The sequence below is a fragment of the Candidatus Microbacterium phytovorans genome (assembly GCA_029202445.1).
Classification (GTDB): domain Bacteria; phylum Actinomycetota; class Actinomycetes; order Actinomycetales; family Microbacteriaceae; genus Microbacterium; species Microbacterium phytovorans.
Genome location: CP119321.1, coordinates 57,672 through 113,894, shown reverse-complemented (window position 1 = coordinate 113,894; position 56,223 = coordinate 57,672). Strand labels below are relative to the sequence as shown.

58 protein-coding genes and 1 riboswitch (2 of these 59 running past the window's edge) are annotated in these 56,223 nt (G+C 70.7%); of the genes, 32 read left to right on the top strand and 26 right to left on the bottom strand.

What is annotated here, in order from left to right; genetic code table 11:
- Positions 1-23, bottom strand: the start of a protein-coding gene (locus P0Y48_00530; GenBank protein WEK13730.1) for a hypothetical protein. The gene continues 769 nt to the left of window position 1, outside the view; 23 of the gene's 792 nt are visible here — the first part of the coding sequence; the start codon lies at positions 21-23; the stop codon falls past the left edge of the window.
- A gap of 76 nt (positions 24-99) precedes the next feature.
- Here P0Y48_00530 and P0Y48_00525 point away from each other — a divergent pair, with 76 nt between their 5' ends.
- Positions 100-450: a Fe-S protein gene (locus tag P0Y48_00525; protein ID WEK13729.1), complete on the top strand. Its 351-nt coding sequence runs from the start codon at positions 100-102 to the stop codon at positions 448-450.
- A 280-nt stretch (positions 451-730) separates the two neighbouring features.
- Complete coding sequence (locus tag P0Y48_00520; protein ID WEK13728.1) at positions 731-2,158, top strand: MFS transporter; 1,428 nt, start codon at positions 731-733, stop codon at positions 2,156-2,158.
- Positions 2,159-2,200: 42 nt separating this feature from the next.
- Here the strand turns inward: P0Y48_00520 and P0Y48_00515 are convergent, their stop codons facing one another.
- From P0Y48_00515 to P0Y48_00485, 7 genes are all read right to left on the bottom strand, one after another.
- On the bottom strand, positions 2,201-2,950 hold the full coding sequence (locus tag P0Y48_00515; protein ID WEK13727.1) for a DUF4166 domain-containing protein: 750 nt from the start codon (positions 2,948-2,950) through the stop codon (positions 2,201-2,203).
- Positions 2,947-3,579, bottom strand: coding sequence for an SRPBCC family protein (locus P0Y48_00510; GenBank protein WEK13726.1), 633 nt, complete (start codon positions 3,577-3,579; stop codon positions 2,947-2,949). Before P0Y48_00510 ends, P0Y48_00515 begins: the two co-directional genes overlap by 4 nt.
- Positions 3,576-4,028, bottom strand: coding sequence for a hypothetical protein (locus tag P0Y48_00505; protein ID WEK13725.1), 453 nt, complete (start codon positions 4,026-4,028; stop codon positions 3,576-3,578). The genes P0Y48_00510 and P0Y48_00505 overlap by 4 nt, the downstream gene beginning before the upstream one ends.
- Positions 4,025-4,702: a TetR family transcriptional regulator gene (locus P0Y48_00500; protein ID WEK13724.1), complete on the bottom strand. Its 678-nt coding sequence runs from the start codon at positions 4,700-4,702 to the stop codon at positions 4,025-4,027. The genes P0Y48_00505 and P0Y48_00500 overlap by 4 nt, the downstream gene beginning before the upstream one ends.
- A gap of 80 nt (positions 4,703-4,782) precedes the next feature.
- Positions 4,783-5,601, bottom strand: a complete 819-nt coding sequence (locus tag P0Y48_00495; GenBank protein ID WEK13723.1) for an ABC transporter permease — start codon at positions 5,599-5,601, stop codon at positions 4,783-4,785.
- The gene (locus tag P0Y48_00490; protein WEK13722.1) at positions 5,598-6,449 is read right to left on the bottom strand and encodes an ABC transporter permease; all 852 of its coding nucleotides are present in this window, start codon (positions 6,447-6,449) and stop codon (positions 5,598-5,600) included. The genes P0Y48_00495 and P0Y48_00490 overlap by 4 nt, the downstream gene beginning before the upstream one ends.
- Positions 6,446-7,387 (bottom strand): ATP-binding cassette domain-containing protein, encoded by a 942-nt coding sequence (locus tag P0Y48_00485; protein WEK13721.1) that lies wholly within the window; start codon positions 7,385-7,387, stop codon positions 6,446-6,448. The genes P0Y48_00490 and P0Y48_00485 overlap by 4 nt, the downstream gene beginning before the upstream one ends.
- 134 nt (positions 7,388-7,521) lie before the next feature.
- Between P0Y48_00485 and P0Y48_00480 the strand changes: the two genes are divergently transcribed.
- Positions 7,522-9,423, top strand: a complete 1,902-nt coding sequence (locus P0Y48_00480) for an ABC transporter ATP-binding protein (GenBank protein ID WEK13720.1) — start codon at positions 7,522-7,524, stop codon at positions 9,421-9,423.
- Positions 9,424-9,513: 90 nt separating this feature from the next.
- Here P0Y48_00480 and P0Y48_00475 read toward each other — a convergent pair whose 3' ends face one another.
- The 6 genes from P0Y48_00475 to P0Y48_00450 all read right to left on the bottom strand — a co-directional run bounded on the left by P0Y48_00475 (position 9,514) and on the right by P0Y48_00450 (position 11,830).
- A complete protein-coding gene (locus P0Y48_00475) occupies positions 9,514-9,711 on the bottom strand; it encodes a CsbD family protein (protein ID WEK13719.1) in 198 nt (65 codons plus the stop codon).
- Between the two features lie 65 nt (positions 9,712-9,776).
- Positions 9,777-10,334, bottom strand: coding sequence for a hypothetical protein (locus P0Y48_00470; GenBank protein ID WEK13718.1), 558 nt, complete (start codon positions 10,332-10,334; stop codon positions 9,777-9,779).
- Positions 10,331-10,888, bottom strand: coding sequence for a DUF6286 domain-containing protein (locus tag P0Y48_00465; GenBank protein ID WEK13717.1), 558 nt, complete (start codon positions 10,886-10,888; stop codon positions 10,331-10,333). Before P0Y48_00465 ends, P0Y48_00470 begins: the two co-directional genes overlap by 4 nt.
- Complete coding sequence (locus P0Y48_00460; protein ID WEK13716.1) at positions 10,885-11,196, bottom strand: hypothetical protein; 312 nt, start codon at positions 11,194-11,196, stop codon at positions 10,885-10,887. The genes P0Y48_00465 and P0Y48_00460 overlap by 4 nt, the downstream gene beginning before the upstream one ends.
- 2 nt (positions 11,197-11,198) lie before the next feature.
- Positions 11,199-11,387 (bottom strand): DUF2273 domain-containing protein, encoded by a 189-nt coding sequence (locus P0Y48_00455; GenBank protein WEK13715.1) that lies wholly within the window; start codon positions 11,385-11,387, stop codon positions 11,199-11,201.
- On the bottom strand, positions 11,384-11,830 hold the full coding sequence (locus P0Y48_00450; protein WEK13714.1) for an Asp23/Gls24 family envelope stress response protein: 447 nt from the start codon (positions 11,828-11,830) through the stop codon (positions 11,384-11,386). The genes P0Y48_00455 and P0Y48_00450 overlap by 4 nt, the downstream gene beginning before the upstream one ends.
- 252 nt (positions 11,831-12,082) lie before the next feature.
- On the opposite strand from P0Y48_00450, the gene P0Y48_00445 reads away from it, so the two are divergent.
- From P0Y48_00445 to P0Y48_00435, 3 genes are read left to right on the top strand one after another with little or no spacing between them, the layout of a single operon-like run.
- On the top strand, positions 12,083-12,628 hold the full coding sequence (locus tag P0Y48_00445; GenBank protein WEK13713.1) for an RNA polymerase sigma factor: 546 nt from the start codon (positions 12,083-12,085) through the stop codon (positions 12,626-12,628).
- Positions 12,629-12,633: 5 nt separating this feature from the next.
- Entirely contained in the window at positions 12,634-13,188 is a 555-nt protein-coding gene (locus P0Y48_00440) for an Asp23/Gls24 family envelope stress response protein (protein WEK13712.1), read from the top strand.
- Positions 13,185-13,499 carry a hypothetical protein gene (locus P0Y48_00435; protein ID WEK13711.1) on the top strand — a complete coding sequence of 105 codons (315 nt, stop codon included), beginning with the start codon at positions 13,185-13,187 and terminating at the stop codon, positions 13,497-13,499. Before P0Y48_00440 ends, P0Y48_00435 begins: the two co-directional genes overlap by 4 nt.
- Here P0Y48_00435 and P0Y48_00430 read toward each other — a convergent pair.
- On the bottom strand, positions 13,477-15,360 hold the full coding sequence (locus P0Y48_00430; GenBank protein WEK13710.1) for a phosphoenolpyruvate carboxykinase (GTP): 1,884 nt from the start codon (positions 15,358-15,360) through the stop codon (positions 13,477-13,479). The two genes, P0Y48_00435 and P0Y48_00430, sit on opposite strands and share 23 nt — an antisense overlap.
- Before the next feature lie 118 nt (positions 15,361-15,478).
- Here P0Y48_00430 and P0Y48_00425 point away from each other — a divergent pair, with 118 nt between their 5' ends.
- From P0Y48_00425 to efeB, 9 genes are all read left to right on the top strand, one after another.
- Complete coding sequence (locus P0Y48_00425; GenBank protein WEK13709.1) at positions 15,479-16,921, top strand: XRE family transcriptional regulator; 1,443 nt, start codon at positions 15,479-15,481, stop codon at positions 16,919-16,921.
- 158 nt (positions 16,922-17,079) lie between these two features.
- Entirely contained in the window at positions 17,080-17,355 is a 276-nt protein-coding gene (locus tag P0Y48_00420) for a hypothetical protein (protein ID WEK13708.1), read from the top strand.
- Entirely contained in the window at positions 17,352-19,127 is a 1,776-nt protein-coding gene (locus tag P0Y48_00415; protein WEK13707.1) for an ABC transporter C-terminal domain-containing protein, read from the top strand. The genes P0Y48_00420 and P0Y48_00415 overlap by 4 nt, the downstream gene beginning before the upstream one ends.
- A complete protein-coding gene (locus P0Y48_00410) occupies positions 19,124-19,579 on the top strand; it encodes a hypothetical protein (protein ID WEK13706.1) in 456 nt (151 codons plus the stop codon). The genes P0Y48_00415 and P0Y48_00410 overlap by 4 nt, the downstream gene beginning before the upstream one ends.
- Complete coding sequence (locus tag P0Y48_00405) at positions 19,576-20,028, top strand: hypothetical protein (protein WEK13705.1); 453 nt, start codon at positions 19,576-19,578, stop codon at positions 20,026-20,028. Before P0Y48_00410 ends, P0Y48_00405 begins: the two co-directional genes overlap by 4 nt.
- A gap of 147 nt (positions 20,029-20,175) precedes the next feature.
- A complete protein-coding gene (locus P0Y48_00400) occupies positions 20,176-20,481 on the top strand; it encodes a hypothetical protein (GenBank protein ID WEK13704.1) in 306 nt (101 codons plus the stop codon).
- 146 nt (positions 20,482-20,627) lie between these two features.
- Positions 20,628-21,647, top strand: a complete 1,020-nt coding sequence (locus P0Y48_00395; GenBank protein ID WEK13703.1) for an FTR1 family protein — start codon at positions 20,628-20,630, stop codon at positions 21,645-21,647.
- Positions 21,644-22,882, top strand: a complete 1,239-nt coding sequence (locus tag P0Y48_00390) for a peptidase M75 family protein (GenBank protein WEK13702.1) — start codon at positions 21,644-21,646, stop codon at positions 22,880-22,882. Before P0Y48_00395 ends, P0Y48_00390 begins: the two co-directional genes overlap by 4 nt.
- Positions 22,879-24,177 carry an iron uptake transporter deferrochelatase/peroxidase subunit gene (efeB, locus tag P0Y48_00385; protein WEK13701.1) on the top strand — a complete coding sequence of 433 codons (1,299 nt, stop codon included), beginning with the start codon at positions 22,879-22,881 and terminating at the stop codon, positions 24,175-24,177. The genes P0Y48_00390 and efeB overlap by 4 nt, the downstream gene beginning before the upstream one ends.
- A 265-nt stretch (positions 24,178-24,442) precedes the next feature.
- On the opposite strand, the gene P0Y48_00380 is transcribed toward efeB, so the two are convergent.
- The gene (locus tag P0Y48_00380; protein WEK13700.1) at positions 24,443-25,582 is read right to left on the bottom strand and encodes a winged helix DNA-binding domain-containing protein; all 1,140 of its coding nucleotides are present in this window, start codon (positions 25,580-25,582) and stop codon (positions 24,443-24,445) included.
- A 366-nt stretch (positions 25,583-25,948) separates the two neighbouring features.
- On the opposite strand from P0Y48_00380, the gene P0Y48_00375 reads away from it, so the two are divergent.
- Positions 25,949-27,607, top strand: coding sequence for a thiamine pyrophosphate-binding protein (locus P0Y48_00375; protein ID WEK13699.1), 1,659 nt, complete (start codon positions 25,949-25,951; stop codon positions 27,605-27,607).
- A gap of 207 nt (positions 27,608-27,814) precedes the next feature.
- Here P0Y48_00375 and P0Y48_00370 read toward each other — a convergent pair whose 3' ends face one another.
- Complete coding sequence (locus tag P0Y48_00370) at positions 27,815-29,710, bottom strand: FAD-dependent monooxygenase (GenBank protein ID WEK13698.1); 1,896 nt, start codon at positions 29,708-29,710, stop codon at positions 27,815-27,817.
- Between the two features lie 121 nt (positions 29,711-29,831).
- On the bottom strand, positions 29,832-31,220 hold the full coding sequence (locus P0Y48_00365) for an MFS transporter (GenBank protein ID WEK13697.1): 1,389 nt from the start codon (positions 31,218-31,220) through the stop codon (positions 29,832-29,834).
- A 99-nt stretch (positions 31,221-31,319) separates the two neighbouring features.
- On the opposite strand from P0Y48_00365, the gene P0Y48_00360 reads away from it, so the two are divergent.
- The 11 genes from P0Y48_00360 (at position 31,320) to P0Y48_00310 (ending at position 42,155) form a co-directional block, all read left to right on the top strand.
- A complete protein-coding gene (locus P0Y48_00360) occupies positions 31,320-32,840 on the top strand; it encodes a fumarylacetoacetate hydrolase family protein (protein ID WEK13696.1) in 1,521 nt (506 codons plus the stop codon).
- The gene (locus P0Y48_00355) at positions 32,837-33,520 is read left to right on the top strand and encodes a GntR family transcriptional regulator (GenBank protein ID WEK13695.1); all 684 of its coding nucleotides are present in this window, start codon (positions 32,837-32,839) and stop codon (positions 33,518-33,520) included. Before P0Y48_00360 ends, P0Y48_00355 begins: the two co-directional genes overlap by 4 nt.
- Positions 33,521-33,547: 27 nt before the next feature.
- Positions 33,548-35,059, top strand: a complete 1,512-nt coding sequence (gene hpaE, locus P0Y48_00350) for a 5-carboxymethyl-2-hydroxymuconate semialdehyde dehydrogenase (protein WEK13694.1) — start codon at positions 33,548-33,550, stop codon at positions 35,057-35,059.
- 210 nt (positions 35,060-35,269) lie between these two features.
- On the top strand, positions 35,270-36,430 hold the full coding sequence (gene hpaD / locus P0Y48_00345; protein WEK13693.1) for a 3,4-dihydroxyphenylacetate 2,3-dioxygenase: 1,161 nt from the start codon (positions 35,270-35,272) through the stop codon (positions 36,428-36,430).
- Positions 36,427-37,215, top strand: a complete 789-nt coding sequence (locus tag P0Y48_00340; protein WEK13692.1) for a fumarylacetoacetate hydrolase family protein — start codon at positions 36,427-36,429, stop codon at positions 37,213-37,215. The genes hpaD and P0Y48_00340 overlap by 4 nt, the downstream gene beginning before the upstream one ends.
- Positions 37,200-37,970, top strand: coding sequence for an HpcH/HpaI aldolase/citrate lyase family protein (locus tag P0Y48_00335; GenBank protein ID WEK13691.1), 771 nt, complete (start codon positions 37,200-37,202; stop codon positions 37,968-37,970). The genes P0Y48_00340 and P0Y48_00335 overlap by 16 nt, the downstream gene beginning before the upstream one ends.
- A 302-nt stretch (positions 37,971-38,272) precedes the next feature.
- On the top strand, positions 38,273-39,070 hold the full coding sequence (locus tag P0Y48_00330) for a transglutaminase-like domain-containing protein (GenBank protein WEK15096.1): 798 nt from the start codon (positions 38,273-38,275) through the stop codon (positions 39,068-39,070).
- Between the two features lie 48 nt (positions 39,071-39,118).
- Entirely contained in the window at positions 39,119-39,553 is a 435-nt protein-coding gene (locus P0Y48_00325) for a hypothetical protein (GenBank protein ID WEK13690.1), read from the top strand.
- 138 nt (positions 39,554-39,691) lie between these two features.
- The gene (locus tag P0Y48_00320) at positions 39,692-40,543 is read left to right on the top strand and encodes a transporter substrate-binding domain-containing protein (GenBank protein WEK13689.1); all 852 of its coding nucleotides are present in this window, start codon (positions 39,692-39,694) and stop codon (positions 40,541-40,543) included.
- A gap of 20 nt (positions 40,544-40,563) precedes the next feature.
- Positions 40,564-41,409, top strand: a complete 846-nt coding sequence (locus P0Y48_00315) for an amino acid ABC transporter permease (GenBank protein ID WEK13688.1) — start codon at positions 40,564-40,566, stop codon at positions 41,407-41,409.
- A complete protein-coding gene (locus P0Y48_00310; GenBank protein WEK13687.1) occupies positions 41,406-42,155 on the top strand; it encodes an amino acid ABC transporter ATP-binding protein in 750 nt (249 codons plus the stop codon). The genes P0Y48_00315 and P0Y48_00310 overlap by 4 nt, the downstream gene beginning before the upstream one ends.
- 355 nt (positions 42,156-42,510) lie before the next feature.
- Here the strand turns inward: P0Y48_00310 and P0Y48_00305 are convergent, their stop codons facing one another.
- Entirely contained in the window at positions 42,511-43,398 is an 888-nt protein-coding gene (locus tag P0Y48_00305; GenBank protein ID WEK13686.1) for a bifunctional methylenetetrahydrofolate dehydrogenase/methenyltetrahydrofolate cyclohydrolase, read from the bottom strand.
- On the bottom strand, positions 43,395-44,669 hold the full coding sequence (locus tag P0Y48_00300; protein WEK13685.1) for a serine hydroxymethyltransferase: 1,275 nt from the start codon (positions 44,667-44,669) through the stop codon (positions 43,395-43,397). The genes P0Y48_00305 and P0Y48_00300 overlap by 4 nt, the downstream gene beginning before the upstream one ends.
- A 36-nt stretch (positions 44,670-44,705) precedes the next feature.
- A riboswitch (ZMP/ZTP riboswitch) is annotated at positions 44,706-44,789 on the bottom strand.
- Between the two features lie 98 nt (positions 44,790-44,887).
- Here P0Y48_00300 and P0Y48_00295 point away from each other — a divergent pair.
- The 5 genes from P0Y48_00295 (at position 44,888) to P0Y48_00275 (ending at position 51,431) form a co-directional block, all read left to right on the top strand.
- Positions 44,888-46,360 carry a beta-N-acetylhexosaminidase gene (locus P0Y48_00295; protein ID WEK13684.1) on the top strand — a complete coding sequence of 491 codons (1,473 nt, stop codon included), beginning with the start codon at positions 44,888-44,890 and terminating at the stop codon, positions 46,358-46,360.
- Positions 46,357-47,499 (top strand): N-acetylglucosamine-6-phosphate deacetylase, encoded by a 1,143-nt coding sequence (gene nagA / locus P0Y48_00290; GenBank protein ID WEK13683.1) that lies wholly within the window; start codon positions 46,357-46,359, stop codon positions 47,497-47,499. The genes P0Y48_00295 and nagA overlap by 4 nt, the downstream gene beginning before the upstream one ends.
- A gap of 365 nt (positions 47,500-47,864) precedes the next feature.
- Positions 47,865-49,661: a sigma-70 family RNA polymerase sigma factor gene (locus P0Y48_00285; protein ID WEK13682.1), complete on the top strand. Its 1,797-nt coding sequence runs from the start codon at positions 47,865-47,867 to the stop codon at positions 49,659-49,661.
- A 10-nt stretch (positions 49,662-49,671) separates the two neighbouring features.
- Entirely contained in the window at positions 49,672-50,067 is a 396-nt protein-coding gene (locus tag P0Y48_00280) for a YrdB family protein (GenBank protein ID WEK13681.1), read from the top strand.
- The gene (locus P0Y48_00275) at positions 50,064-51,431 is read left to right on the top strand and encodes an FAD-linked oxidase C-terminal domain-containing protein (protein ID WEK13680.1); all 1,368 of its coding nucleotides are present in this window, start codon (positions 50,064-50,066) and stop codon (positions 51,429-51,431) included. The genes P0Y48_00280 and P0Y48_00275 overlap by 4 nt, the downstream gene beginning before the upstream one ends.
- A gap of 10 nt (positions 51,432-51,441) precedes the next feature.
- Here the strand turns inward: P0Y48_00275 and P0Y48_00270 are convergent, their stop codons facing one another.
- From P0Y48_00270 to P0Y48_00245, 6 genes are all read right to left on the bottom strand, one after another.
- Positions 51,442-52,098 carry a hypothetical protein gene (locus P0Y48_00270; GenBank protein WEK13679.1) on the bottom strand — a complete coding sequence of 219 codons (657 nt, stop codon included), beginning with the start codon at positions 52,096-52,098 and terminating at the stop codon, positions 51,442-51,444.
- 33 nt (positions 52,099-52,131) lie between these two features.
- Entirely contained in the window at positions 52,132-52,911 is a 780-nt protein-coding gene (locus P0Y48_00265) for a glucosamine-6-phosphate deaminase (protein WEK13678.1), read from the bottom strand.
- Positions 52,904-53,848: an ROK family protein gene (locus P0Y48_00260; GenBank protein ID WEK13677.1), complete on the bottom strand. Its 945-nt coding sequence runs from the start codon at positions 53,846-53,848 to the stop codon at positions 52,904-52,906. The genes P0Y48_00265 and P0Y48_00260 overlap by 8 nt, the downstream gene beginning before the upstream one ends.
- Before the next feature lies 1 nt (position 53,849).
- Entirely contained in the window at positions 53,850-54,692 is an 843-nt protein-coding gene (locus P0Y48_00255; protein ID WEK13676.1) for a carbohydrate ABC transporter permease, read from the bottom strand.
- Positions 54,689-55,651, bottom strand: a complete 963-nt coding sequence (locus tag P0Y48_00250) for a sugar ABC transporter permease (protein ID WEK13675.1) — start codon at positions 55,649-55,651, stop codon at positions 54,689-54,691. The genes P0Y48_00255 and P0Y48_00250 overlap by 4 nt, the downstream gene beginning before the upstream one ends.
- A 64-nt stretch (positions 55,652-55,715) precedes the next feature.
- A protein-coding gene (locus tag P0Y48_00245) for an extracellular solute-binding protein (GenBank protein ID WEK13674.1) crosses the window boundary here: on the bottom strand, positions 55,716-56,223 show its 3' end. It continues 773 nt past the right edge of the window; the window shows 508 of its 1,281 coding nt (coding positions 774-1,281); its start codon lies beyond the right edge, outside the window — the gene reads right to left on this strand; the stop codon is at positions 55,716-55,718.

The following is a 56,223-nucleotide window of genomic DNA, read 5'->3' as shown; positions in this document are numbered from 1 at the left end:
AGGCGGTCACCGGGCGCGAGCATGACCCCAGTGTGCCGGTAGCGGCGGACATCGCCTGCTGCGTCCGCGGAGACGGTCACCTTCAGTTAGACTGAGGCTATGGAGATCCTGCGTCACGCCGTCGTCCTCGTCCACCTCGTCGGATTCGCCGTGCTGTTCGGCGCCTGGGTCGTCGAGGCCTTCGGTCAGCACCGCATCACTCGCCTCCAGCACTGGGGCCTCGCCATCGCGGGCGTCGCGGGCCTGGCGCTCGCGGCACCGTGGGGCATCGAGTACGACCTCAACTACGCCAAGATCGGCACCAAGCTCGTCGTGCTGCTCGTCATCGGCGCTCTCCTCGGCATCGGCGCGGGACGTCAGCGCAAGTCCGGGAGCGTGCCGCCTGCCGTGTTCTGGGGTATCGGCATCCTCACATTCCTCAACGCCGCCCTTGCGGTGCTCTGGCGCTGACCGCCCGTTCGCAAGGCACCACCGCCCGTCGCGTCCCGCGGCGGGCGGTTCGTCGTGCGGCGGCCCGCCCCTGCGGTGGGCGAAGGTAGGCTTGTTCGTCGTCCGCAGGTGAACCATCACCGGACGTCTCCCCCCCCGCGACGCCGCGCCCCGCGCACCATCCCCGCGCACCGCGCGACCCCGCCCGGTCTGTCCCACGAGGACCACGAACGTCTCCGCAGCGCTGCTTCCCCGCGCCTCTCCTCAGCGCGTCTCTCCAGCGCCTCTCCCCAGGGCTTTCATGTCACACTCCGCTCCCGCGCTCGCACCCGCCAACCCCCGCTCGCGTGTCATCACTGCGAGCCTCATCGGCACGACGATCGAGTTCTACGACTTCTACGTCTACGCGACGGCCGCCGTCCTCGTCTTCCCGATCCTCTTCTTCCCCACCGGCAACGACACCACCGCGCTGCTCCTGTCGTTCAGCGTCTTCGGTGCAGCGATGGTCGCCCGCCCCGTCGGGGCCGTCGTCTTCGGTCACTTCGGCGACCGGTTCGGCCGCAAGGCGACGCTCGTGGCATCCCTCCTGACGATGGGGATCGCGACCTTCCTCATCGGCTTCCTCCCCACGTTCGACCAGATCGGCGTGTGGGCTGCGGTGCTCCTCCTCATCCTGCGGCTGTTCCAGGGCTTCGCACTCGGCGGTGAGTGGTCGGGGGCGGCGCTGGTGGCCACCGAGAACGCGCCGAAGGGCAAGCGCGCCTGGTACGGCACGTTCCCGCAGCTGGGTGCCCCCATCGGGTTCATCATCGCGAACACCGTCTTCCTGCTCATCAACTTCGCCCTCCCCCACCCCGACGGCCCGGCCGTGCGCTCCGAGGCGTTCCTGGAGTGGGGATGGCGCGTGCCGTTCCTCTTCTCGGCGGTGATGGTCATCGTCGGGCTCTGGGTGCGCCTCAAGCTCGTCGAGTCGGAGACGTTCGCCCGCGCGGAGAAGAGCGGTGCGATCCGTCGCTTCCCGCTCGGCGACGTGCTGCGGCGCCACTGGTGGCAGCTCATCCTCGGCACGTTCATCATGCTCGCGACCTACGTGCTCTTCTACCTGATGACGAGCTTCACCCTCGCCTACGGCACGAAGGCGACCACCGAAGGCGCGCAAGCCGCCGCGGATGCCGCCGGCCAGCCGTTCGATGCGACGACCTACGTGGCGGGTCTCGGGTTCGGCTACACCGACTTCGTCATCATGCAGATCATCGGCGTCGTCTTCTTCGGTGTCTTCACCCTGCTGTCCGGGCCGGTCGCCGACAGTATCGGACGGCGTCGCCTGCTCCTGTGGATCACCGCGGGGATCGGGGTCTTCGGGCTGCTCTTCAGCGTCTTCCTGATGCCGCAGCTCGATCCGAAGTTCAGCGGCGCCCTCGTGCAGGCCTTCCTCATCTTCGGGTTCATGCTCATGGGCGCAACCTTCGGGCCGATGGGCGCGCTCCTGCCGGAGCTGTTCCCCACGAACGTCCGCTACACCGGCTCGGCGATCTCGTACAACGTCTCCTCGATCCTCGGTGCCGCGCTCGCGCCGATCGTCGCGACCGCGCTGTGGGCGGCGGCGGGCGGCTCACCGTGGCTGGTCGGCATCTACCTGTCGGGCTCGGCCGTGCTGACCTTCATCGCCCTGTGGCTCTCGAAGGAGACGAAGGACATCGAGTACGAGTCGAACATCGGCGCGCTCTGACGTCATGACGTCGGGGCGGGACGCGAGGCCCCGCGGCATCCGTCATTCCCGTCGCTCGTGTCGCACCGGAAGGATGCGCGCGGGCACGGGCGCCGCGGCGGGGAACGTGCAGCGGAACTCACCCTCGTATCCGAACAGGAACCCGAAGAGCCGGTTGCGCACCTCGAGCCGGATGCGGAAGACCTCCGCCTCGTCGTCGTAGCTCTCGCGCAGTTCGGCGCGACCGCTGAAGAGCAGGGGGAACCGGAACGCGAGGGGCCTTTCGCGGAACCGCTGCGCGCCCGACCGCAGGAGGAGACTGCCGTCGGGCTCGGCCGTCAGCTCGAGGTCGACCGCGAGGTGCTGATGACTGCCGAGGTAGTCGACGATCGTCCCGCTCGCGCTGAGGATCATGGTGGCGTCGAAGCGGCGCGGGGCGCGCGGCATCCGGAACTCGCGGACGAAGGTCACCGTCTCGCGCCCGAACGGGTCGAGGTAGGGGTAGTTGTCGATCCTGAACGGGACGTCGTCGGCGACTTCGGGCACGAGGATGCTGCGGAAGCGGCCGAGCTGGAGGAACGGCACCGTCCACCAGGGGCCGCGTCGGATGCGGTGCATCGTGCCGCGCCCGACGCACGCATAGCCGGCGGCGAGGCCCACCCCGAACCGGCGCTGGAGCATGGGGTGCAGCCGAGCGAAGTCCTCGCCCATCGCGCGCTCGAACATCGAGGTCGTCCCGAGAGCCGGAAGAGGAGCGGATGCCGCGGCGTGGCGCGAGCCGGTGGGCGGGGGCTCGCGTGTCGCGGCAGTCACGGGCGCGCCAACTGTCGCAGCGCGGCGGGCGCGTCGGCCATCGGGCGGCGCGGGGCTCGGCGGTCACATCGTCCCGCGCGCGGTCTGTCGCGACGCCAGCACGCCAGCACGGAGCGCAGCGGCCACCGCTCGGGCGGGGTGCCCGTCTCGGCCCAGATGCGGAGCCGGTCGAAGCTCCACGCCGTCAGCCACCCGATCAGCGGCCGCACGAGCATGTCGGCGACACGCCCCCAGTTCGGCGCGTAGTCGTACCCCGTGGTGAAGACCACCTCGTCGCCGTCCACCTCGTAGCGCCAGTAGCCGCGGCCGTCGCCCAGCGGCGAGCGCCGGTCGTCGGCATCGAAGCGGAGCACCGAAGTTCGCGTGCCGCCGCCCGACTCCCGTTCTCCGACCGTCGTGCCGTTCCCGGAGATCACGAACGGTCCGACCCGGCGTGCGTAGCGGAACCGGATGCCGTCACCCTCCAGCGCACCGACCGGCGTGATCCGACTGAATCGGGCATCCCACCGCGCGTGCTGTCCGGGTTCCTGCGTCAGGTGCCACACACGATCCAGCGACGCGCGGATGCGGATCCGGACATAGACGGGGCGGTGAGCGCGGGCACGGCCGCGTTCCGCGGTGCGCGTCACCACAGCGAACCGAGCAGTCCGGGACCCCACAGCACCGCGATCAGAATCGACGGCACGGTGAGCATGATCGTGCCCCACACCGTCATCGCGCGGAGAAACCTGACACCTCGCTGCTCGACGTGGAACATGCACAGCGATGACAGCGCTGCGGCCGCCGCGATGATCAGCAGCGAGACCGCAGGGAACCCGACCGTCACGGAGACGACGGGGAACAGCAGGACGAGCCCGTACGCTGCGCCTCCCTGCCCCCCGAACATCCCCGGCAGCGCGACGACGGCCGACACGACCACGAGCGACGTGTTGAGGATCGTGAGCACCCGGAACCATCTCTCGCTCCACAAGCCGACGCGGGGGGAGGCGATCTCCGGCGAGGCGGGAACCGCGGGGGCCGCCGGCGTCGCGTCGAGTGGGGTCACCGGGTGGCGGCGGTCTGCGGGGCCGGCGGTCATGCCTGCACCTCGGCGATCAGGTCGAGCAGCTCGCGCAGCGGCTTGCGAAGCACGCGCAGTCGCACGAGGGGCAGCGAGAGCTTCAGCAGCCGCAGACCGCGGTCGAGCAGGCGGCGGGTGCGTTCGCGATCCGGGGAGGTGTCGTACACCCAGAAGAGCGCGAGCAGCAGGTGGCCGAGCAGGAGCGCCGACGGCAAGCCGTGGTCGAATTCCGGCGGAAGCCGGTCGGCGGCACCGGACACGGCGTCGCGGAAGAGTGCGACGACGATGTCGCGGGATTCGGTCGATTCGCCCGACAGCGGGTTGATCGAGGAGCGCGGCGACACCGCGGCGGAGAGAAACTCCGGGGCGAACCGGTGGTACGGCTCCAGTTGCGCGAGGCCGGTGCGGTAGACGATCCCGAGCCGTTCGACCAGGTCGGTGGTCGCTTCGAGCTGCGGCAGGGCCGCGTCGAGGTGGGCCTGCTGCACATCGAGGTACAGCTCCTGCACGAGGTCGTTCTTCGACGCGAAGTGGTAGTTCGTGGTGCCCACCGAGACACCGGCCTCCTCCGCGATGAGCCGGATCGTCGTGTGGTCGTATCCGCGCTCTCGGAACGAACGCAGGGCGACGTCGCGGATGACGGCACGGGTGCGCTCGCTCTTCGGGATGGTGCTGACAGGGGAACTGGACATGTTCAGAACCTATCCCAGTTTCTGAACATGTTCAATAACGGAGAAACACGTCTCCTCCGCCCCGGCTCACGCGCGGGACGTCAGTCGAGGAACAGCGCCCGCAGTCGCTTCGTCGTGAAGACGAGGCCCACCGCGATCATCACCGCGTAGTAGAGGACGTGCCACAGCATCCCCGCACTGAGGATGCCGGTCGTGAGTCCTCGGATGAGCTCGACGCCGTGCCACAGCGGCAACGCCATGACGATCTGCTGGACCCATTCCGGGTACACCGAGATCGGATAGAACGTGGCCGAGAAGAGGAACATCGGCAGCAGCACGAAGTTGATCCAGTCCATGTGCTGGAAGGTCTTCATGTAGCTCGTGATCGCCATGCCGACGCTCGCGAACCCGAAGGCGATGAGGAGCACCGCGGGGATCGCCAGGATCGCGGTCGGCGCCAGGTTCAACCCCAGGATCTGCATGATGATGAGGAACCCCGAGGCGTACAGGAGCCCGCGCAGCAACGCGTAGAGGATCTCGCCGAGCGCCACATCGAGCGGCCCGAGCGAGGTCGACAGCATCCCCTCGTAGAGCTTGCCGTAGTTGAGCTTGAAGAAGACGTTCCACGTGGAGTCGTAGATCGCGCCGTTCATGGCCGAGACGGCCAGCAGCGCGGGAGCGATGAACGCCGCGTAGCTGACCTGCAGCCCCTGCGAGGTCTCGACGTCGCCGACGAGTTGGCCGAGTCCGATCCCCATCGACGCGAGGTAGAACACGGGCTCGAAGAACCCCGACAGCACGACGACCCAGCTCGACGACCGCGCCGCGATGAGGCCGCGCTGCACGACGGCGCCGGGATTGCCGGCCCACAGGGCCCTCACGCCGCCGCGGCGGACGTCGGGTGAGGCGACGGCGGTCATTTGGCGAGCCTCTCGATGAAGACGCGACGGCCCCACAGATAGCCGGCGACGGTGAGGACGACGAGGTAGACGATGTGGACGACGATCATCGCGGCGGAGATGTCGGCGCCGTAGGTGGCGACGCGGCCGAGTTCGGCACCGTGCCACACGGGCGACACCCAGCCGATCCACTGCAGCCAGACCGGCAGCGTCTCGAGCGGATAGAACGTGCCCGAGAACAGGAACATCGGCATGAAGAGGAACCGCTGCACGAGGGCGAACTGCCCCTTGTCGTCTTCGATCGAGCCCGCATAGGCCATGAGCGGCACGCCGAAGGCGAGACCTGCGGCGACACCGGCGACGATCGACAGCCACCCGGTCTCGGGGTGGGGCACGGCGCCGAAGATCCAGATGAAGAGGTAGTACGCGGCGACCGCGACGAACATGCGGGCCGTCGCCCCCGCGATGACGCCGTTCGCGATCTGAGGGCTCGACAGCGACGACGCGTTGAAGCCGTAGAAGTAGCGTCGCCACTTGAAGCCGGCCATGACGGGATACGTCATCTCCTCGGATGCCACGGCGATCGCCGCCGTGATCAGCAGCGCCGGCGCGACGAACACGAGGTAGCCGACCTCGTCGCCGTGGCTGCGCACCGGCACCTGGATGAGGGCGGCCAGTCCGACGGCGAGACCCAGCAGGTACATGATGGGCTGCCCCAGCGCGCCGACGATGATCGTCCAGCCGTACGCGCGCATGGCGCGGACCATGTGCTCGGTGACGTACCAGCTGCCGTAGCGGCGCGGCTTGCGGCCCCACTCGAGCGCCTCCGCGCGGAGCTCGTCGAGCGTGGGATGGGTGGTGGTGCTCATTCGATCAGCGACCGTCCCGTGAGGCGCAGGAAGACGTCTTCCAGGCTCGAGCGACGCACGAGACTCGTGATCGGGTGGAGCCCGGCGGTCGTGACGCGCTCCAGGGCGGCCTCACCGTCGTGCGCGTAGATGAGGATGCGGTCGGGCAGCACTTCGACGCGGTCGCCGATGCCCTGCAGCTGCGTCGCGACCTGCTCGTTGCGGTCGGAGCCGAAGCGCACCTCGAGCACCTCCCTGCTGGAGTGCTCGCGGATGAGGGATGCCGGTGTGCCCTCGGCCATGATGCGCCCCTTGTCCACGACGATCAGCCGGTCGCACAGCTGCTCGGCCTCGTCCATGTAGTGCGTCGTGAGCACGAGGGTCGTGCCCCGTTCCTTCAAGCGGAAGAGGCGATCCCACAGCACGTGGCGGGCCTGGGGGTCGAGTCCGGTCGTCGGCTCGTCCAGCAGGAGGATGCGCGGGTCGTTGATGAGCCCCCGGGCGATCGTCAGTCGACGCTTCATGCCACCCGAGAGCTGGTCGACCTTGTTCTTGGCCTTGTCCTCGAGCTGCGCGAAGGCGAGCAGCTCGTCGGCCTTCTCGTGGCAGACCTTGCCCGGAAGCCCGAAGTAGCGTCCGTAGATGTAGAGGTTCTCGCGCGCGTTGAGTTCGCCGTCGAGGTTGTCCTGCTGCGGGACGACCCCCAGACGCGACCGGATCTCAGGACCATACCGGTCGGGGTCGAGTCCGAGGATCTCGAGTTCGCCCGCCGTGCGGGTCGACACGGCGCCGATCATCTTCATCGTCGTCGACTTGCCCGCACCGTTGGGGCCGAGGAGTCCGAACGATTCGCCCGGGGCGACCTCGAAGCTGAGACCGTCGACGGCGACGAAATCGGGCTTGCCCTTCACCTTGTAGGACTTCACGAGGTTCTGCGCGGAGATGACTGCTTCTGGCACCGGACCACACTATCCCGCAGCTCCGACACCCTCCGCGCAGGGGCCCGGTGCCCACCCACAGGAACAAGGAGGAAGATGGGAGCAGGGCAGCGTCGCCCCGGCACACCCGAAACTCCCTCCGAGGACGCACCTCCATGTCAACACCCGCGCGCGGCCTCCGCCGCCCGTCGAAGGACGACGGCCCCCGGGCTAGCCTCCGCCAACTCCTCCCCTTCCTGCTCGAGCACACCCGCGTGCTCGTCTTCGTCGGCCTGCTCAGCATCGTGGGCGCGGTGGTGACCCTCGCCCAGCCCCTCCTGGTGGGACAGGTGATCGAGCGGGTGCAATCCGGGGAGGCCCTCGGCATCCTGGTCTGGGTCATCGTGGGACTCGTCGTGGTCGCCTCCCTCGTCGCGGGCTACCAGCACTACCTGCTGCAGCGCACCGGCACCGCCGTCGTCTACTCGAGCCGCCGCCAGTTGATCGCCCGCATCCTGCGGCTCCCGATCGCAGAGTTCGATGCCCGCCGCACGGGCGACCTCGTCTCCCGGGTGGGCACCGACACGACCCTCCTGTACGCGGTCCTGACGCAAGGACTCGCGGATGCCGTAGGCAACGCGCTCATCTTCCTCGGCGCGATCGTGGCGATGGCGTTCATCGACCCGATCCTCCTGGTGGCCATCGTCGCGGTGCTCGGTGCCGCGATCACCGCGGTCGTCGTGCTGAGCGGCCGCATCCGCACCGCCACGCGGCAGCAGCAGGAGAAGGTGGGCGAGCTGGCCTCGGGCGTGGAGCGGGCGGTCGGATCGATCCGCACCATCCGCGCCGCCGGCGCGACGAGCCGCGAGGCCGACGAGGTCACGGCCCGCGCCACCGAGGTCTACGGCGTGGGCGTGCGCATCGCGAAGGTGTCGGCGCTCGTCGTGCCCGTCGCCGGCATCGCGCTGCAGGCCTCGCTCCTCGTCGTCCTGGGGTTCGGCGGCTTCCGGGTGGCCGACGGGTCGATCACGATCGCCCAGCTCGTCACGTTCGTGATGTTCCTCTTCCTTCTCATCGGACCCCTGGGCACCCTCTTCGGGGCGATCACGTCGGTCAATCAGGCGCTCGGCGCACTCGGTCGCATCCAGGAAGTGCTCGATCTGCCGCTGGAGACCGACGGCGACGAGCGCGTCGCGCGCGCCATCTCCGTCGACACGGGCCTCGTCGGTACCGCGACGGGGGTGGATGCCGTCCCCGCGATCGAGTTCCGCGAGGTGCACTTCGCCTACCCGGCGGCAGTCGTGGCGGCGCGCCGGTCGGCCGAGACGGCCGCCCGCGCCGCGCTCTCCGACGCCCGCGTCGACCCGGCGTCGGTGGAGGTGGCGCCCGCAGGCGACGGCGAGGTGCTGCGGGGTGTGTCGTTCGCCGTCCCGCGCGGTTCGCGCGTCGCACTCGTCGGCCCCTCGGGCGCGGGGAAGTCCACGACCCTCGCGCTCATCGAGCGGTTCTACGACCCGACCGCCGGAGCGATCCTGCTCGACGGCGTGGACGTCCGCGGCATCGACCGCGACCGTCTGCGCGCACAGCTCGGATACGTCGAACAGGATGCGCCGACCCTCGCGGGAACGATCGCCGACAACCTGCGCCTGGGCGCACCGTCGGCGACCGACGCCGAGTGCGAGGCAGTGCTGCGCGCCGTCAATCTTGGCGGGGTGCTCGAACGCGACCCGCTGGGTCTCGACGCACCCGTCGGGGAGGCGGGCGTCATGCTCTCCGGCGGCGAGCGCCAGCGTCTCGCGATCGCCCGCGCACTGCTGGCCGCTCCCCCGATCTTGCTCCTGGACGAATCCACCTCGTCGCTGGACGGACTGAACGAGCAGCGGATGCGAGAGGCGATCGATGCCGTGGCCACGGGCCGCACGCTCGTCGTCATCGCTCACCGCCTGTCCACGGTCGTCGACAGCGATCTCATCGTCGTCCTCGACGGCGGCAGCGTCGTCGGACAGGGTACGCACGCGGAGCTCGTGGCATCCGTCCCGCTCTACCGCGACCTGGCCGCCCACCAGCTCCTCACCTGATCCGAGGGCTCGAGCCCGCCCCCGGACGCACGAACGCGGGGACGCGCGAACGCGGCGCACCCCCAGGGGGATGCGCCGCGTCCGGACGGATCACTTGCCGTCGAGGGCGTCCTTGGCGTCCTTCGCCGCGTCCTTGACGTCGGCGGCGGCACCCTTGGCGTGCGCCTTCACCTGGTCGGCCTTGCCCTCGGCAACGAGCTTGTCGTTGTCGGTCAGGTTGCCGACCGCTTCCTTCGCCTTGCCGGCGAGGTTCTCGGCGGTGTTCTTGATGTCGTCTGCGAGGCCCATGAGGCGCTCCTTTCGTTGTCGTTCTCTGGTTGATCCCACCCGGCGGGGTGGGAGGTCGGAGGGGGTCAGTCGACCCTGCGGTCGTGGGCGAGCACGGTGCGCACGCCCGTCGTGAGGTGCGCGACGACGGGAAGGGCCTCGCCCATGGCCCGATCGAGGTCCGCGAGTGCGGCGCGGACATCCGCAGCCGCCTGCACGACATCGGCTCGCGGACGCAGCTGGAGGCGCAGCAGGAGCACCCGCTCACCCCGGCGCCGGTGGGTCGAGGCGTGGACGCCCACGATGTCGGGCGCGGCCCGGAGCGCGTCGCGCACGAGGTCTTCGACCACCCCGGTCGTGATGTGGAGCCCCGGCTGCTCCACGGCGTGACGGGTACGACCGCGACCGCGGCGGGCGACCCACACGAGCGCCAGCAGGATGACGATCGCCAACACGGCGGCGACGATCCAGGCGGCGACGACGGGAGCCAGTCCCGCGGATGCCGCGGCGTTCCGGATGCCGTCGGCGAGAGCCCACGGCGTGCCACCGGCCAGGGGCCACGCCGCCACGAGGGCGACGGCGAGACCGACGACACCGAGGACGGTCAGCACCGCGCGGTTGCCGAAGCGGCTGGCTGCGTTCATGACAGCACCCCGCCTTCAGCCACCCGCACCCGCACGCGCGGGACGGGCACAGGCCCGAGAGCCGCCACGGCATCCGCTGCCCGGCGCTCGACGGCGGCGGCGTCGACGGGGAATCCCGACGACGGCACGACCTCGATGGCGGCCTGGCGGCGGGAGACGCGGGTGCCCACCTGCGACGGCGAGACAGCGGCCGTGCCGGCCGCGTCGCGCGACAGGGCTCCCGCAAGCACACCGTCGTCGACGACGATCGGCGCGCGGTCGTCCCAGACGATCCGGCGTCCGGTGCGTCCGGGCGACAGCGCACCCCACAGGCACACGAGGCCGAAGACCGCACCGGCGGCTCCCGCGAGAAGGCCCGCGGTCGACCCGGATGCCAGCACCTCGAGCATCGTGAGCGGGCTGGCGACGAAGGCCGGCAGACCCAGCGCGAAGCGCACCGCTTCGACCGCGATCCACGCGGCCGCGGCGGAGGCCACGACGACGGCCACGGCTGCCCACACGCTGCGCGAGCGCCGCAGCAGGCGACGTGCCGAACGCGTTGCGGTGATGGTCATGTCGTTCTCCTTCCGGTGTCGATCGAACGGTGGATGCCGAGGGTCACGTCGGCCACGGTGGCTCCCGTGAGGTCGTGGAGGCGCTGCGCCGTCTCGCGGCGTGCCCGCTCGGCACGGGCGAGGATGGGCTCGTCTCCGCGGCTGATCGCCGAGGAGATCTCCGCGTGGAGCCGACCCCGGTCGTCACGCACTTTCGCGGAGGCGTCGCCCCGGCCGACGCCGAGGGCATCGGCCGCCGCTGCCGCCGCGATCCGCTCGTACGCCCGGGCCGCGATGACGACCCGGCCGCCGATGATCGGGCTCGCCACGATCAGCCCACTCGCCGGCCGCGCGCCGCGTCCACGGCGGCGCGGAGGTCGACCGAGCCCGAGAGGACGGCGCCGACGAGGGCGCCGACGGCGGCGAGGGCGGCGACGAGGACCATGCCCCAGAACCCGAAGGCGAGGGCGGCGAACGCCAGGACGGCGCCCGCCACCGCTCCCCAGACCGCGGTCGTCACTGGACCCGCTCCTCGGGCTGGTCGTCACCGGGGATGTGCACGTCGACGACGGTGACGTTGATCTCGGCGACCTCCATGCCGGCGAGCTGCGTGATGGCGTCCGCGACGGCGGCGCGCACGTCGGAGGCGACGCGCTGCAGCTGCTCGGGGTACTCGGCGACGATCGTGATGTCGGCAGCGACCTGGGTCTCGCCGACCTCCACGCTCACGCCCTGACCGAGGTCCTTCGCGCCGACGGCCTCGCGCAGGCTGCCGATCACACGCGCGGCGCCACCGCCGAGAGCGTGCACGCCGGGCACGGAGGATGCCGCGATGCCGGCGATCTTCGCGATGACCGGGTCGACGATGACGGTCTTGCCGCCACCGGAGGTGACGACGGTACCGGCGGTGGGCGTCGAGTCGGTGGAGACGGCGCCACGGGGGGTGGAGTTGGTGGTAGCCATGGTTCTTGCCTTTCTGTCGGCCCCGGTCTGGGGCGTTCATGGGTTAGACGTATCGGGCAGCCCGAACGTCACGGTCGACTTCCTGGCAGTTCGCTGAGCGCCTCCATCCCCTGAGCGCCTCCGCCCCTTCGTGCCCATCGCACTAGTTCGCTGGGCGGCCGCGCGCAAGGGGGCGACGCATACTCGCTCCGGGACGGCGCCGTGTGGCAGGGTCGAGGTCAGCGGCTCCGGTGCCGCGTCACGAGGGGGAACGTGGAGCGTCTGCTTTCGGTGGAGGACGGCATCCTCGCCCAGCGCGCCGCCGACGGCGACGAGCGGGCGTTCGCCGTGCTGGTGCGTCGTCACGGCCCCTACCTCGTGGCATTCGCGACGCGGCTGCTCGGCTCCCGCGCCGACGCCGACGACTGCGTGCAGGAAGCGCTGATCGTGGCCTGGCGCCGACTTCCCGAGCTCACCGACCCGGATCGGGTGCGCGCGTGGTTCTCGACGATCGTGGCGCGCAAGGCGACCGACCGCATGCGCGCGCGTCGCCCGGCCGTGCCGATCGAGGATGCCGACCCCGTCGCGGTCGGGCCGAGCCCCGACGAGGCGGCGCTCACGACCTCGCAGCTCGACACGCTGCGGAAGGTCCTCGACGAGCTGCCGCCGGAGCAGCGGACCGCCTGGCTCCTCCGGGAGGTCAGCGGGTACAGCTACGACGAGATCGCCCGCGAGCTGGGGATCTCGGCGACCGCGGTGCGCGGACGGCTCTCACGGGCGCGTGCCACCGTGTGGGAACGAATGCAGGAGTGGAGGTGACGGAGATGGCGACCGACAGTATCGGCGAGTCGGGCTACACGCTCGAAGAACTCGGGGCGTATCACGACCGCGGCAGGCAGCCCGCGATCCCCGCGATCGACGGAGACGCGCAGTGCCGGGCCGTTCTGGACTCGATGGACCGGCTCGGAGCGCTCTCGCGCACCTTGGTGGAGGCCGACGCGGAGATCGAGCTCGAGGAGTCCTGGTTCGAGCAGATCATCGGCGAGGTGGCTCGCGAGTCGCGCGCCGGTCGCGATCTGCCGCTCGCCTCCGACGGCGACATCACGGTCGTCGTGACGGAGGGCGCCCTGCGCGGATTGATCCGGGATGCCGGTGACGGCGTCGACGGCATCCTCGTGGAACGTGTCGACGTCGATGTGAACGATGCGGTCGTGGACGTCGCGCTCACGATCAGCGCGCTGCACGGCACCCCGCTTCCCGAGGTCGCCGGTCGGGTACGGGATGCCGTGCGCTCCGCGATCGCATCGAGCGCGTCCTGGCAGGCGGGCACGATCGACGTCACGATCGACTCCCTGCGCACCCGGGAGGGCGAGCGATGAGCGCCGACACCGCCGAGCTCGCCGCGCGCATCGACGCGGCCGTCCGCGACGTCCCGGGCGTATCCGAGCTGTACTTCGCCGCCCCGCTGCCCGCCCGTCTCTGGCGTGTCGCCGTCGATCGGGCCGAGACGTTCTCGACCTTGTCCGCCGGCGACGAAGGGTACGAGGCGACCGTCAGCATCGGCGTGGCGCACGACCGGGCCGACGCGGTCGCCCACGTCGTCGCGGCGCGGGTGCGCGACGTGCTCGGCGACCCCGCCGCCCGCGTGACGGTGAGGGTGAGCCGGATCAGCCCTGCCGAGCGAGCTTGAGGCGGTAGCGGAGGGCGGACAGCTCGGCGTAGAGCGCGGCGGGCACCTTGCCGCCGAAGGTCGAGAAGAACTCCTCCGTGAGGTCGGCCTCCTGGAGCCACAGCGCCGGGTCGACGTCGAAGAGCTCGTCGAGGTCGGCGTCGGTCACGTCGATCCCGTCGACATCGAGGTCCTCGATGATCGGCAGGCGGCCGATGGGGCTCTCCTGGGCACCCACCGAACCGTCGATGCGACGCACGATCCACTCGATGACGCGGGAGTTGTCACCGAACCCGGGCCAGAGGAACCGGCCGTCGGCGCCCTTGCGGAACCAGTTCACCTGGAAGATCCGCGGAGCACGGTCGAACCGCAGCGCCTGACCGACCTGCAGCCAGTGGCCGAAGTAGTCCGCCATGTTGTAGCCGCAGAACGGCAGCATCGCGAAGGGATCGCGGCGCAGCTCGCCGACGGTGCCCTCGGCGGCAGCAGTGCGCTCCGACGAGACGTTCGCGCCGAGGAAGACGCCGTGCGTCCAGTCGGTCGCCTCCAGCACGAGCGGCACGTTCGTCGCGCGGCGGCCGCCGAAGAGGATGGCGTCGATGGGCACGCCCTCCGCGGCATCCCAGTCCGACGCGATCTGCGGGCACTGGCCCGCGCTCACGGTGAAGCGGGAGTTGGGGTGGGCGGCCGGACGACCGGATGCCGGGGTCCACGGCTTGCCCTCCCAGTCGGTGAGCTCGGCGGGCACCTCGTCGGTGAGGCCCTCCCACCACACGTCGCCGTCGGGGCGGAGCGCGACGTTCGTGAAGATCGTGTTGCCCCACAGCGTCTCGACGGCGGTCACGTTCGTCGATGCGCCGGTTCCGGGCGCGACGCCGAAGAAGCCCGCCTCCGGGTTGATCGCCCAGAGCCGTCCGTCCTCACCGGGACGCAGCCACGCGATGTCGTCACCGAGCGTCTCGACGCGCCAGCCGGGGATGGTCGGCCGCAGCATCGCGAGGTTCGTCTTGCCGCACGCCGACGGGAAGGCCGCCGCCAGGTGGTAGGCGCGACCCTCCGGGCTGATGACGCGGATGAGGAGCATGTGCTCGGCGAGCCAGCCCTCGTCGCGCCCGATCACCGAGGCGATGCGCAGCGCGAAGCACTTCTTGGCCAGGATCGCGTTGCCGCCGTACCCCGATCCGAACGACCACACCTCGAGCGTCTCGGGGAAGTGGACGATGTACTTCTCGTCGTTGCAGGGCCACGCGGCATCCTGCTCCCCCGGAGCGAGCGGGGCGCCCACCGAGTGCACGGTCTTGACCCACGGCTTGCCCGCCGCGATCTGCTCGAGCACCGCCGTGCCGACGCGCGTCATGATGCCGATGGAGGTGACGGCGTAGGCCGAGTCGGTGACCTGCACGCCGATGTGGGAGAGCGGCCCGCCGACCGCGCCCATCGAGAAGGGCACGACGTACATCGTGCGACCGCGCATGGAGCCCGCGAACAGGGGCGTGATCGTGGCGCGGATCTCGTCGGGGGCGACCCAGTTGTTCGTGGGGCCGGCGTCCTCCTCGCGCTCGGAGGCGATGAAGGTGCGGCCCTCGGTGCGGGCGACGTCGCTCGGGTGCGAGCGGGCGAGGTAGGAGCCGGGACGCCACTCGGGGTTCAGCTTGATGAGCTTCCCCTCCGCTACCTGCTGGCGCAGCAGCGCGTCGTTCTCGGCGCGCGAACCGTCGACCCAGTGGATGCGGTCGGGCTGCGTGAGCGCCGCGATCTCGTCGACCCACGCGCGCAGTTCGTCGAGGCCCTCCCCCGCGATGCGAGGAGCGTGACCGTAGGCGCGCGCCGTCTCCGCGGGCGGTGCGGCAACCGGGCGGGTGAAGATGTCGGCGAGGGCCATGTCGATCTCCTTCGATGTCGTGAGGGTTCGTTCCCTGCGTCCACTCTCGCTCGCACTTGCGCATACTTTCCGGCCAGGATGCCGTCAAGAAATTCGATTCTTTCGATATGCTCAAGGAATGCCGCCCACCGCGCTCGAACTGTCGACCCTCGGCCACCGCATCCGTCACCAGCGCGTCGCGCACGGGTACACGCTCGACGAACTCGGCGCGATCGTCGGCGTGGCCGGCAGTCAGCTGAGCCTCATCGAGAACGGCAAGCGCGAACCCAAGCTGTCGCTCTTGCAGGCCATCGCCTCGGCCACCGGCACCGACGTGACCGATCTGCTCTCCACCGAGCCCCCCAACCGGCGCGCGGCCCTCGAACTCGAACTCGAGCGGGCGCAGACCAGTCCCGTCTTCCGCCGCCTCGGCATCCCTCCCCTCCGCGTCACCCGGACGATGACCGACGAGACGATCGAGTCGGTGCTCGCCCTGCACCGCGAACTGCACCGCCGCGAGCGCGAGGCCATCGCGACGCCCGAGGAGGCGCGCCGCGCCAACACCGAACTCCGCCTGCGGATGCGGGAGCGGGGCAACTACCTGGGCGACATCGAGAAGCTGGCCGAGAAGCAGCTCAAGTCGGCGGGCCACGTGTCGGGGGCGCTCACGCACCGGACGGTGAGCATCATGGCCGAGCAGCTGGGCTTCGAGCTGATCTACGCGAACGACCTGCCCCACTCGGCACGCTCGGTCACCGACCTCGAGAACGGACGCATCTACCTGCCGCCGGCCTCGATCCCCGGCGGGCACGGCCTGCGATCCATGGCGCTGCAGGCGATGGCCCACCGCCTCCTCGGCCACACCCCTCCCACCGACTACGCCGACTTCCTGCAGCAGCGGCTCGAGATCAACTACTACGCGGCGTGCTGCCTCATGCCCGAGACGGCGTCGGTCGCCTTCCTCGCGCAGGCCAAGAAGGATCGCAACCTCGCCGTCGAAGACTTCCGCGACGCATTCGGCGTCACCCACGAAGCGGCGGGGATGCGGCTCACGAACCTGCTGACGGAGCACTTCGGCATCCGTCTGCACTTCCTCCGCGTCGACGGCTCGGGCGCCATCAGCCGCGTGTACGAGAACGACGAGCTGCCGCTGCCGATGGATGTCACCGGTTCGGTGGAGGGGCAGATCGTGTGCCGCAAGTTCGCGGCGAGATCCTCGTTCGGCGAGCAGAACCGCACCACGGAGCAGTACCAGTACACCGACACCCCGGCGGGCACGTTCTGGTGCTCCAGCCAGACGGGCAGCACCTCCGACGGCGAGTTCTCGATCACCGTGGGCGTGCCGTTCGACGACGCGCGGTGGTTCCGCGGACGCGAGACGCAGAAGCGCGCGGTGTCGACCTGCCCCGACGAGAGCTGCTGCCGCCGGCCCGACGCCGACCTGACGCAACGCTGGCAGGGCAAGGCGTGGCCGAGCGCCCGCGTGCACATGCAGATGTTTTCGCCGCTCCCCCGCGGCGCCTTCCCCGGTGTCGACGACGGCGAGGTGTACGCCTTCCTCGATCGTCACGCGCAGGGCTGACCACGAGGCGGAGGCGGATGCCACGGCGATGCGAATGCCACGGCGACGCGAATGCCACGACGAAGCGGCAATTTGACGGGCAATCTCGCTGATCAGGACCTCGTCCGACACTCATTCATGAGTTGTTCTTCTACGCTCTCTCCCGGAGGTGGGGGCGAGTGGACGATGTGTCGATCGACGACGCCGCGCTGCGGAGCGCGACCGCACGACTGCTGGGGGCTGCGCGGACGGTCCTCGAGGCGGGCCGGCTCGCGCCCGTCGACCCCGGCGCCGTCGCGTCGCCCGAGGTCGTCGCGCCGCTGACGGAGGTCACCGGCGAGCAGCACGAGCGGGCCGCCCACATCGCCCATGTGCTGGAGACGAGCGGACGGATGCCGGGGCGCGCCGTCGCCGTGTTCGGCGCTCTCGACGGAGCGATGGCGAGGCCCTCGTGACCGACCCGCGCCTCGATCCCGGCGCGGGCGATCCGGGCGCGCTGCGGGCGTGGGCCGAGGACCGCCATGCGCGTGCGGAACGGCTGGCGCGCACCTCGACCGATGTGGTCGATGCCATCGCCACGGCCTCGGGGGCGGCCTGGACGGGCGCCGCACATGACGCGTTCGTCCGTGAGATCGATACGGCGCTCCCCGAGTTGGACGTGCTGATCGACAGCTTCCGAGCCACCGGCGACGTGCTCGCGCCCTACGCCGACATCATCGACGGGATCAAAGACGAGCAGCATGCGCTCACCCGCCACCGCGCGCGGCTGATCGACGAGCGCGACGACGCGGTGCTGCGGTGGCGGAGCGCCACGGCAGAACTGCATGCTCCGGAGGTCGCGTTCACGGATGCCGCGGAGCGAACCGAGCGGCTACACGCCGAACTGCGCACCCTCGACCGCGAACTCGAAGCAGTCGAGGAGCGGTGGGACGCGTTGGTCGTGCGGAGGCGGCGCGCGGATGCCGATTGCGCCGCCGCCCTCCAGTCCCGCGATGTGCGAGGCGCCCTGTTCGCGGCGCTGCGCGACGGCGGCGATGCCCGCAGCCCCCGGGGGCTCCTTCGACTGCTCGGCACGCTCTCGGCATCCGACCTGCGCGCGCTGGCGGCCGCGCACCCCGACCTCTGCGATCAGCTCCTGGGACTGCCGCCCACGGAGGTCGCCGCCTGGTGGGCGGGCCTGGCGGGCGACCCGGATCAGCAGGCGCGCCTCATCGAGCACCTTCCCGTCGTGATCGGCGCGCTCGGCGGACTCCCGGCGGCGGTGCGGATCGCCGCGAACCGCTTCTTCGCGATCGCGTACGCCGCCTTCCGGCGCCGGCAGCGCCGCGAAGCGACACATCGGTGGGACCGCCCGCAGGGGCGGGTGCCCCACATGCCACCGGCCCCGGTGGACGCGCCGCGCCTCGCCGACGATCGGGAGCTCGACTACCTCGACCGCGTGGGCCGTGGCGAGGTGCAGCTCTACCTCTACCGCCCCGACCAGGAGCACATCATCGAGGTGTTCGGCGACCCCGACACGGCCGATGTGCTGCTCACCTTCATGCCGGGCACCAACACGACCATGGACTCGTTCTACAGCTCGACACGGCGCGAGGGGATCACGGCGTTGACGCGCTGGCAGGTGGAGAACCCGCCGACCAACGTGTCGGTTTCGGGTCTCGTCGTCAAGCAGGGCGACTTCCCTCAACTCGACGATTGGTGGTCGCGAGGGCCGCATCACAACTGGTTCGCCCGCCCGTTGGGCCGGGCGTATGCGAATCTCACCGCAGAACTCGACGTGGTCACCGGCGGTAAGCCGATCGTCAGCAGCGAGCATTCCTTCGGATCTGCCCCGGCGGGCGAGGCGGAGCAGAGGGGCGCGCACTTCGCGGCGCGGTACACGCTGGCCGGGATCGGGATGACAGCGGGCTGGGAGCCGCGGGATGGCACGCGGTACTTCGCCGCCCAGGGTCCGGCCGACATCAACCGGCATCTCGACGATCACGAGGCTCTCGGGTTCGGCTACGACGTCACGCCGACCGCACAGTCGGGCTTCACCGAGATCGACACCGGCCTACCCGAGGCGGGATGGATCGGCCCGCTCTCCGTCATCTCCCCGCCGGCCGCCACTTTCGCGGGCATCTCCATCGGGGTCGACCAGCACAACAAGATTCTCGTGGCGGATCTGGCGGCGAACGGACCGGTGATGTGGTCGCTGCGGCAAACGCTCAAGGAGGCTGCCGAATGAACCGGATGGGAAGGCGCGCGGCGGCCGCGACTACGGCCGGCGTCTGCGCCCTGCTCGTCGGATGCTCCCCGCTGCCGTCGTTCGACCAACTCGAATGGGAGAGCCGGGCAGCGGCCCAGGCGATCGCCGACCACCTTCCGCCCGGTACGGAGGTCGAGGACCGGTCGACAGGAGAGGAAGGCCCGTGCGGCAGGGGCACGGCGTCGTACACACAGCACTGGGTGAGCTACCCCGAGCCGCCCTTCGACGGCGAAGAGTTCATCGCGACGCTCGTTCGCGAGCTGCCCGACGAGTTCGACGTGTTCGAGACCGGAGTAACGATGTCCGACCCAAACCTCTCCTTGAGCTACAGGGGGATGACGATCGGCGTCATCGTCGAGGACGACCAGGGTGAGCCCATCGTGGACATCCTGGCCATCTCGCGCTGCGGCCTGCCGCCGGAGGACGAATGACATTCACGCATCTGCGCTTTGCACTGCTCACCGTCGCCGCGGCATCCCTGCTCGTCGGATGCTCCCCGCTGCCGTCGTTCGACCAGCTCCGGACGGAGACTCGATCGGCGGTGCAAGCAATCGCTGACCACCTTCCACCCGGCACAAGGATCACAGACCGGTCGACGGGAAAGGAAGGGCCATGCCGCCGAGGCACCGCCTCGTACACGGAGCACTGGGCCGCCTACCCCGACCCACCCTTCGACGGCGAGCAGTTCATCGCGACCCTTACGCGCGAACTGCCCGACGAGTTCGTCGTCGTCGACACCGGCGTCCCCGTCTCCGACCCCAACCTCGCCATTGACTACCGGGGAATGACGATGAGCGTCTACGTCGACGCGGACCAGCGAGACGAACCCGTCGTCGACATCTTCGCCATCTCGCGCTGCGGCTCACCCCCGACGGAGTGACGCCTCTACTCGCCAACCCCTATCCCATCCTCACCAAGGAGCACCATGACCACGCCACCCCCGCCAGCCCCGAGGCCCGCCGGCTCACGGCCAGCACCCGCCGGCACGCCTGTTCCCCCACCGCCGCGCTCTGCCTACCTGCGGAGGGTGCAGATCCTCGCCATCATCAACTCGGTGTGGGTCGTGCTCGGCGTCGCGCTGCTGTCGACCGGCACCAATGCCGTCTTCCTCGGGTACCTCCTCCTGCCGCAGGCGGTGGTGGTCTCGGGCGTGCCGTGGCTCACCGGACTGATCAGCGCGGCCGCGGTGCTGGCATCGATCGTGTACGCCGCCGTCCGTCGCCGCAGCCCGCACGGGGTGCCGTTCGAGTTCTTCGCCGCCGGCACCTTCATCCTCACCGCCTCCCTGATCGCGGGGCCCCTCTTCCTCCTCACCATGCCCCTTCTGAGCTGACCCTCCTCCTCCCAGGGGTTGGAATCGACGCGGTCCGCGGTGTACGCTCTCGCGAGTGAGGTTCGCCTAACCTAAGGTGACAAACCGAAGGCTGCAACGGGGCAGCAGGCACCGGCCTCGCATCCGCCACACCCCGAAGAGACCCCGTGCTCGCCACCTTCCTCATCGGCCTCCGCGAAGGCCTCGAAGCCGCGCTCGTCGTCGGCATCCTGGTCGCCTACCTCACCCGCGTCGGTCGCCGCGACGTGCTGCCCCGACTCTGGACGGGCATCGGCCTCGCGGTCGCGCTGGCACTCGGCATCGGCGCGGTGCTCACCTTCGGCTCCTATGCACTCACCTTCGAGGCGCAGGAACTCATCGGCGGACTCCTGTCGTTGCTCGCGGTGGGCATGGTCACCTGGATGATCTTCTGGATGCAGCGCACGGCGCGCACCCTGAAGTCCAGCCTCGAAGGCGAGATCGATCGCGCGCTCGCCACCGACGGGCTGGGCCCCCGCGGCGGAGGCTCCGCGGGACGCGCAGCGACCCGGGGCGTGACGTGGGCATGGGGCATCGTCGTCATCGGTTTCGTGTCCGTCGCCCGCGAGGGCATCGAGACGACCCTGCTGCTGTGGTCGATGGTGCAGTCGTTCGGCGACGCCCCTTCCGCCCTCGTCGGCGCCCTGCTCGGGCTCGCCGCCGCCGTGCTCCTCGGCTGGCTGCTCGCCCGCGGCATGCTGCGCCTCGACCTCCGCGTCTTCTTCGCGTGGACCGGCGCGTTCCTCGTGATCGTCGCCGCGGGCGTGCTCGCGTACGCGATACACGACCTGCAGGAAGCCGGCGCCCTTCCGGGGCCGTTCTCCGCGACCGCTCCCCTCGACCCCGCCACCGGCGCGGTCGCCGTGGGCCTCAGTGGATTCCCCTTCGGCTGGGCGTTCGACGTGAGCGCGTCGGTCGCCCCCGGCGGCCCGCTCGCCGCGGTGCTGCAGGCGACCGTGGGCTTCATGCCGCTGATGACCTGGCTGCAGGTGATCGCGTGGACGTTGTACGTCGCCATCGTCGGCACGTTCTTCGTCCGCGGTCTCCGTCGCCGTCGCCCCGCTTCCCCGCAAGCAGCCTCGACGGATGCCGGCGCCACCGCCACGGCATCCCTCTCCCCGTCCCGTGCACAGCAAGGAGCATCATGACCCGCCTCGTCACCGCCCAGCCCCTCGCGGTCCTCGCCGTCGCCGGCGTGACTGCGCTCGCCCTCGCCGGCTGCGTCGCCAAGGCCGACGTCGCCGCGAGCGACGCGCTGACCGTCACCTCCACCGACACGTCCTGCGAGGTGTCCACGGGAACGGCCACGAGCGGGACGCTGACCTTCCAGGTGGCGAACGACAGCTCGCAGGTGAGCGAGTTCTACCTGCTGGCCGATGACGGCCTGCGGATCGTCGGCGAGGTCGAGAACATCGCGCCCGGCGCGTCGCGCACGCTCACCGTCGTCGCGCAGCCCGGCGAGTACTTCACTCTCTGCAAGCCGGGCATGGTCGGCGAGGGCGTCGGCCGGGCCGGCTTCACGGTCTCGGGCGACGCGGTCGCCGCCACGGGTGACGACGCCGAGCAGAAGCAGCGGGCCGTCGACCTCTACGCCGCGTTCGTCAAGGACCAGGTCGAGCAGCTCGTGCCGGCGGTCGACGAGTTCGTCGCGGCCTACGAGTCGGGCGACGATGAGACCGCGCGGACGCAGTTCCCGCAGGTGCGCGCCTTCTACGAGCGGATCGAGCCGGTCGCGGAGTCGCTGGGCGACCTCGACCCCCGCATCGACTACCGCGAAGTGGATGCCGTGGCCGAAGGCCTCGACTGGACCGGCTTCCACCGCATCGAGAAGGACCTCTGGGTGCCCGAGAAGGACGCACTCAACGCCGACGGCGAGACCCCCGCGTGGCAGGACTGGGCGCCGTCGACGGATGCCGAGCGCGCCGCCTTCGGTGACCAGCTGATCGCCGACGTCGCCGAGTTGAACGACTACGTCCACTCGACCGACTTCCAGGCCGCGCTCGACGCGCAGGGCGTCGCGGGCATCTCCAACGGTGCGATCGCGCTCCTGGACGAGGTCGCCACCGGCAAGATCACCGGCGAGGAGGACTGGTGGTCGGGCACCGACCTGTGGGACTTCGCCGCCAATGTCGAGGGCTCGAAGATGGCGTTCTCGCTCGTCGAGGACTTCGCCGTCGCGACCGGCGACGAGGGTGCGACCCTCGCGCAGCAGATCGACGAGGGCTACGACGCCCTCGAGGAGTCGCTCGCGACGCACGGCTCGCTCGCCGACGGCTTCGTCACCTACGGCGAGCTGACCGACGCCGACAAGCGCGAGCTCACCGACCTCCTCAACGCCCTGGCCGAGCCGCTGTCGCAGCTCACTTCGACCGTCCTGCAGTGACCGTGGAGGAGCCGACCGCCCCGGATGCCGTCCGGGGGCTCAGCCGCCGAGGGCTCCTCGGACTCGCCGCCGGCGTCGGCGCGGCCGGCCTCGCGCTCGGCGCGGGAGCGGGCACGGCCGCCGGCGTCGCTGTCGGACGTGCCCGCGCCGCCGAGGGCGCGGCATCCGTGTACGAGTTCTTCGGAGCCCACCAGGCGGGCATCACGACGCCCGTGCAGGACCACCTCCATTTCGCGTCGTTCGACATGATGGCGCGCACCGACCGCGCCGATCTGCAGTCGCTGCTGCAGGACTGGAGCTACGCCGCGTCGCGCATGACGCAGGGCCTCGACGTGAGTGCGACCGGTGCCGTCGGGGGCGCGTTGGAGGCACCGCCCGACGACACGGGCGAGGCGCTCGGGCTCCCGGCCTCGGGACTGACGATCACGTTCGGGTTCGGTCCGACGCTGTTCGAGACCGCCGAGGGCGACGACCGCTACGGGCTCGCGGCACTGCGCCCCCGCGGGCTGGCGAAGCTCCCCGCGTTCCTCGGGGACGACCTCGATCCGGAGCGCTCGAACGGCGACCTGTGCATCCAGGCGTGCGCCGACGATCCGCAGGTGGCCGTGCACGCGATCCGCAACCTCAGCCGGATCGCGTTCGGCCGGGCACGGTTGCGCTGGTCGCAGCTCGGGTTCGGCAAGACGTCGCGCACGTCGGCGGCCCAAGCCACCCCGCGGAACCTGTTCGGGTTCAAGGACGGCACCGCCAACATCCTCTCCGACGACACGGCCGCCCTCGCCGATCACGTGTGGGTCGCGCCGGACGACGAGCCCGCCTGGCTCGCCGGTGGTTCCTATCTCGTCGCCCGCCGTATCGCGATGATCATCGAGACGTGGGATCGCGTGCGCCTGTCGGAGCAGCAGCGCATCGTCGGCCGCGACAAGGGCGAAGGCGCACCGCTGTCGGGCGGCGGGGAGATGACCGAGCCGGACTTCGAGGCCAAGGATGCCACGGGCTCCCCCGCGATCGACACCGCCTCGCACGTGCGCCTCGCCCACCCGGAGCTCAACGACGGCATCCGCATCCTCCGCCGCGGGTACAACTTCGTCGACGGGAACACCGAGCTCGGTCGCCTCGACGCGGGGCTGTTCTTCCTGTCGTACCAGCGGTCGCCGGAGCAGTTCGTGACACTGCAGCGGGCGCTGTCGACCGATCTGATGAACGAGTACATCCGCCACGTCGGGTCGGGGATCTGGGCGATCCCCCGCGGCGCGGCACCCGGTTCGTACGTCGGGGCCGAGCTCTTCGCCTGAGGCGCGCGGCGGCGGTGCCGCGGTGGCGGTGCCGCCGGTCGCGGGTGCCGCCGGGACGGGAGCCCCCGCCGCGGGTGCCGCCGGTCGCGGTGGGGAGGAGATCTGCACAGCGGAGGGTCGCTGACGGCATCCCACCCTCCCTTGTGCAGATCACCTCCGCTATGCCGAGGCAACGGAGCCGCTATGCCGAGGCGACGGGGCAGGGATGCCGTCAGCCACTGTCACCGACCACCACCACCAGGCCACGGCAGCCCTGCGGTGCAGCTCAGCCAGTGATGAAGCGGGCGAACCGCGCGAGGGCGGCCGCGACGCCGGCGTCGTCGGCCTCGCCGAAGGGCTCCGGCACCGGAGGAAGGTGGTGCTTGCCGACCGCCACCGAGTGCGACCAGACGCCGACGATCTCGCCATCGGCGACGAGCACCGGCTTGACGATCCCGTTCATGCTCGGACCGATGCGCTGCACGAACTCCGGAGCGCACGCCGTGGTGCGGTCGGCGTAGGACAGGTAGTACTCGTCGAAGGGGGGCAGCGCCCGCACCCGATCGACCTCGCGACGCCGTGGCGCGGTCTCCGTGAGAGCGAAGATGCCTTCGTCGACCTCGGCGACGCGGCCGCCGGCCCCGTCGCGCGCCCGTTGCGCAAGCCCCTTCGGGAGCCCCGCCCACCAGCCGAAATCGTCCAGGCCTGCGGGCGCGTGTCCACGCAGGTAGCGCACGAAGAGTTCCGCGAGCGGGTCGTCGGGCGCCGCGGCATCCGGGATCCACTCCTCCGGCGCGACGACGTACTGATCGCGGGTGGGGCCGCCCTCGCGCGGAACGACCGGGCCGAGCACGACGACGAGGCGCAGCGCGAGCGCCGAGAAGATGTGGTTGCCGCGCATGCCCGACGGGTCGATTCCGGCGGCGTCGAGCACCTGCCCGAACTCCGGTCGGGTGATCCGGTTGCCCCCGGCGAGCACGGGACGCACCGCCGCCTCGGCCCGCGCGAGCATGTCGGCATCGATGCCGAGCGAACGGTGGATGCCGGCGTACTGCTTCGTCTGCCGTTCACCGGTGACCTCCAGCATCCACGCGAGGTCTCGCGCCGGCACGATGTGGAGCGTCCCGCGTTGCGTCCACGACCGGACGAGCGAACCCGGCCGGTCGAACGCCGCGTCGACCTCCGACAGCGTCGGATGGCTGGCCGTGCGGGCGGCGAGCGCCCAGCGGCCTCCCCAGAACTCCTGCGCCTGCGTGGCCGTCATGTGTGCGGCGGCGTCGGCGACGGATGCCGCGGGGGCGCTCAACCGGTGGCTACGCAACCGCTCGGCGCGCAGCCGGTCGGTGCGCAGCCGCTCGGTGCGCAGCCGGTCGGCGCGCAGCCGGTCGGCGCGCAGCCGCTCGGTGTTCATCCCGCCGGTGTCCATCCCGCCAGCATGTCCCACTTTCGGCATCCCATGTCCCACTTTCGGTCGTTCACGCACTCGCGAAACGACCGTATTCGGGACATGCCTGCGCCCGGACGACCGAAATCGGGACATGCCTGCCCAGCCCACCTCCTCAGCCCACCTCACCTGCCCAGCCCCGCCACCTGCCTAGCCACCTGCCCACCTCACCTGCCCACCTGCCCATCTCCTCAGCCCCCTACCTGAAGGAACCGGATCGTATACACTTCCCCTGTCCGGTGGTTCGCCGCCGGTGCTCGGAAAAGGGGCACGCAGCCGCGTCGACGTCGTCGTCACGCGAGCGAGACACATACGGCCTCACATCCGTCCCGTCTCGTTGGAGCTCCCATGCCCACGGTTTCCGCGCACGTTGCGCATACCCTCGCCCGCCACATCGACCACGTCTTCGGCGTCATGGGCAACGGCAACGCCCACTTCCTCGACGCCCTGGAGCGCTCCACCGACGTGTCCTTCACGGCCGTCCGGCACGAGGCCGGAGGCGTGGTCGCCGCCGACGCCTACTACCGCGCCGGCGGTGGGCTCGCCGCCGCCACCGCCACCTACGGCGCCGGGTTCACGAACACGCTCACGGCGCTGGCCGAAGCGGTGCAGGCCCATGTGCCACTGATTCTCGTCGTCGGCGACGAACCCACCTCGGGTCCCCGCCCGTGGGACGTCGACCAGATCGCTCTCGCCTCCGCCGTCGGCGCCCGCACGTACACGGTGGGGCGAGCGGATGCCGCGGCCACCACGATCATCGCGATCGAGCACGCCCTGTCGTATCGGGTGCCGACGGTGCTCGCGATCCCCTACGACGTCGCCAAGCGCGACGCGGGCCCGGTGCCGCCCGCCCCCGAACCTGACCTCCCCGCGCCGATCGCGCCGTCGCCGTTCGCGCGGGCCGCCGTCGCCGACCTCGCCGACCAGCTCGCGCGGGCCGAGCGTCCGCTGCTTCTCGCGGGTCGTGGCGCATGGCTCGCGGGCGCCGGCGACGCGCTCGGTCGACTCGCGGATGCCACGGGGGCGCTGACGGCCACGACGGCGCTCGGGCGCGGCATCTTCCCCCGCGCGGAGTTCGACCTCGGGGTCACGGGCGGGTTCGGCGCCGACGGCGCGATGGAGCTCATCCGCACGGCCGACGTCGCCGTCGTGTTCGGCGCCGGTCTCAACCAGTTCACGATGCGGTTCGGCGACCTGTTCGCCCCCGGCACGCGGGTCGTCCAGGTCGACGTCGCTGCCGCTGCGACGCATCCGCACGTGGGCGGGTTCATCCGCGGTGATGCTGCCGTCGTGGCATCCGCTCTCGCCGACGCTCTCGCGGGGTCGACGCCGTCGGGATGGCGGGAGAGCGTGGAGATCCGCCCTCTCCTCACCCGCGAGAGCGGCGACCCCCTCGCCGCCGACGGACGGCTCGACCCCCGGGCGGTCGCCGTCCGCATCGGCGAGGCGCTCGAACGGCATCCGTCGACCCGGGACCGGGTCGTCGTCTCCGACGGCGGGCACTTCATCGGCTGGGCGAACATGTACTGGCCGGTCGCATCACCCGATCGCATGCTCATGATCGGCACCGCCTACCATTCGATCGGGCTCGGCTTCCCGTCGGTCCCCGGAGCCGCGCTCGCGAAACCGGATGCCACGGTCGTGCTCACGACAGGCGACGGCGGCGGGCTCATGGCGCTGGCCGACCTGGAGTCCGCTGTGCGGGTCGCCGCCGGACGCGGGCTCGCCGTCGTCTGGAACGACGCGGCCTACGGCGCGGAGGTGAACCTCTACGGGCTGCAAGGGCTGGCGCGCGAACCGATGCTCATCCCGGAGGTCGATTTCGCCGGCCTCGCCCGCGCCGTCGGCGCAGACGGCGTCGTCGTCCGCGCACTGGACGACCTGCAGGCACTCGAGGAGTGGGCGGCGCGACCGGCATCCGAGCGTCCGTTCCTGCTGCTCGACTGCCGCATCTCCGGCGAGGTGATCGCTCCGTATCAGCAGGAGATCATCCGGGTGAACAGCTGAGGCGCGGTCGCGCTGTGGCTGCTCCGCCGGCGAGGCGAGACGGCCATGTCCCACTTCCGGTCGTTCCGAACCCCACGAAGCGACGCAATGTGGGACATGCTTCGCCCGATGTGGGACATGGTGCACCGGAAGTGGGACATGTGACATCCACCGGCCCCCAGCATCCACCGGCCCGCAGCACCCGCCGGCCCGCGGCACGCGCCCGGCTTACCGCGCCGGGAGCAGCGCGCCGTCGAAGAAGGCGGCGAACTCTGCCGTGGCCGTGAGCGGCAGAACGGCGGCGACGTACTGGTCGGGCCGCACGACGACCACGACACCGTCGCGCGACAGCCCTCGCTCGGCGAAGATGTCGACCGCGTTCCACACGGTCGGCCCGGCCGCGAAGACCTTCTCGTCGTCGGTGAGGCCCAGCGGCCCCGTCGCCGGCCGGAACACCGACGGCACGCGCGCCACATCGACCTCCTCGAAGCTCTCGGGGTAGACGACTTTCACGTCGAAGAGCGCATCGGCATCCTCGTCGTCCCGCGTGAAGCGGCGCACGGGAGACTCCGGAGCCCGGCCGAGCCACTCCGCCCAGGCATCGAGGGCGAGATGCGCGCCCCCGGATGCCGCGGCGTCGGCGAAGGCATAGATCCGCCAGCGGCCGTCGGCCTTGGCGTGGTGGCCGAGGTGCACCGTGTTGCCGTCGGCGACCAGCGTCACCGGGACGCTCTGGAACCGCTTGCCGAGGGGAAACCCCGCCGCGAGTGACTGATGGGTGTCTTCGCCGACGATCTGCGACGGTCCGTACTGGGTCATGAACCCGGAGGGGAACTCGGCGGTCGCGAGGTAGTAGGTGGCGAGGTCCTGCGGGTCGGAGATCTCCTCGGGCTTGCGCGCCATGAGCGAGGACCACTCACGGTCGAAATCGATGAGCTGCTGGGCGACGGGCCGGCGTTCCGCGCCGTAGGTCGCGAGGAGCGAGGCGGGGCTGCGTCCGGTGAGCACCGCGCCGAGCTTCCAGCCGAGGTTGAAGCCGTCCTGCATCGACACGTTCATGCCCTGCCCGGCCTTCGCGCTGTGCGTGTGGCAGGCGTCGCCGGTGAGGAAGACGCGGGGGTCGCGGTCGACCTCGAGCGCGTCGTCGAATCCGTCGGTCACACGGTGCCCGACCTCGTAGACGCTGTGCCAGGCGACCTGCTTCACGTCGATCGAGTAGGGGTGGAGGATCTCGTTCGCGCGGCGGATGATCTCCTCGATGGGCGTCTGTCGCACCCGATGGTCGTCGTCGGCGGCGACGGCGCCCAGATCGATGTACATGCGGCTGAGGTAGCCGCCCTCGCGCGGGATGTGGAGGATGTTCCCCGCCTCCGCGTTGATGGCGCACTTGATGCGCCAGTCGGGGAAGTCGGTCGTCACGAGTACGTCCATGACCCCCCACGCGTGCTGCGAGATGTCGCCGACGTGTCGCCGTCCGATCGCCTCCCGCACGCCGCTGCGGGCGCCGTCGCACCCGGCGACGTACTTCGCGTGCACGACACGCTCCTCACCGGCACGCTCGCCGGCGGTGTAGCGCAGCCGCACCTCGACGGGATAGTCGCCGCGGTCGTGCACGGTCAGTCCGAGGAACTCGACGCCGTAGTCGGGCACGAGTCGACCCGGGCCGAGAGCGGCCGCCTCGGCGAAGTAGTCGAGCACGCGCGCCTGGTTGACGATGAGGTGGGGGAACTCGCTGATCTGGTAGGCGTAGTCGGCTGTGCGCGAGCGCCGCACGATGCGGCTGGGGTCGTCGGGGTCGGGTCCCCAGAAGTTCATCCACCCGATGTTGTACGCCTCGGCCGTGATCCGCTCGGCGAACCCGAAGGCCTGGAAGGTCTCCACGCTGCGCGGCTGGATGCCGTCGGCCTGCCCGAGCACGAGCCGCCCGTCGCGTCGCTCGATGAGTCGCGTGACGACGGTCGGGTACTGCGACAGCTGGGCCGCGAGCAGCATCCCCGCCGGCCCCGAGCCGACGATCAGGACGTCGATCTCGTCGGGGAGGTCGGTGGGCCGGTCGAGCCCGACGCCGGCCGCCGGCTGAACACGCGGGTCGCCCGAGACGTAACCGTGGTGGTGAAACTGCATCGTCTTCGATCCTTCCCCGACGTAGACGTCGGGTTGCTGCCATCATCTCTCGGATTCGGAGGACGCGGTCGGTCGCGTCCTCCGAATCCGCTCGCGGCCCTGGGGGGTCGGCCCTGGGGGGTCAGGCCTTCGCGAGTCCGCGGATCGGGCTCACCGACTGCTCGGCCTCGTGGTCGGGCCCGAGCGGGATGCCGGTGCGGTCGCGCAGGAGGAGGGTGGCGAGCAGGCCCAGGGCCGTCATGCCGGCGAGGTACCAGGTGACGGCCTGAGTGGAGCCGGTGGCCTGCACGAGCGCCGTCGCGATCGTGGGGGCGAACGCGCCGCCGAGGATCGCGCCGATCGCGTAGGAGATCGAGACCCCCGAGAACCGGATGGATGCCGGGAAGAGCTCGGTGTAGAGCGCCGCCTGCGGTCCGTAGGTGAACCCGAGCCCGACGGTCAGGATCACGAGTCCGAGCGCCAGCATCGCGACGTCGCCCGTGTTCACGAGCGGGAAGAGGAGGAAGACGCCGACGAGCTGCAGCACCCAGCCGATGAGGTACGTGGTGCGTCGGCCGAGACGGTCGGAGAGCCACCCTGCGATCCACGTGAAGACGAGCCAGGACACGGCCGACAGCGTGACGGCCCAGAGCACGTCGGAGGTCGCGAGGCCCACGGGTCCGGCGGGGTCGGTGGCGTACCGCTGGATGTATCCCCCGGTGGTCATGTAACCGACGGCGTTGTTGCCGGCGAAGACGAAGGCGGCGACGATCACGAGGAGCGCGTGCTTGCGGAACAGCTGCACGATCGGCATCCGCGTCTCTTCTTTGCGCTCGGCGAGTTCGAGAAAGACGGGGCTCTCCTCGACGCGGCGCCGCACGTAGTAGCCGATGAGGATGAGCGCGACGCTCAGCAGGAACGGGATGCGCCAGCCCCACGTGAGGAAGAACTCCTCGCCGGGGAGTGCCACGAGCGCGAGGACAGCGGATGCCAGGAGGAGCCCGAGCGGCACGCCGATCTGCGGGGACGCACCGAACATCCCGCGCTTGGTCTTGGGGGCGTGCTCGACGGCCATGAGCACCGCGCCGCCCCACTCGCCGCCGGCGGAGATGCCCTGCAGGATGCGGAGGAAGATCAGCAGGATCGGCGCCAGGATGCCGATCTGCGCATATGTCGGCAGCACACCGACGAGGGTCGTGGCGACGCCCATGAGCACGAGTGTCAGCATGAGCACGAGGCGCCGCCCGTACTTGTCGCCGAGGTGGCCCGCGAGGAAGGCGCCGAGCGGGCGGAAGAGGAAACTGATGCCCACGGTGAGGAAGGAGAGGATTTGCCCGAACTCCTCACCGGCGGGCGCGAAGAAGAGCTGTCCGAAGACGAGCCCCGCCGCGGAGGCGTAGATGAAGAAGTCGTACCACTCGACCGTCGTGCCGACGACGGTGGCGAACACCACGCGTCGACGATCGGTGGCCGTCGAGATCGTACCCGTCGGGGTGAAACCCGCCCGGGGGGTGGGCGATGATGCGGTCATGGTGACTCCTGTGTCGGTGACGTCGCTGTCGTTGCGGTGCTTGCCCGCTGGTTCAGGATCATATACGATTTCAGATACGACGCAAGAGCGAGGGAGCTCATGACCATCGACACCCCCACCGATCACCGGTTCGCCGCCCTGCCAGGCCGCCCGGGCAAGATCATCGCGGTGCACCTCAGCTACATCTCCCGCGCCGAGCAGCGAGGACGTCGCCCCGAAGCCCCCTCGTACTTCTTCAAGGCGTCGAGCTCCGTGGCATCCTCACCTTCCACCGTGATCCGTCCGACCGGCACCGAACTCCTCGCGTTCGAGGGCGAGGTCGCACTCGTCATCGGCACGACCGCGCGCCGCGTCTCGCTGGACGAGGCGTGGGACCACGTGGGGTGGGTCACGGCCGCCAACGACCTCGGACTGTACGACCTGCGCGCCAACGACAAGGGATCGAACGTCCGCTCCAAGAGCGGTGACGGGTTCACGCCGATCGGCGCGGATCTCATCGACGCGCGCGCGGTCGATCCGGCGGCGCTCCGCGTGCGCACGTGGGTGAACGGCACGCTCGTCCAAGACGACACGACCGCGGGGCTCCTCTTCCCGCTCGCGCAGATCGTCGCCGACCTGAGCCAGCAGCTCACTCTGGAGCCCGGCGACGTCATCCTCACCGGCACCCCGGCGGGGTCGTCGGTCATCGAACCGGGCGACATCGTCGAGGTCGAAGTCGACTCCCCCGCCTCCGGGGCGACGTCGGGCCGCCTCGTCACGACCGTCGTCGCCGACGAGGGACCCGGCTTCGACGCGGCCCTCGGATCGCTCCCCGCGGTCGACGACACGCAGCGCGCGGAGGCCTGGGGGCACGACGCCCCCGCCACCGGAGCGGCAGCCGCCACCGGAGCCCCCGTCCGCCCGACCATCGACCCCGCCCGTCCGGCCCTCGACCCCGCCCTTCGCGACAAGCTCATGCGGGTTCCGGTCGCGGCGCTGTCGCAGCAGCTGCGGGCCCGGGGGCTCGACAACGTCGCGATCGACGGTGTGCGTCCCCTCCATCCCGGCGCGAAGCTCGTAGGCACGGCCCGCACGCTCCGCTTCGTCCCGAACCGGGAAGACCTGTTCGCGAGCCACGGCGGCGGCCACAACGCGCAGAAGCGCGCGTTCGACTCCGTGGATGCCGGTGAGGTGCTCGTCATCGAGGCCCGCGGCGAGACGGGCTCGGGCACGCTCGGCGACGTGCTCGCGATCCGGGCGCACGCGCGCGGCGCGGCCGGCGTCGTCACCGACGGCGGCGTGCGCGACGTGGATGCCGTCACCGCCGTCGGACTTCCCGTGTACACCGCGGGAGCCCACCCGGCGGTGCTCGGACGCAAGCACGTGCCCTGGGACCACGACCTGACGATCGCGTGCGGCGGCACGACGGTGCAGCCCGGCGACATCATCGTGGGCGACGCCGACGGCGTGATCGTCATCCCCCCGGCCCTGGCGGCGGAGATCGCCGACGCCGCGCTCGCCCGCGAGGACGAGGACGCCTGGGTCGCCGCCCGCATCGCCGAGGGACATCCCCTCGACGGCCTGTTCCCGATGAACGACGTGTGGCGCGCGCGCTACGAGGCCGAAAGGGTGTCCCCGTGACCGAGATCGCAAGCCGGAGCAAGTCGCAGCAGGCATATCACTGGATCAAGGAGCGGATCGCGAGCCAGGTCTTCACTCCGGGCTACCGCCTCGTGCTCGGGACGATCGCCAGCGAGCTCGACATGAGCGTCGTCCCCGTCCGCGAGGCCATCCGTCAGCTGGAGGCAGAAGGACTCGTCACGTTCGAACGCAACGTCGGCGCCCGCGTCTCGATGGTCGACGACACGCAGTACCGGTACAGCATGCAGGCGCTCAGCATCCTGGAGGGGACGGCCACGGCGCTCGCGGCCCGCCGCCTCACTGCCGACGACATCCACGCCGCCCGCCGGATCAACGAGCTCATGATCGAGACGCTCGAGCACTTCGACCCGCACGCGTTCACGCGCCTCAATCAGGAGTTTCACGCGACGCTGTTCGGCAAGTGCCCGAACCCCCGCATGCTCGAACTCGTCGAGGCCGAGTGGGGGCGCCTGGGCAACCTCCGCGACTCCACGTTCAGCTTCGTCCCGGGCCGAGCGCAGGAGTCGGTGCGCGAGCACGAGAACATCGTCCGCCTCATCGAGCACGGCGCCCCCCTCGGCGAGATCGAGAAGGCCGCCCGCCGTCACCGCTCGGCCACCCTCGACGCCTACATGATCCACGAGCACCCCGACGAAGCCCTCGGGCTTCCGGCGTTCTGACCGCCTCCCGTCACCACAAGGAGCACCATGACCACCCCCGCCCTCGACGCCCGTCACGTGCCGGCCGACCTTCCGAGCCGCATCCAGCACTACATCGACGGCGCGTTCGTCGACTCGCTCGACGGCGACACCTTCGACGTGCTGGAACCCGTCTCCAACGAGACGTACGTGCAGGCCGCCGCCGGAAAGAAGGCGGACATCGACCGGGCCGTCGCGGCAGCGCGGCGCGCGTTCGCCGACGGGCCGTGGCCGAGGATGCTGCCGCGTGAGCGTTCGCGTGTGCTGCACCGCATCGCCGACATCGTCGAGTCCCGCGACGCGCGGCTCGCCGAACTGGAGTCCTTCGACTCCGGTCTCCCCATCACGCAGGCGCTCGGTCAGGCGCGGCGGGCCGCCGAGAACTTCCGCTTCTTCGCCGACCTGATCGTGGCCCAGGCCGACGACACGTTCAAGGTGCCCGGCCGTCAGCTGAACTACGTCAACCGCAAGCCGATCGGCGTCGCGGGGCTCATCACGCCCTGGAACACCCCGTTCATGCTCGAGTCGTGGAAGCTCGGTCCGGCTCTCGCGACGGGCAACACCGTGGTACTGAAGCCCGCCGAGTTCACGCCGCTGTCGGCATCGCTGTGGGCAGGCATCTTCGAGGAAGCAGGGCTGCCGCAGGGCGTCTTCAACCTCGTCAACGGCCTCGGGGAGGATGCCGGCGACGCCCTCGTCAAGCACCCCGACGTGCCGCTCATCTCCTTCACCGGCGAGAGCCGCACGGGACAGCTGATCTTCGCGAACGCGGCCCCGTATCTCAAGGGACTGTCGATGGAACTCGGCGGCAAGTCGCCGGCGATCGTGTTCGCCGACGCCGATCTCGACGCCGCCGTCGACGCGACGATCTTCGGTGTCTTCTCCCTCAACGGCGAGCGCTGCACGGCCGGCAGCCGCATCCTCGTCGAGCGCCCGATCTACGACGCGTTCGTCGAGCGCTACGCGGCGCAGGCAGCGCGGGTGAAGGTCGGGTACCCGCACGACCCGGCCACCGAGGTGGGGGCGCTCGTCCACCCCGAGCACTTCGCGAAGGTGATGTCGTACGTGGAGATCGGCAAGACCGAGGGGCGCCTGGTCGCCGGCGGCGGCCAGCCGGAGGGGTTCGCGTTCGGCAACTTCGTCGCCCCCACGGTGTTCGTCGACGTCGCCCCCGACGCGCGCATCTTCCAGGAGGAGATCTTCGGCCCGGTGGTGGCGATCACGCCGTTCGACACCGAGGAGGAGGCCCTCACCCTCGCCAACGACACGAAGTACGGCCTCGCCGCCTACGTCTGGACCAACGACCTGAAGCGCGCTCACCGGTTCGCGGGTGCCGTGGATGCCGGCATGGTGTGGCTGAACTCGAACAACGTGCGCGACCTCCGCACCCCGTTCGGCGGCGTCAAGGCCTCGGGACTCGGGCACGAGGGCGGCTACCGCTCGATCGACTTCTACACCGACCAGCAGGCCGTGCACATCACGCTCGGCGAGGTCCACAACCCCACCTTCGGCAAGAACTGATGCGTCTCCTCTGCGTTTCGACTCGTCGCTCCGCTCCTCTGCGTTTCGACTCGTCGCTCCGCTCCTCACTCAACGACCGGATGCCCCCCCCCCGCCCGGTCGTTGAGCGAGCGCAGCGAGACGAAACGCAGAGACGAAACGCAGAGACGAACCGCAGAGACGAACCGCTGAGCGAACACCCGAACCACGACACGAAGCAAGGACGCTGACATGACCCACCGCGACGAGATGACGCTGACCTCCTCGGGCTACTACGTGAGCCAGGAAGCGCCGATCCGCTCCGACAACCCGATTCCCACGCCGAGCTCCCCCGCGCCCGACATCCTGCGCTGCGCCTACATGGAGCTCGTGGTCACCGACCTCGCGGCATCCCGTGTCTTCTACGTCGACGTGCTGGGCCTCTACGTCACGGAAGAGGACGACCAGGCGATCTACCTCCGGTCGACGGAGGAGTTCATCCACCACAACCTCGTCCTCCGCCAGGGCCCCGTCGCCGCGGTGGCCGCCTTCTCCTACCGCGTGCGCTCCGCCGAAGACCTCGACAAGGCGGTCGCGTTCTACACGGAACTCGGATGCCGTGTCGAGCGCCGTGCGGACGGGTTCGTGAAGGGCATCGGCGACGCGGTGCGCGTGACCGACCCGCTGGGCTTCCCGTACGAGTTCTTCTTCCAGACGGAGCACGTCGAGCGGCTGTCGTGGCGGTACGACCTGCACACTCCGGGCGAGCTCGTGCGCCTCGACCACTTCAACCAGGTGACCCCCGACGTGCCGCGCGCCGTCAACTTCATGCAGTCGCTGGGCTTCCGCGTGACCGAGGACATCCAGGACGAGGAGGGCACCGTCTACGCCGCGTGGATGCGCCGCAAGCCCACCGTCCACGACACCGCGATGACCGGCGGCGACGGACCGCGCATGCACCACGTCGCGTTCGCGACGCACGAGAAGCACAACATCCTCGCCATCTGCGACAAGCTCGGCGCCCTCCGCCGATCGGATGCCATCGAGCGCGGCCCCGGACGCCACGGCGTCTCGAACGCGTTCTACCTGTACCTGCGCGACCCCGACGGCCACCGCGTGGAGATCTACACGCAGGACTACTACACGGGAGACCCCGACAACCCCGTCGTCACGTGGGACGTGCACGACAACCAGCGCCGGGACTGGTGGGGCAATCCGGTCGTCCCGTCGTGGTACACCGAGGCATCCCTCGTCCTCGATCTCGACGGCAACCCGCAGCCGGTCGTGGCACGCACCGATTCGTCCGAGATGGCGGTCACGATCGGCGCCGACGGCTTCTCGTACACGCGTCCGGGCGAGGGCGACCTGCCGGAGTACAAGCAGGGCGAGTACAAGCTGGGCCACCAGCTGTGACCCTCCCGGCAGACACTGTCGCCGCTTTGGCGGCCGAGCTCGCGGAGGCCGACCGCACGCACGGCGTCATCCCGCGGATCACCGCGCGCCACCCGGAGGCGACGGTCGACGACGCATACGCGATCCAGGGCGTCTGGCGCGATCGCATGACGGCATCGGGTCGCCGCCTCGTGGGCCGCAAGATCGGGCTCACCTCCCGGGCGATGCAGCAGGCGACGGGCATCACCGAACCCGACTACGGTGTCATGTTCGACGACACCGTGTACCGCAGCGGGGACGGCATCCCCGTCGATCACTTCTCGAACGTGCGCGTGGAGGTCGAACTCGCGTTCGTGCTGCGCGAGCCCCTGTCCGGACCGGATGCCACCCTCGAAGGCGCCCTCCGTGCGACGGACTACGTGGTCCCGGCGCTGGAGGTCCTCAACTCCCACATCGAGCTGGAGGGTCGGACGATCGTCGACACGATCAGCGACAACGCCGCGTACGGGGCTATGGTCCTGGGCGACACGCACCGGCATCCGTCCGACGTCGACCTGCCGTGGGTGCCGGGCGTGCTCCGCGTGAACGGCGAGGTCGAGGAGACCGGCGTCGCGGCGGGGGTGCTCGGTCATCCCGCCACGGGCGTCGCGTGGCTCGCCAACAAACTGCACCAGCACGGTGACAGACTTGAGCCGGGCGAGATCATCCTCGCCGGGTCGTTCACGCGGCCCGTGTGGGTCGCCCGCGGCGACGAGGTGCGCTGCGACTACGGACCGATGGGAACCATCACATGCCGCTTCGTCTGACCGAGACGTTCCGCGCCCGCCTGGCGGGGAGCCCCAGGCCGCTCGCGGGCCTGTGGGCGTGCGCCGGGTCGTCGATCGTGACCGAGATCCTCGCCGGCTCGGGCATCGACTGGGTGCTCATCGACATGGAGCACTCCCCCAACGGGTTGGAGTCCACGCTCGCTCAGCTGCAGACCGTGGCCGCGTACCCGACGACCCCCGTCGTCCGCGTGCCGATCGGCGACGTCGTGACGATCAAGCAGGTGCTCGACCTCGGCGCCCAGAACGTGCTCGTGCCGATGATCTCATCGGCCGCGGAAGCCGAGGATGCCGTGGCTGCCGTGCGCTACCCGCCGCGGGGTCGCCGCGGCGTCGGCTCCGCCCTCGCGCGGTCGGCTCGCTGGAACCGGGTGGAGGACTACCTCCGGGATGCCGACCGCCACACGTCGCTGTTCGTGCAGATCGAGACCGCGGAGGCGGTCGACGCCGCCGCGGACATCGCGGCCGTCGACGGTGTGGACGGTGTGTTCGTGGGGCCGTCCGACCTCGCGGCGTCGATGGGTCTCCTCGGCCAGCAGACGCATCCGGAGGTCGTCGCGGCGGTGCGTCGCACGTTCGAGGCGGTCAGCTCGGCGGGCAAGCCCGTCGGGGTGAACGCCTTCGACCCGGCCGTCGCCCGCGCCTACGTCGAGGCGGGCGCATCGTTCGTGCTCGTCGGTGCCGACGTGCAGATCCTCGCCCGCGCGTCGGAGGCTTTCGCCGCTGACTGGGCGTGATCGCCGGCGCGCGGCATCCCTGTTCGCGCTCCTGCCTGCAGGCGCCCTCCCCCATTTCATGTCCCACTTTGTGCTGCGCATGTCCCACTTTGTGCTGGTTCGGCACGTCAGTTACGACCGAAAGTGGGACACCCACCACTCTTCGCTCAGTCATGTCCCACTTTGTGTCGGTTCTGAGCACCTCCCTCCCCGCCATGTCCCACTTTGTGCCGGTTCGGCAGGCCAGTTCCGACCGAAAGTGGGACATGTTCGACCGAAAGTGGGACATGGCTGGCGCGGGCTGACAGGCTGAGCGCATGCCCATGCAGAGGGAAGTCTCCAGTCGCATCGTCCTGAACGTCACCGAGACGGCCGATCTCGTCTTCGCGATCTCCGTGGCATCCGGGCACACTCCCGCCCGCGAGTCGCTGACCGCCACGATCGACGGTGAGGCCGTCACGCTCCGCGAGCTGCCCGACGCCCACGGCGGTCGCCTACACCGGTTGTCGGCGCAGCCGGGCGAGCTCGTCGTCGCATACGAGGCGATGGTCGCGGATGCCGCGGCGCCGCTGCCGACGAGCGAGACCGACCTGCTCGTGTACGGGCGGCCGAGCCGGTACGCCGACTCCGACACGCTCGCCGCCACCGCCGGTGCGCAGTTCGCGGGAGTGAACGGCGAGCGCGAACTGCTGACAGCGGTGTCGTCGTGGGTGGGCACGCAACTGTCCTACGTTCCCGGATCGTCGCAGCCCACCGACGGGGCGACGCAGACGCTGCTGGCGCGCCAGGGTGTGTGCCGCGACTACGCGCACCTGTGCGTCGCACTCCTGCGTGCCCGCGGCATCCCGGCTCGACTCGTCGCCGTCTACGCGCCGGGCCTCGACCCGATGGACTTCCACGCCGTCGCCGAAGCCTGGGTCGAGGGCCAGTGGCGCGTCGTCGATGCGACGGCGCTCGCCCCGCGCTCGAGCCTGGTGCGGATCGCGACGGGTCGGGATGCCGCCGACACCGCCTTCCTGAACGTCCTCAGCGGGCGTGCCGCCCTCGGATCCGTCGAGGTCACCGCCGTCGCCGACGTGCTCCCCGACGACGACCTCGACGAGCTCGTGACCATCGCCTGAGACGTCGGCCGTCTTCCCGCCCGCGGACGAGCGTGCCACTGTAGGACCATGAAGTCCTGGGTCGTGCGGTTCGTCTCCCTCTACGTGTTCAACGTCGTCGTCCTGCTCCTTATCGGCCTCCTCCTGCCGAGCGTGCAGGTCGGCTGGGCGGCGCTGTGGGCGGCCGTGCTCCTGACGGCCGCCACAATCTGGCTGAAGCCCGTCGTCACGCGCCTGTTCACGGGTGCCGCCAAGAAGTCGGCGTCCGAGCGGACCGCCGTCGGCGAGAAGCTCGTGCAGTACGGGATCGTCTTCGTCGTCGAACTCATCGTGTGGGCCCTCGTCGTGCTCTTCTCGGGCGTCGATGTGCGCGGCTGGTTCTGGGGGTGGGTGATCCCGCCGATCCTGCTCCTGCTGGCCTGGGTCGTCTACGACCTCGTGGACGACCGCATCGAAGCCCGCACCGGGTCGCTGTACGACCGCGCGCGCGGCGACCGCACATGAAGTTGCTGTAACAAAGCGACGCCGGGGCGCCCGTCGCCGCCGACGGCACGGGAGAATGGATGCCACGGCGCTGCCGCACAGCACGCGGGCTGCGCCGTCTTCCCGAACCGTCACCGGAACCATCCTCGGAGGCCTCGCATGTCGCGTCCCGCCCTGCGCACCATCCTCGTCGCGTCGCTCGCGGCATCCGTTCTCCTCGCCACCGGCTGCGCGTCGGGCGCGGCCACGCCGTCGGCCTCCGACACGCCCTCGGCAGATGAGGGGTACATCACCCCCGGCAAGCTGACGATCGCCACGGGCGAGACGGCCTACTTCCCGTACGTCATCGATGACGACCCGGCCAGCGGCAAGGGCTTCGAGGCCGCCGTGGCGTACGCCGTCGCCGACAAGCTCGGCTTCGCCCACGACGACGTCGAGTGGGTGCGCACGAGCTTCGAGTCGGCCATCGCGCCCGGACCGAAGACGTTCGACTTCAACATCCAGCAGTACACGATCACCGACGAGCGCAAGCAGGCCGTCGACTTCTCCTCGCCGTACTACTCCGCCAGCCAGGCCGTCGTCGCGATCAAGGGCGGTGCCGCCGACGGCGTGACCGACCTCGCCGGTTTGAAGGACCTCACGATCGGCGCGATGACCGGTTCGACGAGCGCCACGACGCTCGAAGAGGCCGTACAGCCCAACACCGACCCGCAGCTGTACAACTCGAACGAGGATGCCGTCGCGGCGCTGAAGGCGAACCAGATCGACGCGATCGTGCTCGACCTCCCGACCGCGTACTACGCGACCGGCGTCTACATCGAGAACTCGTTCATCGTGGGCGAGCTCCCCGCCGCCGGGGTCCCGGACGAGTGGGGCCTGCTGCTGGCGAAGGACTCGCCGCTGACCGAGCGCGTCACCGCCGCCGTCGACGCCCTGCGCGAGGAGGGCACGCTCGCCGAGATCACCGACGAGTGGCTGGGCTCGGGCCAGGGTGTGACGCTCCTGCAGTGACGTCGCGCTAGCGTCGTCCTGTGACTTCCCATCAACCGAGCGCGCTCGAGCTCGATCGGCGCGCCTTCCGGCGGGGCCGCGAGCGCCGATCGGTGCTCATCGCCGTCGCCTCGACCGTGGCGTTCGCGGCGGTCGTGTGGGTGACCGTCATCAACACCCCCGGATGGGCGTCGGTCCAGCAGGCCTTCTTCGATCCTGAGGTCGCGCTCCAGGCGCTCCCGAAAGTGTGGGACGGGTTCCTCATCAACCTGCAGGTGCTGGGGCTGTCGCTCGTCACGGTCGCGCTCGTGGCGCTCCTGGTCGCGATCCTTCGCACGCTGCGCGGCCCGGTGTTCTTCCCGGTGCGGGTGCTCGCCGCGGGCTACACGGATCTCTTCCGCGGGTTCCCGTTCATCATCGTGCTGTATCTCGTCGGCTTCGGTCTGCCGACGATCACCAACACGCGCATCCCCGTCGTGCTCCTCGGGGTGCTGGCCATCACGCTCACCTACTCCGCGTATGTCGCCGAGGTGATCCGCGCCGGCATCGAAGCGGTGCACCCTTCGCAGCGCCTCGCGGCGCGGGCGCTGGGCCTCGGCTACGCGCAGACCCTGGGCCGCGTCGTGCTTCCCCAGGCGCTCCGCAAGATGACGCCGCCGCTCATGAACGACTTCATCTCGATGCAGAAGGACGTGGGGCTCATCTCGATCCTCGGCGCGATCGACGCGATCGCCGGCGCCCGGTCGGTGGCCTCGCTCACCTACAACTTCACGCCGTACGTCGTTGCCGGCATCCTGTTCGTCCTGCTCGCCATCCCCACGATCCGACTGACCGACTGGTATACAGCGAGGCTGCGCGAGCGCGAGCAGACGGGGGCGATCCTGTGACCGGCTCCCCCACGCCTCCGCTGCTGCGTGCCACCGGCCTCTGGAAGTCGTTCGGCGACCGCGAGGTGCTCCGCGGCATCGACCTCGACCTCGCACAGCACGACGTCGTCGCGCTGATCGGGCCGAGCGGCTCGGGCAAGTCCACGCTCCTGCGGTGCCTGGGGCTGCTGGAGCCCATCGACGACGGGCAGATCTTCCTCGGCGACGAGGACATCTCCGATCCTCGCGTCGACGCCAACGGCATCCGTGCGCGGTTCGGCGCCGTCTTCCAGAGCTTCAATCTCTTCCCTCACCTGTCCGTGCTCGACAACGTGACGCTCGCGTCGCGCGTCGTACACCGGATGCCGAGGCGAGAGGCCGAAGAGCGGGCACACGCCCTGCTCGGCCGCATCGGTCTCGCCGACAAGGCGAAGGAGCACCCCGACCGCCTCTCCGGGGGGCAGCAGCAGCGCGCCGCGATCGTCCGCGCCATCGCCACCGACCCCGAGGTGCTTCTGCTCGACGAGATCACCTCGGCGCTCGACCCCGAGCTCGTCGGCGAGGTGCTCGAGCTGGTCCGCGATCTCACCGCCGACGGGGCGACGATCCTGATGGCGACGCACGAGATGGCTTTCGCGCGCGACGTCGCCGATCGGGTGGTCTTCCTCGACGACGGTGTCATCGTCGAGCAGGGGCCGCCCGCACAGTTGTTCGGTGCGCCGGAGAGCGCCCGCACGCGCGCATTCCTCGCGCGCTTCACCCCCTGACCGCACCCCGGTCGTTGAGCGAGCGCAGCGAGACGAAACGCCCGCCCGATGGGAGCTGCGTTTCGTCTCGTCGCTCCGCTCCTCGCTCAACGACCGAAACACCACCCGGTCGTTGAGCGAGCGCAGCGAGACGAAACGCCGCCCCGGTCGTTGAGCGAGCGCAGCGAGACGAAACGCCCGCCCGATGGGAGCTGCGTTTCGTCTCGTCGCTCCGCTCCTCGCTCAACGACCGAAACACCACCCGGTCGTTGAGCGAGCGCAGCGAGACGAAACGCCCGCCCCGGCGGGAACGCCGTTTCGTCTCGTCGCTCCGCTCCTCGCTCAACGACCGGTAGAAGTCGCTCCGCGGGTCGCGTCAGCCGGCGAGGCGCGCGGCGGTCTCGACGACGTTCGCGACGAGCATCGCGCGCGTCATGGGCCCGACACCACCGGGGTTCGGCGAGAGCCAGCCCGCGACGTCCGCGACGGCGGGATCGACGTCACCGGCGAGCTTCGCCCGCCCGCTGTCGGTCGTCCCCACACGCGTCACGCCCACATCGAGCACGGCGGCACCGGGCTTGATCCACTCCGGCTTGACCAGGTGGGGCTGTCCGACAGCCGCGACGACGATGTCCGCGCGGGACACTTCGGCGGCGAGGTCGGGGGTGCGGGAGTGGGTGAGGGTGACGGTGGCATCCGTGCCCTTCCGGGTGAGCAGCAGGCCCAGCGGACGGCCCACGGTGATGCCGCGACCGATGACCGTCACGTGCTTCCCCGCGATCGCGACGCCGTGACGCTCGAGCAGCTCGACGATGCCGGCCGGCGTGCACGGCAGGGGCGCCGCGACGGCGTTCGCCGGGTCGACACCGAGCACCAGGCGCCCGAGGTTCGTCGGGTGGAGGCCGTCGGCATCCTTCGCCGGGTCGATGAGCTCGAGGATCGCGTTCTCGTCGATGCCCTTGGGCAGCGGCAGCTGCACGATGAACCCCGTCACCGCCGGGTCTTCGTTGAGACCGCGGACGGCGGCGGCGATCTCCTCCTGCGTCGCGGAGGCGGGCAGCTCCACCGAGATGGATGCCACCCCCACCTCGGCGCAGTCGCGGTGCTTGCCGGTGACGTAGGAGCGGGATGCCGGGTCGTCTCCCACGAGCAGGGTGCCCAGGCCCGGGACGATGCCCTTCTCGGCCAGCGCGGCCACCGTCACGGCGAGCTCCGCCTTGATGGCGGCCGCCGTGGCGACGCCGTCGAGACGCTGAGCGGTCACTGCTGGAGGCCCGGGTAGAGCGGGAACGCCTCGGCGAGCACGGCGACGCGTGCGCGAAGGGCCTCGAGGTCGGCACCGGGCTGCAGAGCCAGCGCGATGACGTCAGCCACCTCGGTGAACTCCGCGTCGCCGAAGCCGCGCGTCGCGAGCGCAGGGGTGCCGATGCGCAGACCCGAGGTGACCATCGGCGGGCGCGGGTCGTTGGGCACCGCGTTGCGGTTGACCGTGATGTGGATCTCGTGGAGCAGGTCTTCGGCCTGCTTGCCGTCGATCTCGGCGTCGCGGAGATCGACGAGCACGAGGTGCACGTCGGTGCCGCCGGAGCGGACGGCGATGCCGGCATCCTTCACGTCCTGCTGCGAGAGACGCTCGGCGATGATGTGCGCGCCGCGGAGCACGCGCTCCTGACGCTCCCGGAACTCGGGGGTGTTCGCGAGCTTGAACGCCGTCGCCTTCGCGGCGATGACGTGCATGAGCGGACCGCCCTGCTGACCCGGGAAGACGGCGGTGTTGATCTTCTTGGCGAGGTCGGCGTCGTTGGTGAGGATGAAGCCCGAGCGGGGGCCGCCGATCGTCTTGTGCACGGTCGAGGAGACGACGTGCGCGTGCGGGACGGGCGACGGGTGCAGACCCGCGGCGACGAGACCCGCGAAGTGGGCCATGTCGACCCAGAGGATCGCGCCGACCTCGTCGGCGATCTCGCGGAACTTCGCGAAGTCGAGCTGACGCGGGTATGCGGACCAGCCGGCGATGATGACCTTCGGCTGGTGCTCGACGGCGAGGCGGCGGACCTCTTCCATGTCGATCGTGGACGTCTCCGGGTCGACGCCGTACGCGACGATGTTGTAGAGCCGGCCGGAGAAGTTGATCTTCATGCCATGGGTGAGGTGTCCACCCTGATCGAGCGAGAGGCCGAGCAGCGTGTCGCCGGGGCGGGCGATGGCGTGGAGCACGGCGGCGTTTGCCGTGGCACCGGAGTGGGGCTGCACGTTGGCGAACTCGGCCCCGAACAGCTCCTTCGCACGGGCGATCGCGAGCTCTTCGGCCACGTCGACCTCTTCGCAGCCGCCGTAGTAGCGGCGACCCGGGTAGCCCTCGGCGTACTTGTTGGTGAGCACGGAGCCCTGCGACTGGAGCACCGAGACGGGCACGAAGTTCTCGGATGCGATCATCTCGAGGTAACCGCGCTGACGCTGCAGCTCGCGATCGAGCACCTGCGCGATCTCGGGGTCGACCTCGGCGAGCGGGGCGTTGAAGACGGAATCGGTCATGACGATCTCCTGACGACGGCTTTCGGGATGGAATCTCGCATCGGCCCAGGCGTGCGGTCGAATGCCGTGTCGGTCGCTCCCCGGTGGTGGCCCACCTCAACGCCAGTCGCGACCGTTCGAGCATACCGGATAGCGCGCTGATAGGCTGGCCGAGATCATTTGTTAGGTTTCCTTACAAGCCCTGGTCGCGGCAGCCGCGTCGGGACAGAATGAGAGCCATGGTGGCCGCACCCTCCCTCATCCCGCTGCCCCTGTCGGTGACGCCGGTCGACGGCCCCGGCTTCGCGCTGACGGCCGAGACGGAGATCACGGGCGAGACGGATGCCGTCGCCGCGCTGCACGGCATCCTCCACGACCTCGACCTCGCCCCGGCCGGCGACGGCGGGCACGTCGAGCTCTCGATCGACGGGGCCGGCGGCCCCGAGTCGTACCGCCTCGAGGTCGACGCCTCGGGCGTACGCGTGCGCGCAGCGGATGCCGCGGGCCTCTTCTACGGCGTGCAGACGCTCGGGCAGCTGGTCGCCGCCGCCGACGCCGGTCCGCTGCCGGCGGTGCGCATCGCCGACGCGCCTCGCTTCGCCTACCGCGGCGTGATGCTCGACGTGGCCCGGCACTTCCACCCCGTCGAGACGGTCGAGGCCTACATCGACCGCGCCGCGGGACTCAAGTTCAATCACCTGCATCTGCACCTGTCCGACGACCAGGGCTGGCGGCTCGCTTCCGCGTCGCGCCCGCTCCTGACCGAGCGAGCTTCGGGCACGTCGGTCGGCGACGACCCCGGCGGGTTCTACACGCAGGACGACTATCGCCGCATCGTCGCGTACGCCGCAGCACGGCACATGACCGTGGTTCCGGAGATCGACCTTCCGGGGCACACGCACGCCGTCTCGCTCGCCTACCCCGAACTGACGGAGCAGCCCGTCCTCGCCCCGCACGTGCTCGAGACCGTCGAGGCGTTCGGCGGCGGGATTCCGACGCACGGCGAGCCGTATCGCGGCCTCGCGGTGGGGTTCTCGTCGCTGCGCATCCACGCGGAGGAGACGTACGCGTTCGTGACGGACGTGCTCCGCGAGCTCGCCGACCTCACCCCCGGGCCCTACCTCCACATCGGTGGAGACGAGGCGCTCGGCACGCCCGCGGCCGACTACGCCGCATTCGTCGCCCGGGTCACACGCATCGTCGCCGATCTCGGCAAGGTGCCCGTCGCGTGGCACGAGGCGGGCGCCGCCACCGACCTCGCCCCGGGCACCGTCGGGCAATACTGGGGCTTCGTCACCCCGACCGACGGCATGGACGACAAGACCCGCACATTCCTCCGACGCGGCGGGCGCGTGATCCTCTCCCCCGCCGACGCCGTCTATCTCGACATGAAGCCGTCCGACGACTTTCCGATCGGACTCACCTGGGCCCGGGGTGCGACGAACGTCGAGCGCGCCTACCGCTGGGAGCCCGCCGAGGTCGTCGACGGACTCACCGAGGCCGACATTCTGGGTGTCGAGGCCCCGCTGTGGACGGAGACGGTGCGTGATCTGTCCGACATCGACGCGCTCGTCTTCCCCCGCATCGGCGCCGCCGCCGAGGCGGGCTGGTCGCCGCGCACGGGCACCCACCCCGATCGCACGTGGGAGTCGTTCCGCGTGCGACTGGCGGGCGTCTCGCAGTACTGGCGACGCCGGAGGTACGGCGCATGACGACCGTCATCCACAGCGTCCGACTCGTCGACGACGAGCGGATCGTGGACGACGCGTGGGTGGCATTCGACGACGGCACGGTCTCGCAGACCGGCACGGGCGACGCGTGGCGCGCCCTCCCGGCGGCGGATGCCGTCGACGGCGGCGGCGGGCTACTCACCCCCGGCTTCATCGATCTGCACGGGCACGGCGGCGGCGGGGCCGCGTTCGACGACGGCCCCGAGGCCATCGCCCGCGCCCGGGAGGTGCACCTGGCCCACGGGACGACGCGGGCCGTGCTCTCCCTCGTGACGGCGTCGATCGACGACCTCGTCGCGCGGGTCGCGGTCGTCGCCGATGCCGCGGAGCACGATCCGTCCATCCTCGGCAGCCATCTGGAGGGGCCGTTCCTCGCCGCGCGGCACAAGGGCGCCCACACCGCCGCTCTGCTGCGGCATCCGGAGCCGGCCGCCGTCGACCGGCTGCTGTCGGCAGGGCGCGGCACCGTGCGGCAGGTGACCCTCGCACCGGAACTGCCGGGAGGAATGGATGCCGTGGCGCGCTTCGTCGCCGGAGGGGCACGCGTCGCCGTCGGCCACACCGACGCCACGGCCGCGCAGGCCCGCGCCGCCTTCGACGCCGGGGCCACGATCCTCACGCATGCCTTCAACGCGATGCCCGGCATCCATCACCGCGCGCCGGGTCCCGTGGTCACCGCCCTCCGCGACGATCGCGTCACGCTGGAGGTGATCGCCGACGGCATCCACGTCGATCCGGACGTCGTGGCCGTCGCGATGGCGGCAGCGCCGGGCCGGGTCGCCCTCATCACCGACGCGATGGCCGCTGCGGGCGTCGGCGACGGCATGTACCGGCTCGGCGGGCTCGGCGTCACGGTGTCCGACGGTGTCGCCCGCCTCGACGACGGAGGCACGATCGCGGGGTCGACGCTCACGCAGGACGCCGCGCTGCGCGTCGCCGTGGGCGCCGGCGTGACGCTCCCCGTCGCCGTCGCGGCACTGACGGCAGTGCCCGCGCGAGCACTCGGCGAAGCGGGTCGGTACGGGTCGCTCCGGGTCGGCGCGGCGGCGGACGCCGTGCTGCTGAGCGACGAGCTGCGCGTGCGATCGGTGTGGCGCGACGGCATCCGCGTTCCTCGCTGACATCGACGCGACACGGATGCCGGCGAGGCGATCGGGCGGGGGGCGGGTGCGCCCCCCAGCGCACTCCGCCCCTCCTGCCCTTCACCGACGCGCCCCGGGACTCTCCCCCCAGATCGACCCGGACGCCGGTCGGCGGTTCGATTTCTCGACTCCCCCAGGAGACCGCCGATAGGGGAGACGGCGACGAGCGGGTTCTATGACGCCGGTCGGCGAAGTTCTCACAAAGTCAGGAAAATTTCCTGCCAAGAGCTCGCATCGCGGGCAGTTTTCGAGTTCGCGTCATAATATGCGCGCTGACGCGTCTCTGTGGTGGGACACGTATGCCCGAAATACCCGACGACACCACGGAAGCCTCCCGCCGAACCATGACTTCGCCCGACGACGCCGCGCCCGACGACACCCTCGACGGCGCTCCCGCCGACGCCGACCTCGTCGCACGCACCCGCAACGGCGACCCCGACGCCTTCGGCGAGCTGTGGCGTCGGCACTACCGCTCCGGCATCACCGTGGCTCAGTCCGTCACGACGAGCATCGATGCCGACGACCTCGTGCAGGAGGCGTACACGCGCATCTACCGGTCGATCCAGGCGGGCGGCGGCCCCACCGGGTCGTTCCGCGCCTACCTGTTCACCAGCATCCGCAACACGGCGGCCGGGTGGGGACGCGCTCGCCGCGAGACGCCCATCGACGAACTCGAGGCCGTGGAAGACCCGGATGCCGCAGCCCACGCAACCGACGAGGCGCTCGACCGCAGCCTCACCCACCAGGCGTTCCGCAGTCTGCCGACACGGTGGCAGGAGGTGCTCTGGTACACCGAGATCGAGCAGATGAAGCCGGCCGAGATCGCCCCGCTCGTGGGCATGAAGCCGACGGCCGTCGCTCAACTGGCGTTCCGCGCGCGCGAAGGTCTGCGCGAGGCGTGGATTCAGGCGCACCTGCGGTCGGTGACCGACGATTCCGACTGCTATTGGACGATCCACCGCCTGGGCGCGTACGCGCGGGGCAACCTCGGCAAGCGCGACCGCGTGAAGCTCGAGGCGCATCTCGCCGACTGTGCCCGGTGCACGATCGTCGCCTCGGAGGCGAAAGAGGTCTCGCACCGCCTCGCCATGATTCTCTTGCCGCTCACGATCGGAACCGGCGCGGCGACGGCATACCTCGCGACCCTGCAGGGCGGCGGCACCCCGCTGGTCGCGCTGGCCGCCGGCGCATCCCCCGCACTCCCCGGTGCCGTCATGGGGGCCGGCTCCGCTCCGGGCGCCGCGGGCGCACCCGGATCGGACGGCGGGCTCGGCGTCGCGGGCTCGGCGGGTTCTGCCGGTTCTACCGGCTCTGCGGGATCCGCCGGCGTCGTCGGTTCCGCCGCCGGCTCGGGAGTGCTGTCGGGAGTCAGCGGCGTCGCCGCCCTCGTCGCCCTGGTCGTCGCCGCGGGCGCGGTCGCGGCCGCGGTGGTGCTTCCTCCGATGCTCTCCGCCGCCCCGGCGGCGCCTGCCGGCGGCGCACCACTCGGCACACCCATTCCCGAGACCCCCCTCCCCGAATCCCCCAGCCCGGAGCCCGTCGCCTCGCCCTCCGCGAGCCCGTCACCCAGCGATCTGCCCACGCCGACGCCCAGCGCCGTTCCCCCGCGCACGAGCACGCCGGAACGGCCCCCGGTCCCGCGCCCCTCGACGACCCCGACCGCGACGCCCGAACCGCGCCCCACGCCGACGCCCACCCCCACGCCGGAGCCGACGCCCACTCCGACGCCGACGCCCACTCCGACACCGACACCGACGCCCACGCCCACGCCGACCCCGACCCCGACACCGACGCCCACGCCGACGCCCACGCCGACACCCACGCCGACGCCGTCCGTGCCCGCCGGAGTACCCGTTCTCACGGGCTACGAAGCGGAGGCCTCCGTCGACGGCATCGCGACCCTCCGTCTGAACTTCACCGGTCCCGCGGGAGCGACGGTACGCCTGTGGTTCACCGACGACGCCGCACGTCGGAGCGAGGTCACGCTCGACGGGGCGGGGGCCGGCGCCCTGACGTTCATGATCAGCGACGCCGAGATCGATCTGGGCACCCAGATATCGGTCGCATACGTCTCCGGCGACGTCGTCGGCGAGGTGCTGACGCTTCAGGTGACGCGGGCCGAAGGCGACACCGCGCCGTAGACTGGCGGACATGGCCGAACTGCCCCACGTGCGCCCGGAAGCACCGGCCGAGCCCCTTCCGGCAGGCACGCGCCCCCCGCTCCACGCCCTCGATCTGCTGGCCTTCGTCTGCGAGCTGTTCGCCCTGGCGACGCTGGCGCTGTGGGGCTTCACCGCGTGGGCACTGCCGTGGAACATCGTGTTCGGCATCGGCGCACCGGTCGTGGCGATCCTGGTCTGGGCGCTCTTCGTCTCACCGCGCGCCGTCGTGGCCGTTCACCCCTTCGTGCGCGCACTCGTCGAGCTCCTCGTCTACGCCTCCGCCACGATCGCCTGGTGGAGCATGGGCAACGCCGCCATCGGGATCGTGTTCGGCATCGTCGCGGTCACCGTCGGCGTGATCTCCGGACGCCGCCGACTCGCATGAGCGCCGTCGACGTCGTCGAACGGCTGCGCGCGCAGCTGGGCGACCGCGTCGACACCGAACCGATCGCGCTCGAAGCGACGCGCGCCGACAAGTCCGGTCACGCCTCGCCCGGCGCGCCCCTCGCGATCGTCCACGCGCGGAGCGTCGAGGACGTGCAGGCGACGCTGCGCATCGCGCACGCCACTGCCACGCCCGTCGTCACCCGAGGCGCGGGGACGGGCCTCGCGGGGGGAGCGAACGCGGGCCCCGGCGAGCTGGTGCTCTCCCTCGCACGCATGGACCGCGTGCTCGAGATCCGGCCCGACGACCTCCTGGCGGTCGTGGAACCCGGCATCCTGAACGCGCGGCTCAACGAGATCCTCGCCGAGCACGGGGTGTGGTGGGCACCCGACCCCGCGAGCCGCGAGATCTCCACGGTCGGCGGCAACATCGCCACCGGTGCGGGCGGTCTCCTCTGCGCGAAGTACGGCGTCGTCCGGGACGCGGTGCTGGGCGTGGACATCGTTCTCGCCGACGGACGGCTCCTGCGCCTCGGCCACCGCAGCGTCAAAGGCGTCACGGGGCTCGACCTCACCTCGCTCGTGATCGGCTCCGAGGGCATCCTGGGTGTCATCGTCGGAGCGACCCTCAAACTCCGACGCCTCGTGCCCGGACAGTCGCAGACCCTCACCGCCGTCTTCCCCGACGTGCGTGCGGCAGCGGTGGCCGCTGCCGCCGTCACCGCTTCCGGCATCCAGCCCGCGATCATGGAGCTGATGGACGCGCTGTCTCTTGAGGCCGTCCACCGCCTGCTGGGGCTCGCCCCGCCCCGCCCCGACGCGGCCCAGCTCACCATCCAGACCGACGGGGTCGCCGCCGAAGCCGAGGCCGACGCGATCGCCGCCGTGCTGCGCGACCTCGGCGGCGAGGTCGCCGTCGCCGCCGACGCCGCCGATGCCGAACGGCTCTGGTCGATTCGCCGGTCGATGCACCCCGCGATGGAGTCGCTCGGCACCACCCTCATCGAAGACGTCTCGGTGCCCCGCAGCATGCTGCCCGAGATGTTCGACGCCATCGCGCGGATCGAGGCGGGCTACGGCATCCGCATCCCGACGGTGTGCCACGCGGGCGATGGCAACCTGCACCCCAACTTCGTCTTCGAGGGCGACGTCGTGCCACCCCACATCTGGGAGGCCGCCGACGAGCTCTTCCACGCGGCGCTGCGCCTGGGAGGCACCCTCACGGGTGAACACGGCATCGGCGTGCTCAAGCGGCGGTGGCTGGCCGACGAGCTCGGCGACGACCAGTGGGAACTGCAGCGTCAGATCGCGCGCGTGTTCGACCCCGCCGGCATCCTGAACCCGGGCAAGGTCTTCGCTCCCTGAGCGCCCTTCCTCAGGCCTGGGGCGGGTAGACGGTTACGGAGCCACGGGACTCGGCGCGGGACCCGAGCACGATCGCGAGGATGCCGAGGAGCGACGGCACGGCGACGCTCACGAGGCTGGACATCCCGAAGAGCGCGAAGAGGGCGTCCTGGCTCTCCGGGGCGCTTCCGAGCGCGACCCCGACGACCTGCGTGATGACACTCACCACGACCAGGGCGGCTAACCCCCACGCCGGGGACCAGTTCCACGGCGGCGGCACCGCCCGGGCGCGCCCGATGGCGACGACGGTGGCCAGTGCCGCGGCGAACCGCACGGCGAGGTCGATGTAGCCGAGGATCAGGTAGCGCTGCGGATCACTGTCGGAGGACGGCAGGATGCCGGTCACCACCCACATCACGGGGCCGACTGCGGCGAGCGCCACCATCGCCGCCACGCCCCACGGGCGGCGAGCGACGACCGACCCTCGTCCGCCGAACCCGAAGGCGAAGATCACGAGCGCCGCGGAGAAGGCCGACATCGCGACCCACGCGAACAGGGTGTTCGCGATTCCCGGACCGCCGGTGAGGCCGGGGCCGCCGAGCACGAGCGGAACCACCGCGCTCGCCAGCAGCAGACCGCCGCCCCACACCCAGGCCGGTGTCGTCGTCGTCCTCGCTGCGTCGCTCACGGTGCCGACTCTAGCGCCGGCGCCCGCCGCGCCTCAGAATCCCTGCCAGGCGGGCTTATGGGCGAAGGCATACCGGTAGTAGTCGGCGTTGCGCAGCCGGGAGGCGGCCGCTTCGTCGACGACGACGGTCACGTGCGGGTGCAGCTGGATCGCCGATCCGGGCAGCGACGAGGTCACCGGTCCCTCCACCGCGCCCGCGACGGCATCCGCCTTGCCCTCCCCGAACGCCAGCAGGAACAGATGCCGGGCGTCGAGGATCGTGCCGAGGCCCTGCGTGATGCAGTGCCGGGGAACGTCGTCGATCGAGTCGAAGAAGCGGGCGTTGTCGGCACGGGTCTGCTCGATGAGGGTCTTGACCCGCGTGCGCGACGCGAACGACGAGCCCGGCTCGTTGAAGCCGATGTGACCCGACGTGCCGATCCCGAGGAGCTGGAGGTCGACGCCGCCGGCAGCGGCGATCGCCGTCTCGTAATCCTCTCCGGCGTGCTCGATCCCGTCGAGGCTGCCGTCGGGCGTGCGGATACGCTCCGGATCGAGCCCCAGCGGCTCGACCACCTCGCGCGTGATCACCGACCGGTAGCTCTCCGGGTGCCGAGGATCGATGCCGACGTACTCGTCGAGCGCGAAACCGCGCACGCGGCTGACGTCGACGCCGGCGAGCCGCGGGCGCAGCGCCGTGTAGACCGGCAGGGGCGTCGAACCGGTCGCGAGTCCCAGCACGGCGTCCGGGCGGGACCGGACGAGCCGGACGATCTCGTCGGCGACGAGTTCTCCCGCCGCGGTCGGAGTGGGGACGATGACGACCTCAGCCATGCGCGAGGACCTCCTGTTCGTGTGCGGTCGCGCCGATGAGGGCGGCGCCCAAGGCTGCCGCGGGCGAACCCGGCGGCAGGAGTTCGATGCGTTCGGGAAGGTGCAGCGACCGCAGGAACGTCGACTCCGCCGCGCTGGCCTCGAGCTCCGCCACGAGCGGTGCGAGCAGACGATCGCCGAGCGCCGTCAGTCCCCCGCCGAGCACGACGGTCTCCGCATCCTCCGTCAGCACGAGGATGCGGACGGCCGCCGCCACGCCGTAGGCGAGATCGCGGCGGAGCCCGTCGGCCGTCGGGTCACCGGCATCCGCCGCGTCGAACACATCGCGAACGGGAAGGATGCCGGGCTCCCCCCAGCGCTGGGCCACGGCACCGCCGCCCGCCAGCGCCTCGATGCACCCGCGCTGGCCGCACCGGCAGCGGGGCCCGCGCGGATCGACGGGAATGTGCCCGACCTCGCCGGCCGTGCCGCGCGCACCGCGCCACAGGCGGCCGTCGCGCACGATGCCGGCCGCGACACCCGTTCCCAGGTTGAGGTAGGCCAGGCTCCCGGATGCCTCCCGCGCTCTCGCCCGGCGCCGGAGCGCGAAGGCGCCGACCGCCGCTGCCTTCACGTCGTTCTCCGCGCGCACCGGCACGCCGAAGAGCGGACCGACGGCGGCGCCGAGGTCGAGCGTCTCGATCCCGAGGTTCACCGCGTGCGAGATGCGCGCCGTGCCCTCGGCGACCTGGCCCGGGATGCCGATGCCGATCGAGTCCAGCTCCGACGGCGCGTGGCCGATGTCGGCGCAGAGCGCGACCACCGCGTCGGCGATCGTGCCCACCACGGCATCCGCGCCCCACCCGGTCGGCCGGCGCAGACGCGCGACGATCTCACCGTCGGGCGCGACGGCCACTGCGTCGGTCTTGGTGCCGCCGACGTCGAATCCGAGACGCATGTCAGCCCTTCACCGCTCCGGAGACCAGGCCGCTGGTCATGCGTCCCTGAACGATCAGGAAGAACACGACGACGGGGATCGCCATCAGCGTCGAGCCGGCCATCACGACCGCCCAGTCGGTGGCCTTGGTCGCCTGCACGAAGCTGCGGAGCCAGATGGGCAGCGTCTGCGACTCGGGCCGGGTCATGATCACCAGCGCGAAGACGAACTCGTTCCAGGCCTGGATGAACGCGAAGATGCCGGTGGAGACGAGCCCCGGAGCCAGCAGCGGGAACGTGACCCGCCAGAAGGCCTGGTTCCGGCTGCAGCCGTCGATCATCGCCGCCTCCTCGAGGTCGGCGGGCACCCCGTTGACGAAGCCGCGGAGCGTCCAGATCGTGAACGGCAGCACCATGGCGATGTAGACGGCCGACAGACCGACGATCGTGTTCAGCAGCTGCCACCCGTCGAGCACCCGGAACGTCGAGATGATCATGGCTTCGGCGGGGATCATCTGGATCACGAGGATCGCGATGATGAAGGACTTGCGGGAGCGGAAGCGGTAGCGGGAGACGGCGATCGACGCCAGGAAGGCGAACAGCAGCGCGGTGACGACCGTGAGGATCGTGACGGCGAGCGAGACGCCGAGCGCCGGGAGGAACCCGCCGTCGTTCCACGCCGCGACGAACGAGCGCAGCGTGAACTCGTCCGGCCACAGGTGCGGCGTCTCGCTTCGGACGGCGGAGCCGGGCAGGAAGGCGGTGTTCACCATCCAGTAGACCGGGAAGACCGAGCAGACGAACACGGCGAGCGCCGCGAGATTGAGGAGAAGACGCCGCGCCCGGCGAGTCGTGCGCGCGCTCACAGTTCCTCCTCCGACTTCAGCATCGTGCGGATGTAGGCGGCGGAGATCGCCAGCAGGATGAGCACGAGGATCACTGCGATCGCACCGCCCGACCCGAGATCGCCGGTCGCCATCGAGACGCTGTAGATGTAGACGCCGATCGTGTTCGTGTCGGCTCGGACACCGCCGATCGTCTGCAGCGCGTAGATCTGCGCGAACACGCGCAGATCCCAGATCACCTGCAGGATCAACAGGACGATGAGGATCGACTTCACGTACGGGACGACGATGAGCCGGAAGCGCTGCCACCCGCCCGCACCGTCGAGCGAGGCCGCCTCCATGACCTCGTCGGGCACCTGAGTCAGACCCGCGTAGGTCGAGAAGGCCACGAAGGGGATCGCGCCCCACGTGATGATGATGGCGGCGACCGCGAAGAAGCTCAGCGGATCGCTCAGCCAGCTGTGACCGGTCCAGTCGGTGCCCGTCACCTGAGTGAGGAAGTAGTTGACGAGACCGTAGTCGGTGTCGAAGATCCACCCCCAGACGATCGTGGCGGTGAGCGCCGGCATGGCCCACGCCAGCAGCAGCCCCACCGACACGACGGTGCGCATGACCGACCCGAGCGCCCGCATGAGCAGGGCGATCGACACGCCGAGCACCATCGTGGCGGCCACGCTCACGAGGCAGAGACCGACGCTGCGGCCCAGCACCACCCAGAACTCCGGGTCGGTGAGCACGCTGACGTAGTTGTCGATGCCGATGAAGTCGGCGGGAGCACCGAAGATCTGCTCGCGGCCGTACTTCTGGAACGACATCATCACGAGCTGCACGAGCGGCCAGCCGATGAAGACGACCAGCATGACCAGCGACGGGAGCAGCAGGGCCAGCGGCGTGGCGCTGAACCGGCGGCGGCGAGGTGTGGCCGGGGCCGGCGGCGGACTGCTCGTCGCCGTGAGGGGGAGGGTGGTGGAGGCCGACACGGTCTCGTCCTTCTGTGTGGGGAGTTCCCCCGGGGCGTCCGACGCCCCGGGGGAACGGGATCGGTCAACCGTTGAGGATGGACTCGATCTGGGTGTCGAGCTCGGCGGCCAGCGACGCGATGTCACCGCCGTTGGCGACCTTGACGAAGAAGTCCTGCAGGAGGCCCTTCGCTTCGACGTCGGCCCACTTGGGCGAGGCGGGGGTCAGCTTCGCGTTCGCCGCGGCATCCGCGATGACCGTGGCGAGCTCGGGGGTCGCCGCCGCGACGTTCGCGCCCAGCGACTTCTTGGCCGGCACGAGTCCCGCCTTGGCGAGGATCGTCTGGTACTCGTCGCTCAGCATGATCTCCAGGGCGCTCTTGGCGAGCTCCGGGTGTGCCGACTTCGCGGCGATGCCGACGTTCGAGCCGCCGGCGAACACCTGCGCGGCGCCGCCGTCCTTGCCCGGGAGGGCGAAGTAGCCGAGCGTGTCGGTCAGCGCCGTCTCCTTCTGGTCTTCGTCGGCCACGATCGACCAGTAGGCCCAGCTCGGAACCGAGAGGGTCGCGGCCTTCTCGGTGCGGAACGGCACC

Excerpts from the sequence above, each read along its gene's own strand:
- P0Y48_00525 (WEK13729.1), top strand. The coding sequence starts at position 100 with ATGGAGATCCTGCGTCACGCCGTCGTCCTCGTCCACCTCGTCGGATTC.
- P0Y48_00520 (WEK13728.1), top strand. The coding sequence starts at position 731 with ATGTCACACTCCGCTCCCGCGCTCGCACCCGCCAACCCCCGCTCGCGT.
- P0Y48_00505 (WEK13725.1), bottom strand. The coding sequence starts at position 4,028 with ATGACCGCCGGCCCCGCAGACCGCCGCCACCCGGTGACCCCACTCGAC.
- P0Y48_00500 (WEK13724.1), bottom strand. The coding sequence starts at position 4,702 with ATGTCCAGTTCCCCTGTCAGCACCATCCCGAAGAGCGAGCGCACCCGT.
- P0Y48_00495 (WEK13723.1), bottom strand. The coding sequence starts at position 5,601 with ATGACCGCCGTCGCCTCACCCGACGTCCGCCGCGGCGGCGTGAGGGCC.
- P0Y48_00490 (WEK13722.1), bottom strand. The coding sequence starts at position 6,449 with ATGAGCACCACCACCCATCCCACGCTCGACGAGCTCCGCGCGGAGGCG.
- P0Y48_00480 (WEK13720.1), top strand. The coding sequence starts at position 7,522 with ATGTCAACACCCGCGCGCGGCCTCCGCCGCCCGTCGAAGGACGACGGC.
- P0Y48_00475 (WEK13719.1), bottom strand. The coding sequence starts at position 9,711 with ATGGGCCTCGCAGACGACATCAAGAACACCGCCGAGAACCTCGCCGGC.
- P0Y48_00470 (WEK13718.1), bottom strand. The coding sequence starts at position 10,334 with ATGAACGCAGCCAGCCGCTTCGGCAACCGCGCGGTGCTGACCGTCCTC.
- P0Y48_00465 (WEK13717.1), bottom strand. The coding sequence starts at position 10,888 with ATGACCATCACCGCAACGCGTTCGGCACGTCGCCTGCTGCGGCGCTCG.
- P0Y48_00450 (WEK13714.1), bottom strand. The coding sequence starts at position 11,830 with ATGGCTACCACCAACTCCACCCCCCGTGGCGCCGTCTCCACCGACTCG.
- P0Y48_00440 (WEK13712.1), top strand. The coding sequence starts at position 12,634 with ATGGCGACCGACAGTATCGGCGAGTCGGGCTACACGCTCGAAGAACTC.
- P0Y48_00435 (WEK13711.1), top strand. The coding sequence starts at position 13,185 with ATGAGCGCCGACACCGCCGAGCTCGCCGCGCGCATCGACGCGGCCGTC.
- P0Y48_00430 (WEK13710.1), bottom strand. The coding sequence starts at position 15,360 with ATGGCCCTCGCCGACATCTTCACCCGCCCGGTTGCCGCACCGCCCGCG.
- P0Y48_00425 (WEK13709.1), top strand. The coding sequence starts at position 15,479 with ATGCCGCCCACCGCGCTCGAACTGTCGACCCTCGGCCACCGCATCCGT.
- P0Y48_00410 (WEK13706.1), top strand. The coding sequence starts at position 19,124 with ATGAACCGGATGGGAAGGCGCGCGGCGGCCGCGACTACGGCCGGCGTC.
- P0Y48_00405 (WEK13705.1), top strand. The coding sequence starts at position 19,576 with ATGACATTCACGCATCTGCGCTTTGCACTGCTCACCGTCGCCGCGGCA.
- P0Y48_00390 (WEK13702.1), top strand. The coding sequence starts at position 21,644 with ATGACCCGCCTCGTCACCGCCCAGCCCCTCGCGGTCCTCGCCGTCGCC.
- P0Y48_00380 (WEK13700.1), bottom strand. The coding sequence starts at position 25,582 with ATGGACACCGGCGGGATGAACACCGAGCGGCTGCGCGCCGACCGGCTG.
- P0Y48_00375 (WEK13699.1), top strand. The coding sequence starts at position 25,949 with ATGCCCACGGTTTCCGCGCACGTTGCGCATACCCTCGCCCGCCACATC.
- P0Y48_00370 (WEK13698.1), bottom strand. The coding sequence starts at position 29,710 with ATGCAGTTTCACCACCACGGTTACGTCTCGGGCGACCCGCGTGTTCAG.
- P0Y48_00365 (WEK13697.1), bottom strand. The coding sequence starts at position 31,220 with ATGACCGCATCATCGCCCACCCCCCGGGCGGGTTTCACCCCGACGGGT.
- P0Y48_00360 (WEK13696.1), top strand. The coding sequence starts at position 31,320 with ATGACCATCGACACCCCCACCGATCACCGGTTCGCCGCCCTGCCAGGC.
- hpaE (WEK13694.1), top strand. The coding sequence starts at position 33,548 with ATGACCACCCCCGCCCTCGACGCCCGTCACGTGCCGGCCGACCTTCCG.
- hpaD (WEK13693.1), top strand. The coding sequence starts at position 35,270 with ATGACCCACCGCGACGAGATGACGCTGACCTCCTCGGGCTACTACGTG.
- P0Y48_00335 (WEK13691.1), top strand. The coding sequence starts at position 37,200 with ATGCCGCTTCGTCTGACCGAGACGTTCCGCGCCCGCCTGGCGGGGAGC.
- P0Y48_00330 (WEK15096.1), top strand. The coding sequence starts at position 38,273 with ATGCAGAGGGAAGTCTCCAGTCGCATCGTCCTGAACGTCACCGAGACG.
- P0Y48_00325 (WEK13690.1), top strand. The coding sequence starts at position 39,119 with ATGAAGTCCTGGGTCGTGCGGTTCGTCTCCCTCTACGTGTTCAACGTC.
- P0Y48_00320 (WEK13689.1), top strand. The coding sequence starts at position 39,692 with ATGTCGCGTCCCGCCCTGCGCACCATCCTCGTCGCGTCGCTCGCGGCA.
- P0Y48_00300 (WEK13685.1), bottom strand. The coding sequence starts at position 44,669 with ATGACCGATTCCGTCTTCAACGCCCCGCTCGCCGAGGTCGACCCCGAG.
- P0Y48_00295 (WEK13684.1), top strand. The coding sequence starts at position 44,888 with ATGGTGGCCGCACCCTCCCTCATCCCGCTGCCCCTGTCGGTGACGCCG.
- nagA (WEK13683.1), top strand. The coding sequence starts at position 46,357 with ATGACGACCGTCATCCACAGCGTCCGACTCGTCGACGACGAGCGGATC.
- P0Y48_00285 (WEK13682.1), top strand. The coding sequence starts at position 47,865 with ATGACTTCGCCCGACGACGCCGCGCCCGACGACACCCTCGACGGCGCT.
- P0Y48_00280 (WEK13681.1), top strand. The coding sequence starts at position 49,672 with ATGGCCGAACTGCCCCACGTGCGCCCGGAAGCACCGGCCGAGCCCCTT.
- P0Y48_00275 (WEK13680.1), top strand. The coding sequence starts at position 50,064 with ATGAGCGCCGTCGACGTCGTCGAACGGCTGCGCGCGCAGCTGGGCGAC.
- P0Y48_00265 (WEK13678.1), bottom strand. The coding sequence starts at position 52,911 with ATGGCTGAGGTCGTCATCGTCCCCACTCCGACCGCGGCGGGAGAACTC.
- P0Y48_00260 (WEK13677.1), bottom strand. The coding sequence starts at position 53,848 with ATGCGTCTCGGATTCGACGTCGGCGGCACCAAGACCGACGCAGTGGCC.